Here is a 56,265-nt window from a genome sequence, read left to right on the forward strand (position 1 = left end):
GATGAGCTGCATGATCTGCGCTCGGTGTCGAAGAGCATCGTCGGCCTCCTCTATGGCATCGCCGTCGCGGACGGGTCGGCCCCGAAGCCCGACGCGCCGCTCCTGGCGAGCTTTCCGGACTATCCCGACCTTGCTGGCGACGCTGACCGGCAGCGGCTCAAGGTCGAGCATGTCCTGACCATGACCATGGGCCTCGCCTGGGACGAGTCGCTGCCCTATAGCGATCCGCGCAACAGCGAGATCGCGATGGAGTACGCCCCCGATCGCTATCGCTTCGTGCTCGACCGGCCGATAGCACGCCCGCCGGGCGAGGCCTGGACCTATAGCGGCGGCGCGACGGCCCTGCTCGGCCATCTCCTCGCCAAGGGCAGCGGCAAGCGGCTCGGCGAGTTCGCCAGGGAGCGTCTGTTTGCGCCGCTCGGCATCGATCGCTTCGCCTGGACCAACGGCCTCGACGGCCGGGAAGCTGCGGCATCGGGCCTGCGGCTGCGGCCGCGCGATCTCGCCGCGATCGGGCAGTTGCTGCTCGACAAGGGCAGCTATGCCGGCCGCCAGATCGTGCCGGCGGCCTGGCTGGAGCAAAGCCTGACGCCGCGGACGCGGACCAGGGACGGGACTGGCTACGGCTATCAGTGGTATCTTGGCCGCGACAGCTCCGGCGAAACCTGGTTCGGCGCCTTCGGCAATGGCGGCCAGCGCCTCGTCGTCGCGCCCAAGCAGCAGCTCGTCATCGCCATCACCGCGGGCAATTACAACAAGCCGGGCAATTGGCAATTGCCGGTCAAGCTGACGACCGAATTCGTCTTCGGCGCGCTGGCGCAGTAGCCGACAGGCCGCTCACCCCCGCCGCAGCTTGTTGTAGCGGGCGATCAGCCGGTCGCGCTTGAGGCGTGACAGGCGGTCGATCCAGAAGACGCCGTCGAGCTGGTCGATCTCGTGCTGATGGCAGACAGACAGCAGGCCGTCCGCGTCCTCGCTCTGCTCCTTGCCGTCGAGATCCTGATAGCGCAGGCGGATGCGGGCATGGCGTTCGAGTTCGTCGGTGACGCCCGGCATCGAGACGCTGCCCTCGGTATGTCGGATGGTTTCGCGCGACACCTGGTCCAGTTCCGGATTGACATAGGTGCGGACCTCTCCGGGCGAGAGCTCCAGTACGACAAGCCGCGAGAGCACGCCGATATGCGGCGCGGTGATACCGATGCCTGGCGCCGCCCGCATCGTGTCGAGAAGGTCTTCGGCAAGCGCACGCAAATCCGCATCGAAACGCGTGACCGGTGGAGCGGGCAGCCGCAGGCGCGGATCGGGGAAACTCAGAATCGGTCGAACAGGCATCGCAATATCGTCGTGGGTTTCCCCGGCTACGGCGTCGCTGTGAGGGCAGCGTAGCAACCCAGACAGCGGCACTCCACACTCTCTGGATTGCAATGCGTCGTTTCCCACAAGGCCGGTATCGCGATCTGGCCGGACACCAGCCTAATTCTCCGCGCTCACTTGGTGGTGTAGCCGCCATTGACCAGGATGGTCTGGCCGGTCATCCACCAGCCATCCGAGACGAGGAAGCGGATGAAGGGGACGATGTCCTCGATATGGGTCAGCCCCGTCGGCGAGAACTTCGACAAAGCCGCCGCGGTCTTGTGATAGGCGACCGCATCCGCCCCTTCCGCCGGGTAGAAGAACGGCGTGTCCATCGGGCCAGGGCCGATCGCGGAGACCGAGATGCCGCGCTCGCCGAACTCCTTGGAGGCGGCGCGGGTGAAATGCTCGACCGGAGCCTTCATGCCGGCATAGGCGGCATAGAACGGTGTGAAGGCGCCGAGCAGCGAGGTCACCACCGTGGTGATCTTGCCGTTGTCGTTCAGCGCCTTGCCGGCCTCCTTGAGGAAGAAGAAGGCCGATTTCGAGTTCACCGCGGCCATCTCGTCGTATTCGGCCTCGCTGATCTCGGCCATCGGCTTCTTCAGCACCTTGCCGACGGTGTTGATCGCTATATCCGGTCGGCCGAGCGCGGCGACCACGTCGGAGAACAGCTTCTCGACGGCGCCGGCGGTGGTGAGATCGGCCTGAAAGGCGGCCGCCTGCGCACCCGCCGCCTTGACGGCAGCGACGGTCGCGTCGGCCTCCGCCTTGGTCGCGGCGCTGTTGTAATGGATGGCGACCGCCCCGGCGCCGTGGGCGGCGAGATCGCGAGCCAGCAAACCGCCGAGATTCTTGGCACCGCCGGCGATGATAACGGTCTTGCCCCTGATGCTGTGGTCGGCCATGGCCTCGTCTCCTGCTGTCGCTGCGAGCCCTGCCCGCCTCGTCAGCAAGGTAATCGGCCGATTGTCCGGATAAAGCTGGATAAGTTGACATGACTTGTCAGCCAGAACGAACAATCGCATCGTCCCGGCCATGGACCGGATCGAGCTCTTCGCCACCTTCGCCCGCGTCGTCGAATGCGCCAGCTTCACCCGCGCCGCGGCGACGCTCGGCCAGCCGCGCTCCTCGGTCTCGGCGGCGATCCGGCTGCTGGAGGACAGGCTCGGGACACGGCTGCTGCATCGCACGACCCGCCATGTCGCGCCGACGCAGGACGGACTCGCCTTCTATGAGCGCTGCCTGCGATTGATCGCCGAGGTGGAGGAAGCTGAGACGCTGTTCCGCAGCGCCGGCGACGGGCCGGCCGGCAAGCTCAGGATCGACGTGCCCGGTCGGATCGGCCGGCTGATCATCGCGCCGGCCCTGCCCGATTTCCTGGCCCGCTATCCGGACATCTCCGTCGCGCTCGGTGTCACCGACCGGGCGGTCAATCTGATCGAGGACAGCGTCGATTGCGTGCTGCGGGTCGGGCCGCTCAGCGATTCCAGCCTGATCGCGCGCAATCTCGGCGAGCTCAGGCTGATCAATGTCGCGAGCCCGGCCTATCTCAAGCGATTTGGCATACCGGAGCGGCCAGACGAGCTGTCACGGCACGAAGCGGTGCATTACGCCTCGCCTTCGACCGGCGCGGTCGAGGACTGGCAATGGCTGGAGGGTGAGCGGCTACACAGCCGGGCGATGGCCGGCCGCGTCACCGTCAACAGCGCGGAAGCCTATATCGCCTGCTGCCTCGCCGGGCTCGGGCTGATCCAGATCCCCGCCTATGACGTCGCCGCGCATCTTGAGGCGGGCGAGCTGGTTGAGGTGATGCCGGAGCACAGGGCGGAGCCGATGCCGGTCGCCCTGCTCTACCCGCACCGGCAGCATCTCTCGCGCCGCCTCAAGGTCTTCGCCGACTGGCTGGAGCCGCTCCTGAGGGAACGGCTCTTCGCCTGATCAGGCCGCAGCCTTCTTCTCGGCGCTGCCGTAGAAGCTCTCGCCGGTCTTGGCCATGCGCTTCAGCAGCCGGTTCGGCTTGAAGCGCTCGCCATGCTTCTTGGCCAGGCTCTCGCAGAGCTTCACGAAGGCGGCCGCGCCCATATTGTCGATATAGGAGAGCGTGCCGCCGCTATAGGGGGCGAAACCGAAGCCGATGATCGAACCGACATCCGCCTCGCGCGGGTCGGTGACGACGCCCTCCTCATAGGTCTTGGCCGCTTCGAGCGCCTGCGTGACCAGCAGGCGATGCTTCAGCTCGTCCATATCGATCAGCTCGGGCTCGAGCCTGTTCTTGGTGAGCTCGGCGAGGCCGGGCCAGAGCCGCTTGGGACCGGCTTCCGGATAGTCGTAGAAGCCCTTCTTGTTCTTGCGGCCGAGGCGGCCATGCTTCTCGACCATCTCGTTGAGCAGCTTCTCCTGCGCCGGATCGACGGAGGCTTCGCCGAGCTGCGCCTTGGTCGCCTTCAGCACCTTGTAGGCGAGATCGACCGCGACCTCGTCATTGAGCGAGAGCGGGCCGACCGGCATGCCGGCCTGCTTGCCGGCGGCCTCGATCATCGCCGGCGGCACGCCTTCCATCAGCATGAGATGCCCCTCGCGGATGTAGTTGCCGACGCAGCGATTGGCGTAGAAGCCGCGGGTGTCGTTGACGACGATCGGCGTCTTCTTGATGGCGCGGACGAAGTCGAGCGCCATGGCCAGCGCCTTCTTGCCGGTCTTCTTGGCCATGATGATCTCGACCAGCAGCATCTTCTCGACCGGCGAGAAGAAATGGATGCCGATGAAATTCTTCGGGCGCTCGCTGTGCTCGGCGAGGCCGGTGATCGGCAGCGTCGAGGTGTTGGAGCCGAAGATGGTCTTGGGGCCGACCACGGCCTCGACCTTGGCGATGACCTCGGCCTTGACCTTGGGATCCTCGAACACCGCCTCGACGATCAGGTCGCAGCCCTTGAGGTCGGCATAGTCGGCCGAGGCCTTGATGCGGCCGAGCAGCGCGTCGCGATCGGCGGTCTTGGCGCGGCCCTTGGTGATCTGGTCGGTGACCAGCTTGTGCGAATAGGCCTTGCCCTTCTCCGCCGCCTCGATGTCACGGTCGACCAACACGACCTCGATGCCGGCATTGGCAGTGACATAGGCGATGCCAGCGCCCATGAAGCCGGCGCCGATGACACCGACCTTCTTCAGCTTCGAGGCCGGAACATCGGCCGGGCGCCGGGCACCCTTGTTCAGCTCCTGCATCGAGACGAAGAGCGAGCGGATCATCGAGGCCGCCTCCTTCGTCCGCAGGATCTTGGCGAAGTAGCGGCTCTCGACCTTGAGGGCGAGGTCCATCGGCAGCTGCAGGCCCTCATAGACCGCGCTCAGGATGGCGCGCGCCGCCGGGTAGTTATCGTTGGTCTCGCGGCGATAGATCGCGCTGGCCGGCGGCCAGATCTGCATGCCAGCAGGCGAATGGACCTTGTTCGAGGGCAGCTTGAACTTCGGGTCCTCCCAGGGCTGCTTGGCCTGGGGATTGGCCTTCAGCCATTCCTTGGCAGCGGCGACGATCTGGTCGCGCGGCAGGACGGCGTGGACGAGGCCGGAATTGCGGGCCGGCAGCGCCTTGATCTGGTCGCCCTTGAACATCATCTGCAGCGCGTCGCCGGTCTGCATCAGACGCGAGACGCGCTGGGTGCCACCGGCGCCGGGGAACAGGCCGACCTTGATCTCGGGCAGGCCGACGCGGGTCGAGGCATCATCCGAGACGACGCGGAGCTGGCAGGAGAGCGCGAGTTCGAAGGCGCCGCCGAGGCAGACGCCATGGATCGCCGCCGCGAACGGCTTCCCGCAGGTCTCGAGCTTGCGGTAGAGCAGCGAGAGCTTGCGGCTCTCGTCGAAGAAGCGCTGCATCGCGATCTGCTCGCCCTGCTCCTTGGCGAGCTTGACGTACAGATCGCGCAGGCCCTGCAGCATGGTGAGGTCGGCGCCGCCGGAGAAGGCTTCCTTGCCGGAGACGATGACGCAGCCCTTGATGGCTTCGTCGGAGGCGACCTTGTCGACGACCTGGTTGAGCTCTTCCATCACCTGCGGGGTGATGACGTTCATCGAGCGCTCGGGCATGTCCCAGGTCAGCGTGGCGATGCCATCAGCGTCGGTCTCGAAGCGGAAATTGACGAGGTTCATCGGCTCTCTCCTCAAACCCGTTCGATGATGGTGGCGACGCCCATGCCGACGGCGACGCAAAGCGTGACCAGAGCGGTCTGCTTGTTGGTGCGCTCGAGCTCGTCGAGCACGGTGCCGAGAATCATTGCGCCGGTGGCGCCGAGCGGATGGCCCATGGCGATGGCGCCGCCATTGACGTTGAGCACGGCGTCGTCGATGTCGAAGGCCTGCTGGTAGCGCAGCACGACCGAGGAGAAGGCCTCGTTCAATTCGAACAGGTCGATGTCCTTGACGCTCATCCCGGCCTTCTTGAGCACGAGTTCGGTGACGTCGACCGGGCCGGTCAGCATCAGCGCGAGGTCGGAGCCGGTGGTGGCGAAAGCCTTGATCCGGGCGCGGGGCTTCAGGCCCGCAGCCTTGCCGGCCTTCTTCGAGCCGACGAGCACGGCGGCGGCGCCGTCGACGATGCCCGAGGAATTGCCGGCATGATGGACGTGGTTGACGAACTCGACATCCGGATGCGCCGCCGTCGCGACGGCGTCAAAGCCGCCCATCTCGCCCATCTGAACGAAGGAGGCCTTCAGCGCGGCAAGCGCCTGCATGTCGGTCGCCGGGCGGATGGTCTCGTCACGATCGAGGATGATCAGGCCGTTGACGTCGGTGACCGGGATCACCGAGTTCTTGAAGTGACCGGCCTGCCAGGCGGCCGCGGCGCGCTTGTGCGAGCGCACGGCATAGGCGTCGACATCGTCGCGCGAGAAGCCGTACTTCGTCGCGATCAGGTCGGCCGAGACGCCCTGCGGCATGAAATAGGTGTCGATGGCGACTGACGGGTCGACCGCGATGCCGAAGCCCGAGGCGCCCATGCCGATGCGGGACATGCTCTCGACGCCGCCGCCGATCGTCATCTCCTTCTGGCCGGACATGACCTGCGCCGCGGCGAGGTTGACCGCATCGAGGCCCGAGGCACAGAAGCGATTGATCTGCACGCCCGGCACTTCCTTGCCGTAGCCAGCTTTCAGCGCGACGGTGCGGGCGATATCGGCCCCGGCCTCGCCGACCGGATCGACGCAGCCATAGACCACGTCCTCGACCAGCTTGGGATCGAGATTGTTGCGGTCCTTGATGGCGCGCAGCGTCTGCGTGCCCAGTTCGATCGCAGTGACCTCGTGGAGTGAACCGTCGGCCTTGCCCTTGCCGCGCGGCGTCCGGACGTGATCGTAGATGAAGGCTTCAGCCATCAAGGCCTCCCGGGCTGGCCGCAATTGCGGCTCGTTTCGGTCCCCGCCGTCATGGTCGGGCTTGGCCCGACCATCTCATGACGAGGCAATTCTGCAAGAGATGCCCGGGCCAGGGCCCGGGCATGAGATTCACGTTCAGAACTGCTCGGCGCTCAGCGCCATCGTGGTGTCGGAGCCGGAGGTGATCCGCGCCAGATGCGCAGCAGTCTCAGGGAGCGAGCGCTCCATGAAGAAGCGGGCGGTGACGAGCTTGGCGTTCATGCGCTCGGTCGCGCCATTGGCCCCGGCCTTGAGCTTGTCCTGCGCGACCTTGGCCATCTTCGCCCACATATAGCCGAGCGAGACCAGGCCGAGCAGGTGCATGTAGTCATGCGCGCCGGCGCCGGCATTGTCCGGCTTGGCGAGGGCGTTCTGCATGAACCACATCGTCGCCTGCTGGAGATGGCCGAGCGAGGCGGCGAGCGAGACCAGGAGCGGCTTCAGCGCCTCATCGCCCTCGTTCTCCTTCACGAAGGCACCGACCTCGTTGAAGAAGGCCATGATGGCGCGGCCGCCGTCGCGGCCGAGCTTGCGGCCGACCAGGTCCATCGCCTGCACGCCGTTGGCGCCCTCGTAGATCATGGCGATGCGGGCATCGCGGACGAACTGCTCCATGCCGTGCTCGGCGATGTAGCCATGGCCGCCATACATCTGCTGGGCCTTCACCGCATTGTCGAAGCCGACATCGGTGAGCACCCCCTTGAGCACCGGCGTCATCAGGCCGAGCTGGTCGTCGGCCGCCTGGCGCTCGGCCGCATCGTCGGAGCGATGGGCGACGTCGGACTTGATCGCGTTCCAGAGAACGAAGGCGCGAGCGGCCTCGTTGAAGGCCTTGATCGACATCAGCGTACGGCGCACGTCCGGATGGACGAAAAGCGGGTCGGCCGGCTTGGCCGGGTCCTTCGCGCCGGTCAGAGCCCGGCCCTGCAGACGGTCCTTGGCGTAGGCGACGGCGTTCTGATAGGCGACCTCGGACTGGGCTAGGCCCTGGATCGCGACGCCGAGGCGGGCCTCGTTCATCATCACGAACATGGCGTTGAGGCCCTTGTTCTCGGCTCCGACCAGCCAGCCCTTGGCCCCGTCATAGTTCATGACGCAGGTCGAGTTGCCGTGGATGCCCATCTTGTGCTCGATCGAGCCGCAGGAGACGTGGTTGTTCGCACCGACCGAACCGTCGGCACCGACCTCGTTGCGCGGCACGACGAAGAGCGAGATGCCCTTGACGCCCTGCGGCGCCCCCTCGATCCGGGCGAGCACGAGGTGGATGATGTTCTCGGTGATGTCCTGCTCGCCGGCAGAAATGAAGATCTTGGTACCGGTGATGGCATAGGAGCCGTCGCCGTTCGGCACGGCCTTGGTCTTGATCAGGCCGAGATCGGTGCCGCAATGCGGCTCGGTCAGGTTCATCGTGCCGGACCAGGTGCCCTCGGCCATCTTCGGCAGATAGGTGCGCTTCTGCTCCTCGGAGCCGTGGACATAGAGCGCGGCCATCGCGCCCATGGTCAGGCCGGGATACATGGCGAAGGCCATGTTCGCCGAGGAGGAGAACTCGTTCATGATGGCGCCGAGCGTGTAGGGCAGGCCCTGGCCGCCATATTCGGGATCCATCGCAAGCCCGACCCAGCCGCCGGCGGCGTAGGCCTCATAGGCCTGCTTGAAGCCCTTCGGCGTCGTCACCGATCCGTCGGCATTGCGCTTGCAGCCTTCCTGATCGCCGGAATGGTTGATCGGCTGGAGGACCTCCTCGCAGAGCTTGGCGCCCTCGCCGAGCACGGCCTCGACCAGATCCGGCGTCGCCTCGGCGAAGCCCGGGAGGTTGTTGTAGCGCTCGAACTGGAAGACGTCGTTGAGCAGGAACAGCGTGTCCTCGACAGGCGCCTTGTAGACCGGCATCGCATCCCTCCCTGGCGTTTCGTGCAGCCTTCGTGGCGAAGCTTGCCGGCTCGATATGACAGCGGCGCTTCGAGATAGTTCACATATAAACTATCTGCTCGCGACTTGCCAAGGGGCCGCATCAACTTTTTCGTCCAGACAGCGCTTTCCGCAAGATTGACGCGAGCGGCGATGCGCTTGCAAACGAAAAATGCCCCGAACCGGTCAGGGTTCGGGGCATCGTGATCGTGGTGGATGGTCGCTGATGCGGCCGATGCTCAAGCGTCGAGGCGCGCCAGGGTCGCTTCGAGTTCGGCGATGGCGGCCTCGATCTCGCTGCGCTGGTTGCGCAGCAATTCGAGCTGCTCGGCGATCTGACCGCGGCTCAGCTGCAGGCCGCCGACCGAGGCGGACGGCTCCTTGCCCTTGATCTCCTTGCCTTCCTCATTGGCGAGCATGGCGCGGATCTCGACCAGGGTGAAGCCGAGCTGCTTGCCCTTGAGAATGAGGGCCAGGCGAGCGCGGTCGCGTCCGGAATAGATCCGGGTCAGCCCGGAGCGAGCGGGCGCCAGCAGGCCGCGCGATTCATAGAAGCGCAAGGTGCGCAGGGTGACGCCGAATTCGCGGGCGAGATCGCTGATGGTGAAGCCACCGGTTTCGGCATCGTTCGTTGTCTGGGGAGAGGCAGTGCGGCCGTCGTAATTGGGCGTGGCCGCCAGAGCTGAGCTTTGGCGCGACATGTTTGGTCCTTGCAGGTTGCGGAGCGGGGCATCTGTCCCTTCGGAATGCGCCCCAGCGTTGCCGGCAATGTAGGCTTAGCGGCTCCCTTACGTCACCTCCCTCGCCCTGAGGTGGGGGTAAGTTACCGTTATACCCGGCCCTCCCAGCCTGCTCCGCATGCGTTGCCGAAAAATTAACGCCCGCCCTGCCGATCTTAACGCTCTGTTTACCGTGAAGGCGAAAAGTCTGTGCCGCGATCTCCAGCCTCGTTCGCATCAACCCGATGTTCATGATTGCCAGGATCGCAGGACGCCGCCGCGTGAGGGGGCAGCGGATGTCCTTGGCCAAGACCTGCCCCTCGAGGCGAACGTAACATGGCGACCAGCCTGCCCTGGAGCGTCAAAGGCGTCGACCCGCGCACACGCGACGCGGCGAAGGCTGCGGCTCGCCGGGCCGGCATGACGCTTGGCGAGTGGCTCGACAGCAAGATTCGGGAAGAAGCCGGCGAACCCGTCGCCGCCGCGAACGATGCCGAAGAGCAGGACATCATTGCGCTGTCGGAACGCCTGGCCCGTCTCTCCCAGGGCGGGATGCAGACCGCCGCCGCGCCCCGCACGGCAGCTCCCGCGCCGGACATGGCGCGCGAGCGCATGGACGCATTCATCACCCAGGCGGCGATGGCCGAGCGCCTGACCCGGGACAGCAACGCAAGGACGGCGAGCGCGCTCGATTCGATCGCCAAATGGATGGAGCGCACCGAGAGCCGCCTGTCGCAGGGCGAGCGGGTCACGGCGGAGCGGCAGGAGCGTGCCACCTCGGTGATCGCCGATTCCATCAAGGCGATGGGCGAGCGCCTGCACAGCATCGAGCGCCGCGCAACAGAGGCCGACCACCGCCCCGTGGCGCAGCCGGCGCGCCCGGCGCTCAGCCGCGACGGCCTTGCCGCCGCCATTTCCGACATCCGCTCGCGCCAGCGCGCCCTCGACGGCGCCGCCGGGGCCACCGCCTTCGAGCGGCCGGCGCCTGCCTCGTCGCTCGCCAGCCTGCGCGATGACCTGCGTCAGCTCGGCGAGCGGATCGCCCCCGCGGCGCAGCCTGCGCTGCACGCCGAGGATCCGCGCAGCGCCTACCGGCCGCTGGAGCGGGCGATCGGCGAGCTCGGCTCCCGGCTCGACCGCTTCGACGGGCGCGACCGTCTCGACCCCGTCCTCAAGCCGCTGGCCCGCATCGAGGCCGAGATCGGCCGCCTGGCCGAGACGCGTCCGAACGAAAGCTACAACCGCTTCGAGCTGGAGATCGCGCATCTCGCCGCCAAGGTCGACGCGCTCGCCACACGCGGCAGCGACCGCCAGGCGCTCGCGCCAATCCTGCGCGAGATCGCCGAGCTGCGCGACGTGGTCTCGACGACCGATGGCCGCCGGTTCGACGATCTCTCGCTGCAGCTCAATGCGCTGACCTCCGATGTCGGGCGCCTGCGCGACGACACGCGCGATCTGCATGGCCTGTCGCTGGCGATCGAGGACGTCCGCGAGACCTTGCATGCCGACCGCCTGCATGAGCGCGCCGGCGACAGCGGGCCGCTGCTGGCCCTGTCGCGTCAGGTCGAATCGCTCGCCCAGAAGATCGATTCCCTGCCGGCGATGAAATCCTCGGTCATCGACGGACAGGTCGACCAGCTGATCGCCCGCCTCGGCGAGATCGACGCCAGCGGCCGCCCGGTCTCCAACGAGCTGGCGGACCGCATCGAAGCCCTGGTGATCAAGCTCGAGCAGGTCGGGGAGAAGCCGCCGAGCCGGCTCGAGGAGCGGATCGAGACGCTGGCCAGCCGCGTCGAGCAGCTGACCGCGTCCAGCACGCTCGCCCAGATGGTCGACGATGGCGGAGCGCCGCTCGCCCGGGTCGATATGCGGCCGGTCGAGGACATGCTGCGCGGCCTGGCGGCCAAGATCGACGAAGCCGGTCGGCCGGGTGCCGGCTCGGATTCGTTCGACGCGCTGGAGCAGCAGATCGCCGGCCTGACACAGCGGCTCGACCAGCAGGCCGCGACGCGCACCGCCGAGCATGGCATCGAGCGGACGCTGCAGGACCTCGTCGTCCATCTGCAGGGCATGCGCGAGGACACCAGCGCAGTGGCCGAACGTGCGGCGCGCGCCGCCATGGCTGATCTGGCGCCGCGCGGCGCGAGCCTCTCCGAGCTCAGCGACCTGATGACCGGCCTGCGCGAGACCCATGTCTCGGCCGGGCGCGAGACCCAGGATGCGATCGGCGCCGTGCACCGGACGCTGGAGACCATCATCGGCCGCCTCGGCGACCTCGAAGCCGAGCTCGGTGTCGACCGCGACCGGCGCAGCAGCACACCGGCGCCGCGGCCTCAGGTACACGCTCCGGCCGAGGATGCCAGGGCCCCCGCCTTGGCCGCCCCGATGATGGCCGAGCGTTTTGCCGCCGAGCCGCGGCTGCCCCGGACCAGCGGGCTCGACCTGCCGCTGGAGCCAGGCTCCGGCCGCCCGCGCCCCGATGCGCCGGCGCCGCAAGGCAACGATCCCCAGGCGGTGCGCCAGAGCCTGATCGCCGCGGCGCGGCGCTCGGCCAAGGCCGCCAGCGAGGCTGCGGCTGCCGGCGGCCCGGCGGGCGCAGCGGAACCGGCCAAGTCCGGCAAGGCCGGCAAGGCGGCCTCCGGCGGCGGGCGCCTCAAGGAGATCCTCGAGAAGCGCCGTCGGCCGCTGCTGCTCGGCCTGGCTGCATTGGTGCTTGCAATCGGCGCCGCTCAGGTCTTCTCCGGTGGCCAGCAGGGCGCCAAGAAGCAAGTCGCGAACGAGAGCATGCAGTCGGCCCCCGTCAAGCCCGCTCCGGCCGAGACGCCTGCCGTCCAGCCGGCGCCGCAGAGCGCTCCGGCGGAGCCCACGACACCACCGGCGAAGGACCAGAACTCCGCCCTGCCGCCGCTGCAGATCGGCACGACGCCGGCACGGGCCGCGGCGATAGCTCCCGCACCGGAGGGACCTGCGAGCGTTGCCGAAACGCCGGCGGCGGCCGTGCCTTCGATGGTCGCCGCACTGCCGCTGCAGAGCCCGACTGAAGCCGTCGAGACCGTCACCGGCATCGGCGACCTGCCGTCGGCTGTCGGCAGCGCCGGCCTGCGCAAGGCAGCGCTCTCCGGCGATGCGCGCGCCGTCTACCAGCTCGCCGCCCAGGCGGCCGACGGGCCGACCAATCGCGACCCCAAGCTGGCGCTGCGCCTGTTCGAGCGCGCGGCCGTCGCCGGCCTGACGCCTGCGCAGTTCCGGCTCGGCAACATGTTCGAGAAGGGCATCGGCACCAATCGCGACCCGTCGCTCGCCAAAGTCTGGTACGGGCGCGCCGCCGAGCGCGGCAACGCCAAGGCGATGCACAATCTTGCAGTGCTCTACGCCGAAGGCGCCGGCGGCAAGCCGGATTACGCCACGGCGACCGACTGGTTCCGCCGCGCCGCCGAGCATGGCGTGCGCGACAGCCAGTACAACCTCGCCATCCTGCTCGGCCGTGGCCTCGGCGCCCCGGCCGATCTCGGCCAGTCCTATCGCTGGTTCGCTATCGCCGCCGCGCAGGGCGACGAGGATGCCGGGCGCAAGCGCGACGAAGTGGCGGGCCGGCTCTCCGCCAGCGACCTCGCAGCAGCCAAGGCGGCCGCCGAGAGCTGGAAGCCGAAGCCGCTCGAGGCGAGCGCCAACGAGGTCATGCCGCCGGCAAAGGGCTGGGACGAACAGCCGGTCGCGGCAAAGAAGCCGGCAAAGCCCGGCCGCGGCTGAGTCTCGGGGGGCCTCTCACGCAAGGCAGGCCCCCGAGAACGCCCCAGAACTGCACAAATTGAAAAGGTTTCCGCCGTAGTGTCGCCGCTACGGCGCGTTTTTCGTTCGACCTGAATCGGGCGACGGCAAGAATTTCGCGCCGGCCCGCCATGCCGGGCATGTTCTCGTCGCAAAAGTGGTATCCACTTCTGCGGCATATGCCGGGCATGGGGAAGGCGACGGCGGCCGACAGGGTTTGGAAGAGTGCAGATCTATCTCCCGATCGCGGAACTGCCGATCAGCATTTTCCTCGTCCTTGGTCTCAGCGGCGCGGTCGGCTTCATCTCGGGCCTGTTCGGCGTCGGTGGCGGGTTCCTGCTGACACCGCTGCTGATCTTCCTCGACATCCCGCCTGCCGTCGCGGTCGCGACCGTCGCAGCCCAGGTCGCCGGCTCGTCGATGACCGGCGTGCTGAGCTATTGGCGGCGCAACGCGCTCGACTTCAAGCTCGGCGGCATTCTGGTTTCGGGCGGCATATTCGGCACGATCATGGGCGTGCTGTTCTTCAACTCGATGCGGCGCCTGGGCCAGCTCGAGCTGGTCATCACCCTGTCCTATGTCACGCTCTTCACCTTGATCGGCGGGCTGATGCTGTTCGACGCGGTGCGCGCCGCGATGCGCGACCGGGCCGGCAAGCCGGTCCGGCTGCGGCGCGAGGCCGGCTCGCATCCGCCCTGGATGGGCCTGCCGTTGCGGATGCGCTTTCCGCGCTCGCAGCTCTATGCCAGCGTGATCCCGATTGCGGGCCTCGCCGTCATCATCGGCTTCATCGGGGCGGTGCTCGGCGTCGGCGGCGGCTTCATGCTCGTGCCGGCGCTGATCTATTTCTTCCGGATTCCGCCGGCAGTGGTAGTCGGCACCTCGCTGTTCCAGATCCTGGTCACCATGACCGGCGCGACGGTCCTGCATGCCGTCACCAACCAGTCGGTCGACATCATCCTCGCCATGCTGCTGCTGGTCGGCGGCGTCATCGGCGCGCAGTTCGGCGGCCGGGCCGCCCGCAACCTCAACGTCTCGTCGTTCCGCCTGCTGCTGGCCCTGCTGATCCTGTCGGTCGGCCTGCGCTTCGCAGTCGAGCTCTTCCTGCCGCCGAACGAGCCCTATTCGGTGGTCGTGCCGGAAGGAGCGCAGCGATGAGACGGACGGCGCTCGCCCTGGCGACGGCCTTCCTTGCGGCGCTCGCCAGCCTGCCGGCGGCGGCCGAGACGCTGATCGCGGCGCTGTCGACGCATCGGATCGCGATCGCCTCCAACTTCACCGGCGACCAGCTCGCCGTCTTCGGCCTGGTCGAGCGCGACGGGCGCTCGGTGGCGCGCGCCGATCCCTTCGACATCGTCGTCACGGTCCGCGGGCCGCAGCGCATGCTGATCGTGCGTGAAAAGGAGCGCGTCGGCCCGATCTGGATCAATCGCAACCAGCGCCGCTTCCCGGACCGCTCGATCTATCTCTCGGTCGCGACCAACCGGCCGATCAAGGAGATCCTCTCCGAGGAGGCGGCGCGACGCGACCGGATCGGCCTCGCCAATGCGCAGCGCTCGCAGGCCGGCTTCGATTTCGACTTCGATGTCGGCCGCTTCCGCGAAGCCCTGATCCGGACCCTCCAGGGCAAGCAGCTCTATACGCTCGACGAGCGCGGGGTCACCTTCCTGTCGCCGGCCCTGTTCAGCTCGCAGATCAAGATCCCGGCGACGGCACCGACGGGCCCTTACGAGGTCGAGGTGCTGCTCTATGCCGGCGGCTCGGTGCTGGCGCGCCAGACCACCAATTTCGAGGTGGTGAAGACCGGCGCGGAGCAGCGCATGACCTCTGCAGCGCATGAGCGGCCGCTCCTCTACGGGCTGGCGACGGTTGCGGTGGCGCTGCTGCTGGGCTGGCTGGCGACGGTGATCTTCCGGCGCGACTGAGCCCTGGATTGCACATCGGATTGCGTCGAAAAGTGGAACCCACTTTTCGGCCCGATGCTTCAGCCCGTCAGCATCTGGTAGCCAAGGAACGGCGCGATCGTGCCTTCGGCGATGCTCGTCAGGTCGTCGGCGAGCTCGACCAGCCCATCGGTCTCGGTCAGCGAGGTCAGCATGCCGACGCCGTCGCGTGGGTGCTTTCGCGCCACCGCGATGCCGTCCGGGCCCGGGGTCAGCGCGACACGGACATATTCGCGCCGGCCGGCTTTCTTCTCGTAGGAAAAGCCGAGCCTGACCGGCAGGCCACGCAGCGCTTCCGGCGTCGTGCCCGAGAGCAAGGCGATCACCGTGCGGGCAACGAAGGCGAAGGTGACGAAGACCGCGACCGGGTTGCCAGGCAGGCCGATGAAGGGCGTGCCGGCCACGAGGCCCATCGCCACCGGCCGGCCCGGCTTGATCGCGACGCGCCAGAAGGCGAGCTCGCCGGCACGCGCCACCGCCGTCTTGACGTGGTCCTCCTCGCCGATTGAGACGCCGCCGGAGGTCAGGATCAGGTCGCAGCCCGCCGCAGCCTCGCGCAGGCGCCCGGCGAGGCTCTCCGGCTCGTCGCGCAGGATGCCGAGATCGATGACCTCCGCGCCGGCGCGACTTGCCAGCGCGCGCAACAGGCTGCGATTGGCGTCATAGATGCCGGCCGGCGACAGGGCCGCTCCCGGCTCGCTGAGTTCGTCGCCGGTCGAGAAGATCGCGACCCGCACGCGGCGACGCACCGCCACATCGGAGAGGCCAAGCGCTGCGAGCAGCGCCAGCTCCTGCGGGCGCAGCCTGCGGCCCGCGACGAGCGCGATGCGGCCGCGCGACACATCCTCGCCAGCCGACCGCGCATTGGCACCGCGCTTCAGTCCGGTCGGCAGCACGACGGTGTCGCCCTCCAGCGCGACGTCCTCCTGCATGAAGACCGTATCGGCGCCGGCCGGCAGCGGCGCACCGGTGAAGACGCGCACCGCCCTCCCCTCCGTTGCAACGCCAGTCGCGTCAGTGCCGGCCGCGATGCGGCCGGAGAGCGGCAGGCGCGTCTCCGCTGCAGCCGCCAGATCGGCGAAGCGGACCGCGTAGCCGTCGACGGCGGAGTTGGCGAAGGGCGGCAGGTCGACCGGCGCGACCACATCCTGCGCGAGCACGCGTCCGTCAGCCTGCGCGAGCGGGACGAGCTCGGTACCGGCCACGGCGGCGATGCGCTGGGCGGCGCGCTCGGCCGCCTGCTCGATCGTCAGCACCGGCCCGAAAGCCTCGGCATCCGCGCTGAGCTGCGCCATCGTCAGAGCTTCCCTTCCACTCGCGCCAGGACCGCGTCGAGCGGCTGCGCGTTGGCGAAGAGACAATCGGCGATGGCCGACACGTCGTCGAGCCCAATCACTGGACGACGGGCATCCGGAAAGGCGATGTCGCTGGCGATCGCGACGATGCTGGGATCCTCCGGATGCAGGGGTGGCTTGTCGTTGGCGGCGCGATAGACCTCGAGCTTGGCGTGCGGGTCGCGCTTGAAGCCCTCGACGATGACGAGATCGACCGGCGACAGCCGCACCAATAGCTCGGGCAGCTGAAGCTCCGGCTCATCGCGGAGCTCGTGCAGCAGCGCCCAGCGTTTGGCCGAAGAGATCAGCACTTCGGAGGCGCCGGCCTGACGATGCGCCCAGGAATCCTTGCCAGGCGTGTCGAGATCGAAGGCGTGATGGGCGTGCTTGATCGTCGAGACCCTGACGCCGCGGCGGTTGAACTCGGGGACCAGCCTGGTCAGCAGGGTCGTCTTGCCGGCTCCGCTCCAGCCCGCCAGTCCGATCACGCGCATCGCCAAGGATATCCTGAAAAGACAAAGCCGAGCGCATGCTGCGCCCGGCTGTCATCAGGCAAATCGGTTCGGGCGGTCAAGCTCACCGATCTTGCAGTGCCCTGCGCAGGCTCGCATCGCAATCTCCGGTGCAGCGGCTGTTGCCGCTGCGCGAAAAGCCATCATATGACACGCGAGATGATTTCGATCCCGCTCGACCTGCGCGGCCTCAAATGCCCGCACCCGGCCCTGCGCGTGCGCAAGGCGCTTCTCGGCGCCGCGCCGGGCACGCTCCTCGTCGTCGAGTGCACTGATCCGATGGCAGCCATCGACATCCCCCATCTCGTGCGGGAGAGCAGCGCTCTGCTCGAGCACAGCAGCGCCGACGGCCGTCTCCTGACCTTCCACATCCGCAAGGCCGCGGCCTAGCACCACGCCAGCAACGGAGCCCAGATCGTGGCCCTTTCGCAAAACGACATCCTGCGCGCGCTCGAACTGGTGAAGCTGCCGGCGAGCGGGCAATCGCTGGCGGCATCCGGCCGCATCGGCGACATCCTGATCGACGGCGGCAAGGTGATCTTCGCGATCGGCATCGACGCCACCGAAGCCGGTGCGATGGAGCCGGTGCGCAAGGCGGCCGAAAGCGCGGTCGGCGGCATCCCCGGCGTGACACAGGTGCTGGTCGGCCTCACCGCCGACAAGGCGCCGGGGCGCGCGCCCTCGCAGGCGGCCGAGGCGCGCCGGCAGGCGCACGGCCAGCCCGGCCCGGGCGGGCCGGTGCCGAAGGCGGCCGGCATTCCCGGCGTCAAGCAGATCATCGCGGTGGCGAGCGGCAAGGGCGGCGTCGGCAAGTCGACCACCACGGCCAATCTCGCCGTCGGCCTGGCCACGCTCGGCCTCAAGGTCGGCGTGCTCGACGCCGACATCTATGGCCCGTCCGTGCCGAAGATCTTTGGCATCACCGGCAAGCCGCGGCTGGTCTCGGGCCGCACGCTGGCGCCGATGGAGGCCTATGGCCTCAAGATCATGTCGATCGGCTTCCTGATCGACGAGGAGACGCCAATGATCTGGCGCGGGCCGATGGTGATCTCGGCGATCACCCAGATGCTGCGCGAGGTCGCCTGGGGTGAGCTCGACGTGCTGGTGGTCGACATGCCACCCGGCACCGGCGACGCCCAGCTCACCATGGCCCAGCAAACGCCGCTCGCCGGCGCGGTGATCGTCTCGACGCCGCAGGACCTCGCTTTGCTCGACGCCCGCCGCGGCGTCGCCATGTTCAAGAAGGTGGAGGTGCCGATCCTCGGCATCGTCGAGAACATGAGCTATTTCATCTGCCCGGAATGCGGCCACCGCTCCGACATCTTCGCCCATGGCGGCGCCCGGCACGAGGCGGAACGGCTCCATGTGCCCTTCCTCGGCGAGATCCCGCTCGCCATGCCGATCCGCGAAACCTCCGATGGCGGCCGCCCGATCGTGGCGAGCGACCCGGACAGCGCCCACGCCAAGGCCTATGTCGCCCTGGCGCGGCAGGTGAAGGCCGGCCTTTCCGGACCGGCCCGGGCGGCGCCGCGGATCGTGATCGAATAGGGTCGGGCAGCCCGCCCTATCGCTGGAGATGGATGCCGGTCGAGCGATCGGCCTGCGCCGCGAGCTGATCGGCGGACACTTTCTCCGTTTCCGCCTGCCGCTCGGCCAGCATCCAGATATGCCCGAACGGATCGAACAGCGAGGCAACCCGCCGCCCTTCGACATCGGTCTGGACGCGGTCGCGCAGGGCGGCGCCCGCTACGATCGCCTGGGCGAAACAGGCCTCGAGATCAGGGACGGTCAGCAGGATCGTCATGCTGACCGCGCCAGCGGCCTTGGGGAAGAAGGGACCGCCATAGGACGGCTCTTCCTCGCGGCGCGGATTGGAACCGGCAACGGAGACACGCGTTCCGCCGATGAGCATCTCGATCCCGGCGAGATCGCCGTCGATCCTGTATGTCTTGAGCTGCCGTGCCTCGAAGGCCTCGCTGTAGAAGTCCGCGGCCTCCTGCTCACGCCCGTGCTGCACGAAAATCGCCAGGCCCAAGCCGATGGTCTGCTTCATGTCGAATCTCCTGATCCGTCGCCGCTGGGAAAGAGCCTCGCGAAGCCGGCGGATTCTTGATCGATCCGCGGCGAGCTCGCGCACAGCTCATCACCGATGCGCGATGACAGATGATTTTGTTCATGTTATGTTCTGTCCAGAAAATTCATGGAGAGCAACCATGCCCGTCCTGCCAGCGCGCCATATCAGCATCGCGATCAACCGGCCGATCGAGGAGGTCTACGGCTTTCTCGCCGAGCCCACGAACTTCCAGAAATGGGCGGAAGGGCTGGGCGGCGAGTTCAGCCATGTCGAGGGCATGACCTATCGCGTGAAGACGCCGATGGGGCCGATGCGCGTGCTGTTCAGCGAACCCAATCGCTACGGCGTCCTCGATCACGCCGTCATTCCCGACAGCGGCGCGCCGATGCACAATCCGATGCGGGCGCTCGCGAACGGCAGCGGCAGCGAGGTGGTGTTCACACTGTTCAGGCGCCCGGAGATGACGGATGACGACTTCGCCCGCGACGCCGAATGGGTCGCTGCCGATCTGTCCCGCCTGAAAGCCCTGCTGGAGGCCTGAGGCGGAGGAGCGAGCCGGTTCAACCTCAGCGATCGCCGAGAAGCGCGTGCAGCCGCTCGGCCTCAGTGAGGTCTTCCGGCCGGTTGGCATTGAAGAAGGGATCGACCGGCGCGGTCGACCATTCGGCCGTGGCAATGCCGTGCCGGGCTGTCCAGCGCTGGACCTTGCGCTCATCCTCGACCGTAAGCGCATGACGCAGGTCGTCGCGCAGGAAGACCGGCCAGAGCCCGATGACCGGATGGGTCCAGCCGCCCGACGCCGCACAGGCGAGCGGGACATCTGCCGTGGCGCGTGCCGCATGCAGCCGTGCCACCAGATCGCGTGGGATGAAGGGTGTATCGGCGGCGACGCTGACCAGCCATTCGGCGCCCGGCCGGTTCATCGCCAGCCAGTCGAGCCCGGCAAGGATGCCGGCGAGCGGCCCGGCGAAACCCGGCACGCTATCGACGACGACGGGTAAGCCGTATTCGGCAAAGCGGGTCGGATCGTCATTGGCGCTGAGCAAAAGGCCGTCGCATTGCGGGCCGAGCCGCTCGATCACATGGGCGAGGATGGTGCGGCTGGCAATCGTCCGCAGCGGCTTGTCGCCACCGCCCATGCGGCGGGCGAGGCCACCGGCAAGGAGCAGGCCAAGGGTTGCGGGACCGGTCGCCATCACGTTCTGGCACGCCTGCGGGGACGCCTTTGACGGAGCATCAGCATGTCGACATCAGGCCGGCAGGCGCAACGCCGCCATCGCCCAATCCATCACAGCGTCGCGCTCGGGTGGCAAACGCTGCCAATCCTCGCCGGCAAAACCCGTCCAGGCGGCGAGCATGTCGTCGCGCACGGCGGTCAGCAGCGGCAATCCGGCGACGACGCCGGCAGCGATCTCGGCGCGCAGGCCCTGGCCGAGCATTTCCTGCTTGCCGAACTTGTTGACGATGACGAGGTCGACCGGCCCGGACAGCGCGCCCGAGATGGCAGCACCGGCTGCGGCGAGCCCGGCCGGATCGAGCCGGCAGCCGGCCGAGTCGGCCCCGCGATCCTCGCTGATGGGGAAGAGCTGGCCGGAGGCGAGATCCTCGAGCGCCATGCTGGCACAGCCGTTCGCGCAGTCGCCCTTGTTGTGCTGGACGACGCCGCAGAGCCGGAAGGCTTCACGCTTCAGGCCGCCCGCGACCTCCGCCATCAGGTCGTCGATGGGGAAACCCGAGGAATAGACGATCGCGGCGAGCGGAGCAGTCATCATCCCCTCATCTCACGGAACCGCTCCGGCGGCCAGTGAACTCTAAGTGTTCCAAACTGCATGAGATGCTTCGCCAGTGTTGCAGCGCACCTACAGTCGAAGCCCGCAGCGGACGCTAGGGTGGGCTGGGCTGTTCCCGGCATCCTGGCCGGGTGTGGCTCGCCGAGTTCAGCTTGCCCATGATCCGCCCGAACGCCCAGACGCCCCTCGATCCCGCAACCGACGCCGCGCTGCTCCTGCGCCGCATCGGCTTCGCGACGCTGGCGCTCGCCTTGCCGCTGGCCTCACTGGTTTCGCGCCGCGCCGCCGTGGTGCTGGTGCCGATCGGGGTCATCCTGCTGGCCATCGCCGCGCTGATCGAGGCGCCGCGCTGGTTCGCCGGCAACATCAGGACCTCGATCTTCAGCCGCGCCGGGCTCACGCTCTGGGCGCTGGTCGGCTGGGCCGTGCTCTCGCTGGTCTGGAGCCCCTATACCGGCTCGGCCACCGAGAAGGCGGCCAATCTCTTCCTTGCGGTGGCGCTGGGCTTTGCCGGAGCGGCGGCGCTGCCGGAACGGATGCGCGCCTCGAACCTCAATCTCGCGGCGCTGGGCGCCGGCTCGGCCGCGATCTTCGCGCTCGGCCTGCTGCTGACCGAGGCGCTGGGCCCGATCGACTCGCGCGCGGCCAACGCCGCCGGCAGCGTCGAGCGCGGCGTCAGCGTCGTGCTGATCATGGCCTGGCCTGCGCTCGCCTGGCTCCTGTCGCGCGAGCGCGGGCTGACGGCTCTGGGCCTGGCGCTCGCCGTCGGCCTGCTCGCCCTCTCGCGCATCGAGGATGGCGAGGCGATGGCGATGCTCTGCGGCGCGATCGCCTTCGGCGCGGTCAGCGCCAACCGCATCGTCGGCGCCAGGCTGATGGGCGGGATCATGGCCGGGCTGATGCTGCTCGCCCCACTGCTGCCCTTCCTGCTGCTGCCGTTCTTCCGGCTCTCACCGGCGGTGTTCAGCACGGTCGGCACCGGCCTCGACATCTGGGCCGACATCATCTCGAGCCGCCCGGTGCAGCTGATCACCGGCCACGGGCTCGACACGGTGCTGCGCGGGCGCACCACCGGGGCGCTGCCGCTGGAGGTGCCGACCACCATCCTGTTCGAGACCTGGTACGAGCTCGGCCTGGTCGGTGCGGCGACGGCAGCGCTCTGCCTCTATTTCGCGGTCAGCGCCGCCGGCCGGATGCCGGGCGCGCTCGCCGCCGGCGGCGTTGCAGCCTATGTCACCGCCTTCGCGCTGGCGGCGCTCGGTTTCGCCTCGTTCCAGACCTGGTGGCTGATGACGCTGACCGCGGTCGCCCTGCTGTTCACCGCGATCGCCCGCGGCCAGTACCGCACCGAGCGCCCGGTCGCCCCGCTCGGCCGGCGGCCGAAGGCGCCGAGCGTGCCCACCGGGCAGTGAGCTGACGCGGCTTTTCCCGTCCCTTGCGGAGGGCTATCATCCCGCCTCGTCCCGATCGAAAGGCGAGGCCGCGATGCTTGCCGCAGACGATCCGCTCATCCCCGATCTCGTCGAATGGGTCGCTCGCGAAGAGCGCAGCCATGCCGAGCTGATGGAGAGCTGGCGCACCTCATGCCCGCGCCTGACGGTCTGGGAGGATGCGGTCGACCGTGGCTATCTCGCGCGCCAGGGCAGCCTGATCGCCGTGACGGCGAAGGGCTGGGACCTGCTCAGTGCGAACGGTCGCCGCGCCGCCTGAGCAAGACCCTTACGCCGCTTCCCGCCCCGCATTCACCGCATGGCAGGCGACGCCGTCGATCGCCGGCGGGTTTTCGACGCGGCAGCGGTCGAAGACCATCGGGCAGCGCGGATGGAAGGTGCAGCCCGAGGGCGGATTGATCGGGTTCGGGATCTCGCCCTTCACGCCCTCGCGCGGCTTGCCGATCATGGCGAGGTCCGGCACCGCGTCGAGCAGCATCCTCGTATAGGGGTGGCGCGGCGCGGCGAAGAGCTGCTTGCCGTCGGAGACCTCGACGAGGCGGCCAAGATACATCACGCCGATCCGCGTCGCCATGTGCCGAACGACCGCGAGGTTGTGGCTGATGAAGAGATAGGTCAGCCCGAACTTCTGCTGCAGGTCGCGCATAAGGTTGAGGATCTGCGCCTGCACGGAGACGTCGAGCGCCGAGGTCGGCTCGTCGCAGACGATGAACTCGGCATTGGAGGCGAGCGCGCGGGCGATGGCGATGCGCTGGCGCTGGCCGCCGGAGAATTCGTGCGGGAACTTCTTGCCGTCGTCCGGATGCAGGCCGACCAGCGAGAGCAGCTCGCCGACGCGCCCCTCGATCGCGGCGTCGCCCTGGATCAAGTCGAAGGCGCGGATCGGCTCGGCGATGATCCGCCCGACACGCCAGCGCGGATTGAGCGAGGCGTAGGGATCCTGGAAGATCATCTGCATGCGCCGACGCAGGCGCTGGCGCTCCTGGGCCGCCTTGGCGTCGAACATCGAGACACCGTCGATCGAAACCGTGCCGCCCGACGGGTTCAGCAGGCCGACGACCATGCGCGCAACGGTCGACTTGCCCGAGCCGGATTCGCCGACCAGCGCGAAGGTCTCGCCCTTGCGGATGTCGAAGGAGACGCCGTCGACCGCCTTGAGAAACTGCTTGTCCTGGCGCTCCAGCACCCGGTTGAGCCAGGGTTTTGAGACGTCGAAGACGCGCTTGAGGTCACGGACCTGGACGAAGGCTTTGTCGCTCACGCCGCGATCTCCGTCTTGCCGGCCGGCGCCTTGGCCTTGTCATAGAGGTGGCAGGCGACCTGGTGGCCGCCGACATCGATGAGCTCCGGCCGCTCGACATGGCAGCGGGCGAACACCTTGGCGCAGCGCGGGTTGAAGGCGCAGCCCTTGGGGATATTCGAGAGCCGCGGCATCGAACCGGGGATCTGCACGAGACGCTCGGCATCGCCCTCGATCGAGGGGATCGCGCCCATCAACCCTTGCGTATAGGGGTGGAGCGGCTGCTTGATCACCTCGCGCACCGGGCCGATCTCGGCGACACGTCCGGCATACATCACCGCGACCCGGTCGGCCGTCTCGGCGATCACGCCCATATCGTGGGTGACCAGCATCACCGAGGTCCCGCGTTCCTTGCAGAGCCGCTTGATCAGGGCAATGATCTGCGCCTGCACGGAAACGTCGATCGCCGTGGTCGGCTCGTCGGCGATGATGAATTCCGGCTCGGCGCAGAGCGCGAGCGCGATGACGACGCGCTGGCGCATGCCGCCGGAGAATTCGTGCGGATAGCCGTCGATGCGCCGCTCGGGCGCGGGGATGCCGACCTCGTCGAGCAAGGCGATGGCGCGCTTGCGGGCGTCGGCGGCGTTGAGATCGGTGTGGGTCTGGATCGTCTCGATCAATTGCTCGCCGACCCGGTAGAGCGGGTTGAGGCTGGTCAGCGGATCCTGGAAGATCATGCCGATGCGCTTGCCGCGGACGCGGCGCATCTGCTCCGGCGGGAGATGGTCGACGCGCTCACCGGAGAGCACGACCTTGCCGTCGGCGATGCGGCCGGGCGGATCGATTAGGCCGATGATGGCCGAGCCGGTCACCGACTTGCCGGCGCCTGACTCGCCGACGACGCCGAGCACCTCGCCGCGGGCGATGTCGAAGGAGATCTTGTCAAGCGCGCGCAGCGTGCCGCGGCGCGTGACGAACTCGACGGTGAGATCCTGGACGGAGAGGACGGTCTCGGTCATCGGCTCACCTCAACCGCGGGTTCAGGGCGTCGCGCAGCCAGTCGCCGAGCAGGTTCACCGCCAGCACCAGGATCGCCAGCGTCACGCCGGGAAAGGTGACGATCCACCAGTCGCCCGAGAACAGGTAGCGATTGCCGATCGAGATCAGCGTTCCCAGCGAAGGCTGGGTCGGCGGCAGGCCGACGCCGAGGAAGGAGAGCGTCGCCTCGGTGATGACGGCGAGCGCGAGGTTAATGGTCAGGATGACCAGCACCGGGCCGATCACGTTCGGCAGGACATGGCGCAGCATGATCAGCGGCGCCGGCAGGCCGACGAGCCGGGCGGCCTGGACATAGTCCTTGTTGCGCTCGACCAGTGTCGAGCCGCGGATGGTGCGGGCGTACTGCACCCAAAACGACAAGCCGATCGAGATCACCAGCACATAGAGCGCCGTGTCCTCGCGGTTGGCGTGCTTGAAGATACCGCGCACGACGCCGTCGATCAGCAGGGCGATCAGGATCGCCGGGAAGGTCAGCTGCACGTCCGCGATGCGCATGATCAGCGAATCGACGCGGCCGCCGAGATAGCCGGCGAGCAGGCCGAGCGTGATGCCGATCGTCGCCGCCAGTGCGACGCCGAGCAGGCCGACGATCAGCGAGACGCGCAGCCCGTAGAGGATCGCCGAATAGAGATCGCGGCCCTGGTCGTCGGTGCCGAGGATGAACTTCGGGTCACCGCCCTGCTGCCAGGCCGGCGGGATATTGGCGTCGGAGAGGAAGACCGTCGCCGGGTCGAACGGATTGGTCGGCGCGATCCAGGGCGAGAAGAAGGCGCCGATGAACAGCACCAGCACGATCACCGCGGCGACCATCGTCACCTTCGAGCGCAGGAAGCTCGCAAGGATGTCGCTGTCGAGGATGCGGGCCCAGAGCGAGGGCGGCTGTTTCGCGGAGGGAGCAGGTTGCACGCTCATGACGGCCTCAATGCGCCCCGATCGTCGCGCGCAGGCGCGGATCGACCAGTGCGTAGAGCAGGTCGACGATCAGGTTGATGCTGACGAACAGGAAGGAGATCAACATGAGGTAGGCGGCCATGATCGGGATATCGACCTGCTGCACCGCCTTGAGGAAGAGCAGGCCCATCCCCGGCCACTGGAACACCGTCTCGGTGATGATGGCGAAGGCGATGATCGAGCCGAGCTGCAGGCCGGCGATGGTGATGACCGGCACCAGCGTGTTCTTCAGCGCATGGCCGAAATGGATGGCGCGGGTCTTCAGGCCGCGGGCGCGGGCGAACTTGATGTAGTCGGTGCGCAGCACCTCGAGCATCTCGGCCCGTACGAGGCGCATGATCAGCGTCATCTGGAACAGGCCGAGCGTGATCGAGGGCAGGATCAGCGCCTTCCAGCCCGAGGCGGTCAGGAGACCGGTGGTCCACCAGTTGCCGAGCTTGACGACCTCGCCGCGCCCGAAGGAGGGCAGCCAGCCGAGCGTCACCGAGAACAGGTAGATCAGGAGGATGCCGATCAGGAAGGTCGGCAGGCTGATGCCGACCAGCGAGACCGTCTGGAAGATCTTCGCCAGCCAGCTGTCGCGGCGCAGCGCCGTGTAGACGCCCATGGGGATGCCGACCAGCAGCGAGAACAGCGCCGACATGAAGGCGAGCTCCAGCGTCGCCGGGGCGCGCTCGCCGAGCAGCGAGATCACCGGCAGGCGGAACTGGTAGGACACGCCGAATTCGAGCCGGGCGGCGTTGTAGATGTAGCGCGCGAACTGGGCGACCACCGGCTCGTCGAGGCCGAGCGTCTGGCGCAGCTGGGCGACCTGCTCCTGCGGCGTGTCGACACCGACCATCTGGTTCACCGGATCGCCGACGAAGCGGAACATGGCGAAGGCGATGAGCGCGACCGCGAGCATCACGATCAGCGACTGGAACAGCCGACGCAGGACAAATGCGAGCATGATCGCCCTTACAAGGAATCCGAGGCCGCCCCATACGGGACGGCGTCCAGGCAGCGGATAGAGAAAGGGCGCGTGGGCTCCTCGCCTACGCGCCCTTCAGGCCCTCACTGCTCCTTGGTGGCGTAGTAGAGCAGCACCGAATTGTCGGCGCGCTGGGCGAGCTTCACCTTCTTCGACACACCCCAGGCCAGGGCCTGCTGGTGCAGCGGAATGTAGGAGAACTCGTCGACGGTCATCTTGTAGGCCTCGCCGATCATGGCGTTGCGCTTGGCGGTGTCCGACTCGACCAGGATCTTGTCGGTCAGCTCGTCGACCTTCTTGTTGCAGTAATTGCCGAGGTTCGACTCGCCGCGCGAGGAGCCGGCGACATCGCGGCAGCCGAGGATGTCATAGAGGACATTGTGGCTGTCGAAGGTGCCGGGGGTCCAGCCGAGCAGGTAGAACGAGGTCTTGTAGCCGCCCGGCTTCAGCACCTTGGCGAAGTACTGCGCCTTGGGCTGGGCGTTGAGGTTCACCTTGACGCCGATGCGGGCGAGCATGCCGACCACGGCCTGGCAGATCTGGCCGTCATTGACGTAGCGGTCGTTCGGGCAGTCCATGCCGAGCTCGAAGCCCTGCGGATAGCCGGCCTCGGCGAGCAGCTTCTTGGCGGCCTCGGTGTCGAACTTGGCGCGGGTGAAGCCGGCATGCGGATAGAGCTCCGGCGCGATCATCAGCGGCGACGGGGTCGAGAGCCCGCGCATGACGCGGCTCTTGATCGTCTCGATGTCGATCGCCTGGTAGAAGGCCTGGCGAACCTTCGGATCCTTGAAGGGATTCTTGCCCTTGACGCTCGATTCGAGCAGCTCGTCGCGGGTCTGGTCGAAGCCGAGGAAGATGGTGCGCAGCTCAGGGCCGGTCAGGACCTGGGCGTTGCCGGAGGCGTTGACGCGCTGGATGTCCTGGATCGGAACCGGCTCGATCACGTCGACCTCGCCGGAGAGCAGCGCGGCGACGCGGGTCGCGTCCGAGGAGATCGGCGTGAAGACGATCTCCTTGATGTTGCCCTCGATCTTCTTCCAGTAGTTCTCGTTGAGCTTGAAGACGGTCTTCACGCCCGGCTGATGGCTCTCGATCTTGTAGGGGCCGGTGCCGTTGGCGTTGAGCGAGGCGTGGCTCGGCGTGGTCGCAGCTGCCGGGGTCGGGGCGACGGCGTTGTTCGCCTCCGCCCACTTCTTCGACATGATGTACCAGGTGTCCCACTGCGCGTTCAGGATCGGGTTCGGCGCGGTCAGAACGACATCGACCGTGTGGTCGTCGACCTTGACGAACTTGGCGCTGGTCGGGATGCGGGTGGTGAAGTTCGAACCCGTGGCGCGGACGCGCTCGGCCGAGAAGATCACGTCATCGGCGGTGAAATCCGAGCCGTCGTGGAACTTGACGCCCTTGCGCAGATAGAAGCGCCATTTCAGGCCGTCATCCGAGATTTCCCACTTCTCGGCGAGGGCCGGCTCGATCTTGAGATCCTTGCCGCGCGCCGTCAGGCCCTCATAGGGATGGCCGAGATGGGCGTTCGTCGTGGTCTCGTTGACGGTGTAGGGGTCGAGTGACTTGAGTTCGCCCTGATTGGCGTATCGCAGCGTCTGGGCTTGTCCAGCCCCGCACATCAAGGCCAGGGCTGCCACGGCTGCCAGGCAATGGGTCTTGAACGACATCTGAGACTGCTCCCGGTTGGTAGAAACCACTCCTCCCCAGGAGCGGTGCCGGCTGCCTGCTTATTTTGGCGGCACGCCGACGAAGGCGGCAGATTAATGACGGTTCGAAGCCCGCGTCCAGTGCGTCCGATCGACTTCGTTCCAGATCGAACTTTGTTGCGAATCTAACTAATGTGACGCACGAAGCTGCGAAGGGCGGGGCAAACGCTCGCAATGAAGCGCCCCGCCCTGCGCGGGTCAGCGGGCCAGTTCCGCGATCAATGCGCGGACGAAGGCCGTCCCGGCATCGAGCTGGGCCACGGTGAGGAACTCGTCCGGCTGGTGCGCCTGGGCGATGTCGCCGGGTCCGCAGACCACGGTCGACCAGCCCGCCGCCTGGAACAGGCCGCCCTCGGTGCCATAGGCGACGACATGGCTGGCATTGTCGCCGGTGATGCGACGCGACAGCGTCTCGGCCATCCCCTCCTTCTCCGGCGCCAGCGGCGGCGTCTGGGAGGTGATCTCCATGGTGATGCCGGTCTCGGGCGCAATCGCCTTCATCGGCCCCTCCAGCTCGGCGATCTTGGCGCGATAGCGCGCGACATAATCGGTATCGTCGCCGGGCATGACGCGGACCTCATGGCTGAAGCTGGCGTGCTCAGCGGTGATGTTGACCGCCGTACCGCCGGCGACGACGCCGACATGCAGCGTCGAATAGGGCGGCTCGAACGCGATGCCGGGCTGCGCATTCGCCTTGTTCTGCGCCATGACGTCGTCATGCCAGGCGATCAGCTTGCCGGCGACCATCACCGCGGGCACGCCGATATCGACGCGGCTCGAATGCACGGCATGGCCGCGCACCGTCGTCTTCATCCGGGTGCCGCCCTTGTGGCCGGTGACGACCTGCATCATCGAGGGCTCGCCGACGATCACAGCCGAGGGCTTCAGGCCCGCCTCGGACATCGCATCGATCATGATCGCGGCGCCGATGCAGCCGACCTCCTCGTCATAGGAAAGCGCGATGTGGAAGGGCCGCTTCAAGCCTGCCGCCAGCATCTCCGGGACCAGCGCCAGCGCGATCGCATCGAAGCCCTTCATGTCGCAGGAGCCGCGGCCATAGAGCTTGCCGTCGCGCTCGGTCAGTGTCCACGGATCGGAGCTCCAGTCCTGGCCCTCGACCGGGACGACGTCGGTATGGCCGGAAAGGACGATGCCGCCTTCGACCTTGGGGCCGACGGTGGCGTAGAGATTGGCCTTCTCGCCGTCCGGGCTCGGCACGATCGTGCTCTCGACGCCATGCGCAGCGAGGTAGTCGCGGCAGAAATGGATCAGCTCGAGATTGCTGCGCCAGGACTCGGTGTTGAACGACACCAGCTTGGCCAGCATCTCCTTGGGTGAATAACGCACGGGTAAAAATCTCCAATAACCGCCGACAGGCATGAACCGTGCCGGCAGGCTACGCTGGCATTGCCTGTCGTCAATCGGTTCTGCGCGCTTGACCGGGCTGCGCCCGGCGCGCTCATGTGCCGGCCAAGCAAAGCTTCCTCGTGAGTCCGCCATGCCCTTCGACGTCACCCTCGCCGATATCCAGGCCGCCGCCACCCGCATCGCCGGCAAGGTCCGGCGCACGCCGACCTTCCTCAGCGCCGGCCTCTCGGCCCGGCTCGGCGTCGAGACGGTGGTCAAGGTCGAGAGCCTGCAGCTCGCCGGCTCGTTCAAGGTCCGCGGCTGCTACAACAAGCTGCTGGGCCTCTCCGAGGCCGAGCGGGCGCGCGGCGTCGTCACCGTCTCCGGCGGCAACCACGCCATCGCCGTCTCGCTGGTCGCGAGCATGCTCGGCATCAGGGCGCTGGTGCTGATGCCGAAGAACGTCGCCCCGCTCAATATCCGCCTGACGCAGGAAGCGGGCGGCGAGGTCGAACTCTGCGAGGATGCGCTCGCCGCCTTCTCCAAGGCGGAGGAGTACGAGGGCAAGGGCATGACCCATGTCCATTCCTATGACGACCCGGCGATCATCGCCGGCCACGGCACGGTCGGCCTCGAGCTCGCGGCCGATGCCGGCGGGCGGATCGACCATGTCTTCATCTCGATCGGCGGCGGCGGTTTCTCGGCCGGCGTCGGCGCGGCCCTCAAGGGGCTCGACCCGGCGGTGCGCATCCATGGCGTCGAGACCGAGGGCGCGACGACGATGACGCAGGCGCTCGAAGCCGGAAAGCCGGTGCCGATCCGCCCGACCTCGATCGCCCGCACGCTCGGAGCGCCCTTCGCGACCGAGCGGACCATGGCGGCGGCGCGCCAGTTCCTCGAGGAGATCGTGGTCGTGCCCGATGCCGAAGCCGTGCGCGAGCTGGTCTGGGTGCTGCAGAACGGGCGCGTCCTGCTCGAACCCGCAGCGTCCTGCACGGTCGCGGCCGCCATGGCGCGCAAGGACCAGTTCAAGCCGGGCGAGCGTATCGCGCTGGTGCTGTGCGGCTCGAACGTCGCGCTCGACGACATCGAGCGCTGGCGGCAGGAATTCGGAGTCTAAGGGCCGATCGCGGGAGGAAGCGCCGAAGCCGGCGCCTCCTTCCGCCTCGCATGTCGGCTACGGGATGACCGTGCCGCGAGCCCGCCCGCCGGCGACGCGGCAGGAGCAGCCGGCGCCGAGATCGGACGGATTGATCAGCTGGCAGGTTCGCACGGGCGTCTGGCAGTAGTCGCCGACGCCCGAGGACACCGGAGCGGCGTAGTAGGGCTCGGCGTAATACGGCCGGCGATAATAATAGGGCGAGCCGTAATAGTAGGGATCACCGTAATAATAGGGGTAGGCAGCCGCCGCGCCCAGGACGGTGCCTGCTGCCAGGGCACCAGCCCCCCAGCCCCAGCCGCCGCCGTAATAGCCGCGCCGCCAATAGGCCGGGCGCCCGTAATAGCCACCATAGCCGCCGCCATACCAGCGATTGGCTCGATAGCCCCAGCCAGCGCCGCCCCGGTAGCCATAGCCGCCCGCGCCGATGCCGCCGCGATAGCCGCCGCCGAAGCCGCCACCGGACAGAGCCCGGCCTCCGCCGATCGCGCGGGCGCCGCCAGGGCCAACGCCGCCACTCAAAGCCTGGGCCGAGACATCACTGGCGGTGAAGGCCAGCAGGGGAGCAAGAGATGCGGCGAGAACGATCAGGCGGCGCATGGCGGCCTCCCATTCGAGACAAGGTCGGTCGAACATCAACGCGCGCGCACTTTGGCTGTTCCAAGGCGGCCCCGGCGGGCCCTCCCGGTTGCGGAGGTCACGCTGTCGCGAGCACGCGTTCGAGCTCGGCCAGGAAGCGCTCGCTCGCCGGCGGCAAGGTCCGCCCGCGCCGCTTCACCACTGCAATCGGGCGCGCGAAGCGCTCGCCGTCGATCGGCTGCGAGCGCAGGCTGGGCTCGGCCCTGACCTCCATGGCCGAACCGGGCAGGATGGCGACGCCGAGGCCGGCGCGCACCATGCCAACCGCGCTCGACATATAGGTCACCTCCGCGCCGACGTGCGCCGTGACACCCGCCTCGGCGAAGGCGGCGTCGACCACCTGCCGGACGCTGGTCGCCGCATCCATCAGGACCAAGGGATGCGCCGCGAGGTCGGCGATTCCAACCTTGGCCCGGCGCGCGAGCGGGTGATCCTGCGGATAGACCGCGTGCATCCGGTCGGCCCCGTGCAGCAGGGTTTCGAGGTCAGGGTTCGAGACGGCCCCACCGGTCAGGCCGAGATCGGCTTCTCCGCTGGCGACCAGCGCGGCGACGCCACTCGCGATCACGTCGCGGATGCTGAAGTCGATGCCGGGATGGCGCGTCCTGAACGCGGCGATCACTTCGGGCAGCACGCCCGAGGCGAAGGATGGCAGCACGGCGAGCCGTACGATCCCGCGCTGCATGGTCGCAAGCTGGCGCGTCTCGGCGAGCACGCCGTCGAGATCGCGCAGGATGCGGCCGAGCGTCGGCAGCAGCTCGGCGCCGTTACGGGTCAGCGCCACGACGCGGGTATTGCGGTCGAACAGGCGCACGCCCAGCGCCTCCTCGAGCTTGCGGATCTGAACGGTGAGCGCCGGCTGCGACAGGTTCAGGCTGGCCGCAGCGCGAGTGAAGCTGCCGCTGTTGGCGATGGTGACGAAGGCGCGCAACTGCCTGACATCGAGATTCATAGCATTATTCTATTACTGATATCCAATAATTTCAATTGTTTAATCAATCTAAGCCTGCTCCTGATATCCGCACGGGAGGGCGCATGAAAACGCTGCGGATCGGTGCAGGAGCAGGTTACGCCGGCGACAGGATCGAGCCGGCGCTCGAACTCGCCGAGAAGGGCGCGCTCGACTACCTGGTCTTCGAATGCCTGGCCGAGCGCACCATCGCCCTGACGCAGCAGGCCCGGCGCCAGAACCCGGCCGCCGGCTTCGACCCGCTGCTTGGCGAACGGCTCCGGGCCGTGCTCGCGCCCTGCCGGCATGCCGGCACGCGGATCGTCACCAATATGGGCGCGGCCAATCCGCTGGCTGCGGCCGAGGCCGCCGCCGGCATCGCCCGCGCTCTCGGCTTTCCCGGTCTCAGGATCGCTGCCGTGACAGGCGACGATGTGCTCGCGGCGATCGCCGGCAGTGAGCTCGCGATCGAAGAGGGCGGCGCGCCGGTGTCCGCGCTCGGCGAGAGCCTGATCTCCGCCAATGCCTATATCGGCGCAGAACCAATCGCGGCGGCGCTGGCCGCAGGCGCCGACATTGTCATAACCGGCCGTGCCGCCGACCCCTCGCTCTTCGCCGGGCCGCTCGTCCACGCCTTCGGCTGGTCCTTCGACGATTGGCACCGGCTCGGCCAGGCGACGCTGATCGGCCATCTGCTCGAATGCGCCGGACAGGTGACCGGCGGCTATTTCGCCGATCCCGGCGTCAAGGATATCACGGGCCTAGCCCGGCTCGGCTTCCCGATCGGGGAAGTATCGGAAGATGGCAGCGTCGTCATCACCAAGGTCGAGGGCTCGGGTGGGCAGGTGACGACCGCGACCTGCAAGGAGCAGATCCTCTACGAGCTGCACGACCCGGCCCGCTATCTCACCCCCGACGTCACCGCCGACTTCTCGCAGGTCCGCGTCGCGCAGATCGGCCCGGACCGGGTGCTGGTCGAGGGCGCGAGCGGCCAGCCGCGGCCGGAACGGCTGAAGGTCTCGCTCGGCGTCGCCGAGGGCTTCACCGGCGAGGGGCAGATCTCCTATGCCGGACCGGGCGCGAAGGCCCGCGGTGAGCTCGCGCTCGCGATCGTGCGCGAGCGGCTGGCGCTGACCGGCGTCGAGACGAGCGAACTCCGTTTCGACCTGATCGGCGTCGACGCACTGCACGGCGCAGCGCTCTCGGCCAATGGCAGCCACGAACCTTATGAAGTGCGCGCCCGCGTCGCCGGGCGCACGGCGAACCGCGGCGAGGCCGAGCGGATCGGGCGCGAGGTCGAGACGCTCTATACCAACGGCCCGGCCGGCGGCGGCGGCGTCACCACCTCAGTTCGCGAAGTGCTCGGCGTGCTCTCGACCTATCTGCCGCGCACGCAGGTCGCGCCGACAGTGCACATGCTGGAGAGCTGAGATGAAGCTGCGCCAGATCGCCCATGCCCGCACCGGCGACAAGGGCGACACCTCCAGCATTTCACTGATCGCCTTCGACCCGGCCGACTACGATCGGCTGGCGAGGGAGGTCACGGCGGCACGCGTCAAGGCGCATTTCGGCGCGCTCGTCGCCGGCGAGGTCGTCCGCTACGAGATCCCGAGCCTGGGTGCCCTGAACTTCGTGATGCGCCAGGCGCTCGGCGGCGGCGTTACCCGCTCGCTCATCCTCGACACGCACGGCAAGAGCCTGAGCTCGGCCCTGCTTGATCTCGACATTCCGGGTGCCTGACGCGGGCACCGAAGCTTTCAGACAACGATCCGAAACAAGGGAGGAGGAGATGATGAAGACGAGGCGTTGGCTGCTGTCGAGCGCAGCCATGATCGCAGCCGGTTTGGCGCTACCGGCCGCGGCGCAGGACTTCCCCAGCAAGAACCTGAAATTCGTCGTGCCCTTCGCCGCCGGCAGCGCCACCGACGCGCTGGCGCGCATCCTCGGCGAACATCTGTCGAGGAGCCTTGGCAAGCCGGTCGTGATCGAGAACCTGCCCGGTGCCAGCGGCATCATTGCCGCCCAGAACGTGGCCCGAGCCGATGCCGACGGCCACACGCTGCTGATCACCACCAACACCACGCATGGCGCCAATCAGAGCCTGCTCAAGAACGTGCCCTATGACGCGGTCAAGGACTACGAGCCGGTCGGCAAGCTCGGCACGATCACGCTGGCCCTGGCGACACACCAGTCGGTCCCGGCCAAGACGGTGGGCGAACTCGTCGCCTACGCCAAGGCCAATCCCGGCAAGCTCACCTTCGGCGCCGGCTCGAGCTCGTCGCGCATCGCCGGCGAGATGCTGAAATCGCTCGCCGGGCTCGACCTCACCTATGTGCCCTATCGCAGCAACCCGCAGGCGATCACCGACCTGCTCGGCGGCCAGATCTCGCTCGTCTTCGCCGACATCTCGACCACGCTGCCGCAGATCAAGGCCGGCAAGGTGAACGGGCTCGCCGTCTCGACCGCCAGGCGCAGCCCGCTCGCGCCCGAGCTGCCGACCATGGCCGAGGCCGGCGTTCCCGGTTACGACCTCGCCGCCTGGTTCGCCGCCTTCACGCCAGCGAAGACGCCACGGCCGGTGATCGAGAAGCTCAACCAGGCCTTCACCGCCGCGCTCAACGACAAGGCGACGCAGGAGCGCCTGCTCGCCGCCGGCATCGAGCCCGAAGGCAGCACGCCGGACGAGCTCAAGGCCTTCGTTCCCATCGAGATCAGGAAATGGGCCGACATCGTCAAGGCGGCGGGGATCCAGCCGGAGTGAGGCTCGTCACTGCAGCCTGAACTCGCCGGAAACCGTCCGCAGGTCCGCCGGGCCGATCAGGCTGCGATGGCTGACGATGACGCGGAAGAGCTTGCCGTCGAGCGATCGCTGCCAGAAGGCGAGGAAGCGGTTGAGCTCGGGGAAGGACGGCGCCAGATCGTAGTCCTGCCAGATATACTCCTGCAGGATCGAGGGATGGTCCGGCAGGCGGTAGAGAATATCGGCGGTGGTCAGGCCATAGCCGGCGAGCTGGCGCGCGAAGTCGGAAGAGGCCATTATCTGCTCCGTGACAACTGGCGAAAGGTCGGGCGCCAAGTCGACGGGCGACAACGTACATCGTTGCCGTTTCTTAACATTTCCAGTATCTTAGCACCTTACTGAGACGAGCACCATCACTCTTCCGGGCCTGAGCGGCGGCAAGCCGCATATTCCCCCGGGAGCAGCTCCTCGGGGCGCTTGCGCGCATGTCGGGCACCATGTGCTCGGGCTCGCAAGCGCACTGACGGCAAGGAGATCAGGAACGCTGACACCGCCCCGACGACGCAAGACGGCTGGTTCCGGGGCTCAACCCTGAACGAATGCTGCGCCATCCAAGGACGACCAGGAGGATCGAATCATGGCTGCCAAGGAACTGCGATTTTCGTCTGAGGCCCGGGAGAAGATGCTGCGCGGCGTCGAGGTCCTCGCCAATGCCGTGAAGGTCACGCTGGGTCCGAAGGGCCGCAACGTCGTGATCGAGAAATCGTTCGGCGCTCCGCGCATCACCAAGGACGGCGTCGCCGTCGCCAGGGAGATCGAGCTCGCCGACAGGTTCGAGAACATGGGCGCCCAGATGGTGCGCGAAGTCGCCTCGAAACAGCATGACGCCGCCGGTGACGGCACCACCACCGCCACGGTCCTCGCCCATGCGATCGTCCGCGAGGGCACCAAGGCCGTCGCCGCCGGCATGAACCCGATGGACCTGAAGCGCGGCATCGACCTGGCCGTCGAGGCCGCGGTAGCGGACCTCAAGAAGAACGCGAAAAAGGTCACCTCGAACGCGGAAGTCGCGCAGGTCGGCACGATCTCGGCCAATGGCGACAGCGAGATCGGGAAAATGATCGCCGCTGCGATGAAGAAGGTCGGCAACGAGGGCGTCATCACCGTCGAGGAAGCGAAATCGCTGTCGATCGAGCTCGATGTCGTCAAGGGCATGCAGTTCGACCGCGGCTATCTCTCGCCCTACTTCATCACCAATGCCGAGAAGATGGTCGCCGAGCTCGAGGATCCCTACATCCTCGTCTTCGAGAAGAAGCTGTCGTCGCTGCAGGCGATGCTGCCGATCCTCGAGGCCGTCGTGCAGACCGGCAAGCCGCTGCTGATCATCGCCGAGGACGTCGAGGGCGAGGCTCTGGCCACGCTCGTCGTCAACAAGCTCCGCGGCGGCCTGAAGGTCGCGGCCGTCAAGGCTCCTGGCTTCGGTGACCGCCGCAAGGCCATGCTCGAGGATATCGCGATCCTGACCGCCGGCCAGATGATCTCGGAAGACCTCGGCATCAAGCTCGATACCGTGACGCTCGCCATGCTTGGCCGCGCCAAGACCGTGACGATCGAGAAGGAGGCGACCACGATCGTTGACGGCGCCGGCGGGAAGGACGAAATCCAGGCCCGTGTCGCGCAGATCAAAGCGCAGATCGAGGAGACCTCCTCGGACTACGACCGTGAGAAGCTGCAGGAACGTCTGGCCAAGCTCGCCGGCGGCGTCGCGGTCATCCGCGTCGGCGGCGCGACCGAGGTCGAGGTCAAGGAGAAGAAGGACCGCGTCGACGATGCGATGCACGCCACCCGCGCCGCGGTGGAAGAGGGCATCCTGCCGGGCGGCGGCATCGCCCTGCTCAGGGCGCTGAAGGCGCTCGCCGACGTCAAGCCGGCCAATCCCGACCAGAAGACCGGCGTCGAGATCGTGCGCCGCGCGCTTCTGGCCCCGGCCAAGCAGATCATCGAGAATGCCGGCGAGGACGGCTCGGTCGTGGTCGGCAAGCTGCTGGAGTCGAAGGAGTACGCCTTCGGCTACAACGCCCAGACCGGCAAATATCAGGATCTCGTCGCAGGCGGCGTCATCGACCCGGCCAAGGTGGTACGCACCGCCCTCCAGGACGCAGCCTCGATCGCCGGCCTGCTGATCACCACCGAAGCGCTGATCGTCGAGGCACCGAAGAAGGACGCCGCGCCAGCAATGCCGGGCGGCGGCATGGACTTCTGACGCTGTCCCGCAACGGCCCCGACCCGGGTCCTCTGCGGATCAGAAATAGCGCGCGAGATTGCGTCTGATCCGCTCCAGCGGCGACACATCTGCCGCCGGCGGCACGAAGGTCTGGCCGGTGATCGTCTCGAAGGCCTTGATGTAGACCTGCGAGGTCTGCTCGATCAGCTCGTCCGGGATCGCGGGGATCGGCTCGTTATAGGGATCGCAGCGCGCCGCCACCCAGTTGCGCACGAAGTCCTTGTCGAAGCTCTCCGGCTTCTCGCCCTTCGCGAAGCGCTCGGGATAGCTGCCGGCGAACCAGTAGCGGCTCGAATCGGGCGTGTGAATCTCGTCGGCCAGGATGATCCTGCCCTCGGCATCGGTGCCGAACTCGTATTTGGTGTCGGCGAGGATCAGCCCGCGCTCGGCGGCGAGCTTCTGGCCGCGGGCAAAGAGCGCCAGTGCATAGGCCGACAGCGTCTCCCATTGCGCCTGGGTCAGCAGGCCTTGCTCCAGAATCTGCGCCGGCGAGAGCGGCTCGTCATGACCGCCGTCGAAGGCCTTGCTGGTCGGGGTGATGATCGCCTGCGGCAAGGCCTCGTTGTCGCGCAGGCCGTCGGGGAAGCGCGCGCCATACATCTCGCGCTGGCCCTGCTTGTACATGGTCAGGATCGAGGTGCCGGTGGTGCCGGCGAGATAGCCGCGCACCACGATCTCCACGGGGAGGATGTCGAGCCGCTGGCCGACCACGACATTCGGGTCGGGATAGTCGAGCACGTGGTTGGGGCAGATGTCGGCGGTCTGCTCGAAGCAGAAGCGCGCCGTCTGCGTCAGCACCTGGCCCTTGAACGGAATGCAGGCGATGGCGCGGTCGAAGGCTGACAGGCGATCGGTCGCGATGATGATCCGGCGCCCGTCCGGCAGGTCGTAGTTCTCGCGGACCTTGCCGCGATAGTGGTTGGGCAGCTCCGGGATCGTGACATCGCGGATGGTGTTCGCCTCGGACATCGCAGCACTCGTCAGCTCGGAATCGCCCGGAGCGACGTCCTCCGGCTCCGCCGCTCTTAACCCTTTCACCACGATGTGGACAGCCGGCCACAACGCATTCGCCAGTCTCCCACCCCTCATGCCGCAATCGGCTTGGACAGGATGCACGGCTCCGGGCTAGCTTGCGCGCTTGGCAACCCGTTTCCTGTAAAGCCGCGACCTGTCGAGGACACTATGCCCAAATCCGATCTCATCGCCGCGATCGAACCCGAGATCAGCGCGATCCGCCGCGACTTCCACAAGCATCCCGAGTTGCTCTTCGACGTGCAGCGCACTGCCGGCATCGTCGCCGACAAGCTGAAGGAATGGGGCGTCGACGAGGTCGTCACCGGGATCGGACGCACCGGCGTCGTCGGCGTGATCAAGGGCAAGGGTCAGGATTCCGGCAAGGTCATCGGCCTGCGCGCCGACATGGACGCGCTGCCGATCCATGAGGAGACCAATCTCGAGCACCGCTCGACCGTGGCGGGCAAGATGCACGCCTGCGGCCATGACGGGCATACAGCCATGCTGCTCGGCGCCGCCAAGTACCTGGCGCAGACCCGCGATTTCGACGGCACCGCGATCGTGATCTTCCAGCCAGCCGAAGAAGGTGGTGGCGGTGGCCGCGAGATGTGCGCCGACGGCATGATGGAGCGCTTCGGCGTGCAGGAGGTCTACGGCCTGCACAACATGCCCGGGCTGCCGATCGGCCAGTTCGCCATCCGCAAGGGGCCGATGATGGCAGCGGCCGACCGCTTCCTGCTCAAGCTCGAAGGCCGCGGCGGCCACGCCGCCAAACCGAACGAGACGATCGACCCGCTGGTCGCCGCCTGCCAGATCGTCACCTCGCTGCAGACCATCGCCTCGCGCAATGCCGATCCGCTCGATTCCGTCGTCGTCTCGGTGACGGCGCTGCAGGCGGGCGAAGCCTTCAACGTCATCCCGCAGCATGCCGTGATCAAGGGCACGGTGCGCTCGCTCTCGCCGGAGATGCGCGACCTCGCCGAGAAGCGCTTCCGCGAGATCGTCACCGGCACCTGCCAGGCCTTCGGCCTCAGCGTCGCCATCGAATATGAGCGCGGCTATCCCGTCACCTTCAACCATGCCGGCCAGACCGACTTCGTCACCAGCGCGACGAAGAGCGCCTTCGGCAAGGAGGCGATCGACACCACGGTGCCGCCGACCATGGGCTCGGAGGATTTCTCCTTCATGCTCGAGGAGCGCCCGGGTGCCTACATCTTCATGGGCAATGGCGACTCCGCCGGGCTGCACCACCCCGCCTATGAGTTCAACGACAAGGCGATCCCGGTCGGCATGACCTACTGGACGAGCCTGGTCGAGATGGCGATGCCGCAGCGCGCGGCATGAGCGACATCGACTGCCTGGTGATCGGGGCCGGCGTCGTCGGCCTCGCGACGGCGCGCGCGCTCGCGCTCGCCGGCCGCGAGGTCGTGATCGCCGAGGCCGCGGACGGCATCGGCACGCAGACCTCGGCCCGCAACAGCGAGGTCATCCATGCCGGCATCTACTACCCGCCGGGCTCGCTGAAGGCGCGGGTCTGCGTCGAGGGGCGCCAGCGTCTCTACGCCTATCTGCGCGAGCGCGGCCTGCCGCACCGGGCCTGCGGCAAGCTGATCGTCGGCACCCATGCCGGCCAGCGCCCGGCGCTGGAGACGATCGCGGCGCGTGCCGAAGCCTCGGGCGTGAGCTCGGTGCGCTGGCTCGATGCCGCCGGGGCAAAGGCGCTGGAGCCGGAGGTGGCCTGCGAGATCGCCCTGCTCTCGCCCGAGACCGGCACGGTCGACAGCCATGCGCTGATGCTGTCGCTGCTCGGCGAGTGCGAGGCGGCCGGCGGCTCGCTGGCGCTGAACACGCCGATCCTGGCCTGGCGCCGCGAGGCGGATGGCTTCAGCGTCGATTTCGGTGGCGATGACCCGGCGACCTATAGCGCGAACACCGTGGTGAACGCGGCCGGGCATAATGCGCCGCGCCTGCTCGGCAGGCTCGACGGCTTTCCGGCCGAGCTCGTGCCGAAGCAGTACTTCGCCAAGGGGAACTACTTCTCGCTGCTCGGCAAGCAACCCTTCAGCCATCTGGTCTATCCGGTGCCGGAAGCGGCGGGCCTCGGCATCCACGCCACCATCGACATGGCCGGCCGGGTCAAGTTCGGGCCCGATGTCGAATGGGTCGAGAACGACCAGGACCTCGTCGTCGATCCCGCCCGCGCCGAGAAGTTCTACGCCGCGATCCGGACCTACTGGCCCGGCTTGCCGGACGGCGCGCTCGTCGCCGACTATGCCGGCATCCGGCCGAAGCTGCATGGGCCGACCGAGCCGATCGTGGATTTCCGCATCGACGGGCCGGCGGTGCATGGCGTGCCGGGGCTGGTCAACCTGCTCGGCATCGAGAGCCCCGGGCTGACGAGTTCGCTGGCGATCGCGGATCTGGTGGTGGAGCGGCTGGCAGCCTGACGCCCTCCCCGTCATGGTCGGGCTTGTCCCGACCATCCACGTCTTCGTTCGGGCAATGCGGTGTTCAAGACGTGGATGCTCGCCACAAGGGCGAGCATGACGATGTGGCCTTCACACCGCCTCCGCCCCCAACTCCGCGCACCAATGCGCCAGCCGCGCCTTCATGACGCGCTCGCGGCCGGCTTCCAGCGCCTTCTCGTCGAGCCGCTCAATCTCCTCGAAGGCGAAGGCATCCTCGCCATGCGTGGTCCAGGCCGCCTGCAGCTTTCGCCCGCGATGGCTGCCATGGCGCAGCGTGAACCAGATGCGGTTCTGGATCGTCGATAGGTCCGGCGCCTGCCCGGCCCAGCGCTCGCCGGTCGCAAGACAGCGCAGCAGATAGATGCCGGCGACGACCTTGCGCTCCTTATAGGCCGCGACGGCGACCTTCCTGTCCTCGTGACGCATCGCGCCCTCCTTTTGTGAGGTGCCGCAAATATCACCCGGGCAATATTGACTCAAGTATTTTTATCCGGGTATTTTATTGGCATCACTCAGGGAATGCCCATGTCCGACGCCGACCGCCTTTCGACCGCCTTCGACGGCAACAGCATCCTGGCCCGCGGCCGTCTGGCCGAGGTCGCCCTCGCCGTACGGCAGCGCCTGTCCGAGCGCCCGGAAGCGCAGCTCCTGACCTTCGACGACATGAGCGGCCGGGTGATCGATCTCGACCTGCGCGGCACGCCAGCCGAGATCGTGGCCCGTCTCAGCGGCGAAGCCCGTGGGCGCGGCCGGCCGAAGCTCGGCGTGGTCGCACGCGAGGTGACGCTGCTGCCGCGGCATTGGGAGTGGCTGTCGGCGCAGCCCGGCGGCGCCTCGCAGGCGCTAAGGCACCTGATCGACGAAGCCCGGCGCGGCGATCGCGGCGAAACGCAGGGGCGGATCGCCCGCGAGACGGCCTATCGCGTCATGAGCGCGCTCGCCGGCAACCTGCCGGGCTTCGAGGAGGCGACGCGCGCGCTCTTCGCCAATGACGAGGTCGGCTTCTTCCGGCAGGCGGCGGGCTGGCCCGCCGACATCCGCACCTATGCGCAGGAGCTCGCCTGGAGCGCGGTGCGGAGCGAAGACTAAAGGAGACCGAGTACGACACATCCGTCATTGCGAGCGTAGCGAAGCAATCCAGAAGGGCTCGCTCAACGGCCCCTGGATTGCTTCGTCGCTGCGCTCCTCGCAATGACGGTCAGCGCAGCTCGGCGACCTTCTCGCGCGCTTCCCGCGAGAGCTTCGTCACCTGCGCCCAGTCGCGGTTCTTTACCGCGTCGGCCGGGACGAGCCAGGAGCCGCCGACGCAGATCACCTGCGACAGGGCGAGGTAGCTGCCGAGATTGGCGAGCGAGACACCGCCGGTCGGGCAGAACTGCATCTGCGGGAACGGACCCGACAGCGCCTTGAGGCCGGCGACACCGCCGGCCTGCTCGGCCGGGAAGAACTTGCAGGTGAGACGGCCGGCCGAGACGGCGCGCATGCAGTCGGAAGCCGTGGCGACGCCCGGCAGCCAGGGCAGTCCGGTCTTGCGCATGGCCTCGTCGACGCTCTCGGTGAAACCGGGGCTGACCACGGCGAGCGCGCCGGCATTATGGACCTCGGCGGCCTGCGCCGGCGTCACCACCGTGCCGGCGACGGGCAGGATGCCGGGCACCTTCTTCGCCACGACCTCCAGCGCCGCCATCGCGGCCGGACGGCGCAAGGTGATCTCGATCACGTCGATGCCGCCGGCGAGCAGGGCTTCGGCCAGCGGCACGGCGATCTCGGCCTCGTCGATGACGACGACGGGGACGACGCCGCAGGCCTTGAGGCGGGCGATCTCGGGAGCAATCGACATCGGCAGAATTCCTTTCGCGCCTCGCTTACGCCTTGGCCCAGTAGACGTCGAGCCCCTGCGGGCGCGAGAGCAGCAGGCCGACCGGGAAGGCCGCCGGCAATTCCACCGCCGAGGCCAGAACCCTGTCCTTCTCCTGCCCCGAAATCAGCAGGACGACATGGCCGGCGCCGTGCAGCCTTGCCGGCGAGAGCGAGAGCCGCGGCGGCAGGTCGGGCGGGCTCGCGGCAAGCGCATGGACGGAGGCTGGCGCGGCCAGCGCCGCCGTCTCGCCGGGAAAGAGCGAGGCGATGTGCCCGTCCGCCCCCATGCCGCTGACGACGATGTCGAGCGGCGGCAGCGTCCTCAATACGCGATCGAGGCTGGCGGCGGCTGCCGCGAGGTCGTCGCCGGCATTGTGGAAGGAGACGAACGGGGTTCGCCCATCGCGCAGCGGCGCGAAGGCTGCGCGGATCATGCGCTCGTTCGAAGCCTGATCGTCGGGGGCGACAAAGCGCTCATCGGTCGGCATCAGCGTGATGCTGTCCCAGGGCAGCTCATGCGCGCCGAGCGCGGCCAGGAAGCGCGCTGGCGTCGTCCCGCCGGGCACGGCGATGAGCGCCCTGCCCTGCGTCACGACGAGCGCGCGCAGCCGGATGGCGACCGCCTCGGCCAGCGCCTCGGAGGCGTCGGCCAGCGTCTCGAAGCGGTGGCGGATCAGCGGGCCGGCCGGGCTCACTCGCTGAACTCCGGATCGGCCCAGGAGCGGCCCTCGCGCTCGATCAGGCCGATCGCCTGCGACGGTCCCCAGGAGCCGGCGGCATAACGATGCGGCTGCGGGTAGTATTCCTGCCAGCCGGCGAGGATCGGATCGATCCAGGTCCAGGCCTGCTCGACCTCGTCGCGGCGCATGAACAGGGTCTGATCGCCGCGGATCACGTCGGTGAGCAGGCGCTCATAGGCGTCCGGCGTGCGCACGTCGAAGGCGGTCTCGTAGCGCAGATCGAGCTGGCGCGGCACGACCTTGAGCTTGCCGGAGCCCGGCACCTTCATCATCAGCTGGAGCTGGACGCCGTCATTGGGCTGGAGCCGGATGATCAGACGGTTGGCGTAGAGCTCCTCGCAGCCCGGCGCACGGCCGAAGATCGAATGCGGCACCGGCTTGAAGGTGACGGCGATCTCGGAATAGCGCTGCGCCATGCGCTTGCCGGTGCGCAGGAAGATCGGCACGCCGGCCCAGCGCCAGGTGTCGAGCTCGCAGCGGATCGCGGTGAAGGTCTCGGTGCCGCTGACATGGCCGAGCTCCTCGGCATAGCCCTTGACCCGCTGGCCGTCGATCACACCCGGTCCGTACTGGCCGCGCACGGTCATGCGCTGCACGTCGGGGCCGACGATCGGCCTGAGCGCCTTCAGCACCCTGACCTTCTCGTCGCGGACCGCATCGGCCTCGAGCTGGTTCGGCGGCTCGATCGCGAACAGGCAGAGCAGTTGCAGCACATGGTTCTGCACCATGTCGCGCAGATGCCCGGCCTTGTCGTAATAGCCGGCGCGGGATTCGAGCCCGACCGTCTCGGCCACGGTGATCTGGACATTGTCGATGTCGCGGCTCGACCAGGAGCGCTCGAACAGCGTGTTGGCGAAGCGCAGCACCAAGAGGTTCTGCACCGTCTCCTTGCCGAGGTAATGATCGATCCGGTAGGTCCGGCTCTCCGGCAGGATGCGGGCGACGGCGTCGTTGATCTCGCGCGCCGAGGCGAGATCGCGGCCGAGCGGCTTCTCGAGGATCACCCGCGAGGTCGGCGTCAGGATGCCGGAGCTGGCGAGGTTCTCGCAGATCGGGATGAACAGGTCCGGCGGCGTCGAGAGGTAGAAGGAGCGCACGCGCTGGGACTCGCCGAGCGCTTCCTTCAGCGCGCCATAGGTCTCCGGCTTCACCGCATCGAGCAGCACCATGGTCAGGCGCCGGCGGAAGGCGGCGATGCGCTCCTGCGACAGGCCGGCGGCGGCGAGCTTGCTGGCGATCTCGTTGGGGATGCCCTCGACATCCTCCTGCTTGCGGACGATGCCGATGATGCGGCTCTCCTCCGGCAGCACGCCCTCCTCGTTGCGCTGGGCCAGCGCCGGGAAGAGCTTGCGCAGGGCAAGGTCGCCACCGGCGCCGAAGATCACCAGGTCGAAGGGCGGGACCGGCGTGCGCTCCGGCGCAGCCTCCGGCTTCAGCAGGCGTTCGGCGATGGCGTCCATGGCGGCATACTCCTGATCGGCCGACGCGAGGTCGGCGCGAATTCTCGTCGATCGCCCCATTCCGGTCGATCGGAAAGCGCGCCAGTCGAACCGAATCCTGCGACGACAATGCGACCAAGCCGGCAGCTTGCCAAACGCTTTGGGTGCATGCCGGACGTCAACCCGCCCGCCGGAACCCCTCGCTCGCACGCAGCAGCTCGCGGGCATAGGCCGTCTCAGGCATGCGTGCGGCCAGCATTGCCGCCGTCATCTCCTCGACGCCGCGGCCGAACTGCATGACGAGGAGCCGCTCGCACATATGGCCGACCACGGCGAGGTCGTGGCTGACCAGGATATAGGTCAGCTTGCGCTCATGGCGCAGCGCCTGCAGCAGGTTCAGCACCTCGGCCTGGATCGAGACGTCGAGCGCCGAGGTCGGCTCGTCGAGCAGCAGGATCGTCGGCTCCAAGACGAGCGCACGCGCGATGGCGACGCGCTGGCGCTGGCCGCCTGAGAGCTGGTGCGGGTAGCGGAAGCGGAAGGAGGTCGGCAGGCCGACATCCTGCATGGCCCGGCTGATCTTGGCCTCGGCGTCGCGGATGCCGTGGATGGCGAGCGGCTCGGCCAGGGTGTCGTCGACGGTCTTCTTCGGGTGCAGCGAACCGTAAGGGTCCTGAAAGACCATCTGGGCGGCGCGATAGAAGGCCTTGTCGCGGATCTTGGGCTGGCGCCTGCCGAGAATGTCGACCTCGCCGCTCCAGTCGCGGTTGAGGCCGGCGAGCACGCGCAGCACGGTCGACTTGCCCGAGCCGGATTCGCCGACGATGCCGTAGCTCTCGCCCGGCTCGACGGCGAAGGAGAGGTCCTTCACGACATGCGAGTCGCCGAAGGAGACGTTGAGCTTGTCGACGTTGATCGCGAAGTTCGTGCTCATGCCAGCCATGCCGGGTCGCGGTTGAGGGTGGCGAGCTTCTCGCGCGGATGGTCGAGATCGGGCAGGCAGCCGAGCAGGCCGCGGGTATAAGGATGCTGGGCTTTGTCGAGCTCGCCCGCTGGCAGCGTCTCCATCGCCTTGCCGCCATACATGACGATGACGCGGTCGCAGAACGACTTCACCAGATGCAGATCATGGCTGATGAAGATCAGCCCCATGCCGCGGCTGGTGACGAGATCGTCGAGGATCTTCAGCACCTGCAATTGCACGGTGACGTCGAGCGCCGAGGTCGGCTCGTCGGCGATCAGGATCTCCGGCTCGGCGATCAGCATCATCGCGATCATCACGCGCTGGCCCATCCCGCCGGAGACCTCGTGCGGATAGAGGTCGTAGACGCGCTGGGGCTCGCGGATCTGCACGGCCTCGAGCATGGTGAGGCTGCGCTCCTTCGCCTCGCGCGCGCTCGCCTTGTGGTGCACGCGATAGGCCTCGGCGATCTGGTCGCCGACGGTCTGGACCGGGTTCAGCGAGAACTTCGGGTCCTGCATCACCATGGAGATGTGGCGGCCGCGCAGTTTGCGGCGGCTCGCCTTGTCCATCGTCGTCAAATCCTTGCCGCGGAACTCCATGCGCTTGGCCGTAACCACGCCGGGATGCGGGATCAGGTCGAGGATGGCGCGGCCGGTCATCGACTTGCCGGAGCCGGATTCGCCGACGATGCCCAGTCGCTCGCGGCCAAGGCTGAAGGAGAGGCCGCGCACCGCGTTGACGATGCCGGTCGGTGTATGGAAGTCGACGCGCAGATCGTCGACCGCAAGCAGAGCTTGATCAGACATGCCGCTCACCTCGCATCCAGCACGTCGCGCAACCCGTCGCCGAGCAGGTTGAAGCCGAGCGCGACGACGCAGATGGCGATGCCCGGGAAGGTCGCGACCCACCACTGGTCAAAGATCTGCTCGCGGCCGGTCGAGATCATCGCGCCCCATTCCGGGATCGGCGGCTGGGCGCCGAGACCGAGGAAGCCGAGGCCAGCGGCGATGATGATGATGCCGGCCATGTCGTAGGTGGTACGGACGATCAGTGAGGGCACGCACATCGGCACGACATGCTTGAGCACGATCCGCATCTGGCTCGCGCCCTGCAGGCGCATCGCCGAGATGTAGTCGGCATTGCGGATGATCATCGTCTCGGCGCGGGCGACGCGGGCATAGGGTGGCCAGGCCGTGAAGGCGATGGCGATGACGGCGTTCTCCAGTCCGGGCCCCAGCGCCGCGACGAAGGCGAGCGCCAGCACCAGACGGGGAAAGGCGAGGAACACGTCGGTGATGCGCATCAAGACAGTGTCGACCCAGCCGCCGAAATAGCCGGCGGCGCAGCCGATCAGCAGGCCGAGCGGCCCGACGGTGATGACCACGAGCATGACGATCACCAGCGTGACGCGGGTGCCGTAGACGATGCGGCTGAAGATGTCGCGGCCGAGCGCATCGGTGCCGAACCAGTGCTTGGCCGAGGGCGCCAGCAGGCGCTGGTCGAGCGCCTGCGCCAGCGGATCGTATTGCGCGATCAGCGGCGCGAAGGCCGCGAGTAGCAGCAGGGCCAGCACGATCACGAGGCCGACCACGGCGGCCGGGTTCTTCCTGAAGGCGAGCCATTGCCGGTAGAGTTGGCCGAGCTTGGCCTGCCGGCGCGATTCCGGCGAGGTCGTGGTCAGCCAGGAATGCCAGGTGACGGGAGCGGAGGAAGCGTGGTCGCTCATGGCCATCTCCCTCAGCGCGCCCGCGGATCGGCCAGCCGGCCGAGGATGTCGGAGAACAGGTTGATGGCGATGAAGACGGTGCCGACCACCAGCGTGGCGCCGAGCACCGCGTTCATGTCGGCGTTGAGCAGCGCATTGGTGAGGTAGCGACCGAGGCCGGGCCAGGCGAAGATCGTCTCGGTCAGCACCGCGCCTTCGAGCAGGTGCATGTAGGAGAGCGCGATCACGGTGACGAGCGGCACAAGGGCGTTGCCCAGCGCATGGCCGCAGACGACGCGCCATTCCGACAGCCCCTTCACCCGCGCCGCGACGACATATTGCTGCTGCAGCTCAGTGATCATGAAGCTGCGGGTCATGCGGCTGATATAGGCGACCGAGAGCAGGCCGAGCACGGAGGCCGGCAGGATCAGGTGCCAGAAGGCGTCGACGACTGCCTCCCATTCGCCCTGCATCGCGGCGTCGAGCATGACGATGCCGGTCATCGGCGTGACGAAATCCTCGAAGGCGACCGAGAGGCGGCCCGGACCGGCGACCCAGCCAAGCTTGGCGTAGAACAGCAGGAGCCCCATCAGGCCGAGCCAGAACACCGGGATCGAATAGCCGATCAGCCCGATCACCCGGGCGATCTGGTCGATCCAGCGGCCCTGGTTGACGGCGGCGAGGATGCCGAGCGGGACGCCGAGCGCGACGCCGATCAGCGTGCCGAGCGTCGCGAGCTCCAGCGTCGCCGGAAACACCGTCTTGATGTCGTCGGTGACCTTCTGCGCTGTGAGCACCGAGGTGCCGAGATCGCCGGTGAAGACCTTGCCGATATAGACCGCGAACTGCTGCCAGTACGGCTTGTCGAGGCCGAGCGCGAGCCTGGCCTTGTCATAGACGTCGGCGGGCGCGCGATCGCCGACCACGGCGAGAACCGGATCGATCGGCATGACGCGCGCGATCAGGAAGGTGACCAGCAGCAGGCCGAAGATCGTGATCGCGACCGTGGTCAGCTCGCGTCCGAGGATCTTCGCCCAGCGAACAACGCCACTCTTGGCGCGTGGTGGCGGTGCGGGCGGGGTCGGTGCGGTGATGGAAACCATCGTCGGCTCCGTTCTTCTTGTTCTTGGAGGGCCTCGGCCAGATCAAGCCGGCGCCAATGGCGAGAACCCGCCGCAGCCTGATGATGGGCTACGGCGGGTTCCGCTGGCGAAACGCCTCAGTTCTTGGTGATCGGAGCGTAGAAATTGGTGTCGGAGGTCGGTCCGATCACCCAGTTGCCGACGTTCTTGCGCTGGGCAGAGACTTCGACCTGCTGGAACATGATGACGAAGGGCGAGACCTTCTGATGGTCGCGCTGCAGCTCGCCATAGACGCCGGCGCGCTTGGCCGCGTCGCTCTCCAGGACGTTGGCCTGGGTAACCTTGGTCATGTCCGGGATATCCCAGGCATTACGCCAGGCCAGCGTCTTCGACTTGGCCTCCTCGCCATTGTCCTCGTTGATGGCGAAGGTCTCGGCATTGGTGTGCGGGTCGAGATAGTCCGGGCCCCACTGGCCGATATAGATGTCGTGGGTGCGGGCGCGGTACTTGGTCAGCGTCTGCTTGCCGTCGCCCGGAAGGATCTCGAGCTTGATGCCGGCCTGGGCCCAGGTCGACTGGACCGCCTGGGCGATGTCGGTGATCGGATTGACCGAGCGGGTGTCCATGGTGACCGTGAAGCCGTTCGGCAGGCCGGCCTTGGCGAGCAGTTCCTTGGCCTTGGCGACGTCGAGCTTGTAGGGCCGGTCGGCGATCGCGCCGAGGAAGCCCTTGGGCAGGAAGCTCTCATGGCCCTTATAGGTGCCTTCGACGATATTGCGCTCGATCGAGTCATAGTCGACCAGCCATTTCAGCGCCTCGCGGACCTCGGGCTTGGCGAGATTCGGGTTCTTCTGGTTCAGGCCGAGATAGAGGATGTAGCCTTTGTCGCCCTGGACGATCTCGACATTGGCATTGCTCTTGACCGCCGTCAGTTGGTCCTTGGAGAGGTTGCGGGCGATGTCGATGTCGCCCTTCTCCAGCAGCAGGCGCTGCGAGGCCGGCTCGGCGACATGGCGGACGATGACGCGCTTGGTCTTCGGCGCGCCCTTGTACCAGGCTTCATTGGCGTCGAGCGCATATTGCTCGTTCGGGCGGTAGGTGCGGACCTTGTAGGCGCCCGAGCCGGCCGATGCGAGCTTGAGCCAGCCATTACCCCAGTCGCCGTCCTTCTCATTGGCCTTGACCAGCTTGGAATCGACGATCGAGGCGACGCCCGAGGTCAGGCAGTTCAGGAAGAAGGTCGGCGCAAAGGGCTTGGAGACGGTGACGGTGACGGTTTGGTCGTCGGTCGCCTTGACCTTCTCCAGCACGGTGTCCTTGGTCAGGCCGAACTGGGTGAGGATGAAACCGGGCGACTTGTTGAGCGTCACCGCGCGCTGAAAGGAGTAGACCACGTCGGCGGCGGTGAGCGGATTGCCGGAGTGGAACTTGACGCCCGGCCGGAGCTTGAAGGTGTAGGTCAGGTTGTCGGGGCTTACGGTCCAGCTCTGGGCGAGCTCGCCGACGAGCGCGTTGTTGTTCTTGAGATCGACGCCGATCAGCTTGTCATAAAGATTGGCGCCGACCTCGACGCCCGAGAATTCGAAAGCCTCGGCCGGATCGAGCGTGATGATGTCGTCGATCTGCTTGGCCATGACGATGGTGTCTTTGGGCGTCTGGGCCTGGGCGGTCGTCGCCAGCAGAGCGGCGAAAGCGGAAGCCGCCATCAATTTCGCAACATGACGCATGGAAAATCCCCATTGTGCTGTCTGCGAGCGCTCCCGGGCGCCCGTTGGCGCGCACTCTGTGGCCAGATCGTGTCCGATGTCCAGCAGGGCCAAAGCAGAGTTCGAACGATACCGCGCAGCATGCACGCTTCTTGCGCAACAGCCTGAATTGCCGGCGCATTCCTGCGCACGAACCTGCTTGCTCCGGCGCCTCCTGCCGCTATCGTGACAGGGTCCGGCCGCTCCGGCCGGCTTCGAAGCAAAGCAGGCGCTCGCTCTTGGCCATCATCGCTGCACTGCATCACGTTACCCATTACCGCTATGACCGGCCGGTCACGCTCGGGCCGCAGATCATCCGCCTGAGACCGGCGCCGCATTGCCGCTCGGCGGTGAAGAGCTATTCGCTCAAGGTCACCCCGGCGCAGCATTTCGTGAACTGGCAGCAGGACCCGAACGGCAACTGGCTGGCGCGCTATGTCTTCCCGGAGCCGGTGACCGAGTTCCGCATCGAGGTCGATCTCGTCACCGAGCTCTCGATCATCAATCCGTTCGACTTCTTCGTCGCGGCCGAGGCCGAGGAATTTCCGTTCGCCTATCCCGAGGAACTGCGCGACGAGCTCGCGCCCTATCTCGTCACGGAGCCGGCCGGGCCGCTGCTGAGCGAGTTCATGGCGACGGTCCCACGCGAAAAGACCAACACCGTCAACTTCGTTGTCGACCTCAATGCCCGCCTGCAGCGGATGATCGCCTATGGCATCCGCATGGAGGCCGGCGTCCAGGAGCCGGAGCAGACGCTGGCGATCAGGTCCGGCTCCTGCCGCGACACCTCCTGGCTACTGGTCCAGATCCTGCGCCATCTCGGCCTCGCCGCCCGCTTCGTCTCCGGCTACCTGATCCAGATGAAGGCGGACATCGATCCGCTCGAAGGCCCGCGCGGCACCGACAAGGACTTCACCGACCTGCACGCCTGGGCCGAGGTCTATCTTCCCGGTGCCGGTTGGATCGGGATGGACCCGACCTCCGGCCTGCTTACCGGCGAGGGCCATCTGCCGCTGGCAGCGACGCCGCATTATCGCTCCGCCGCGCCGGTCAGCGGGGTCGCGAGCTATGCCGAGACGCAGTTCGCCTTCGACATGCGCGTCACGCGCGTGCATGAGGTGCCGCGCATCACCCTGCCCTTCTCGGACGAATCCTGGCTCGAGCTCGATCGCCTCGGCGAGACGGTCGAGGCCGATCTGCAGGCGCAGGATGTCCGGCTCACCATGGGCGGCGAGCCGACCTTCGTCTCGATCGACGACCAGACCGGCGAGGAATGGAACACCGCGGCTGTCGGCCCGACCAAGCGCGAGCGCGCTGACGTGCTGATCCGGCGCCTGCGCGAGCGTTTCGCGCCGGGCGGCATGCTGCATTACGGCCAGGGCAAATGGTATCCGGGCGAGAGCCTGCCGCGCTGGGCCTTCGCACTCTACTGGCGCGAGGATGGCGAGCCGATCTGGCGCAACGCTGCGCTGATCGCGCGCGAGCCCGGCGCCAAGACCGGCGGTGATCGTGAGCACGAGGTCGTGCCGAGCCCGGCTGCGGTCGAGACGCTCGCTGCGGGCCTGTCCGAGCGGCTCGGCCTCGGCGCGGATTATGTGCTGCCGGCCTATGAGGACACCGGCCACTGGCTGGTGAAGGAAGGCCAGCTGCCCGAGAATGTCGACCCGCTCGACCCGAAGCTGTCCGACCCCGAGGAGCGCGCCCGCATGGTCCGCGTCTTCGAACGCGGGCTGGGCAAGCCGAGCGGCTATGTCATCCCGGTCCAGCGCTGGCAGGCGGCGGCGGAAGACCGGCGCTGGCGCTCGGAGAAATGGAAGCTCCGGCGCGGCAAGCTCTTCCTGGTTCCGGGCGATTCACCCGTCGGCTTCCGACTGCCGCTCGGATCACTGCCGCATGTGCCGGCGAAGGCCTATCCGCATATCCACCCGCAGGACCCGCTGGAGCCGCGCGGACCGCTGCCACCCGCCACGGCCGGCTCACCTGGCGCACCACGCGCCGCCGATCCGCCGCCAGGCTTCGACGGGCCGATCCAGCCGACGCGGCCGGCCGGAAGCAGCGAGCCCCAGACTCCGCGCCAGGACATCGTCGAGCAGGAGCTCGGCGCCGAGTCGGTACGTACCGCGCTCAGCATCGAGGTGCGCGACGGCGTGCTCTGCGTCTTCCTGCCGCCGGTCGAGCGACTGGAGGATTATCTCGACCTGATCGCCAGCATCGAGGCCACGGCGGAAGAGACAGGCCAGCCGGTCCATATCGAGGGCTATGCGCCACCACATGACCCGCGCCTCAACGTCATCAAGGTCACGCCCGATCCCGGCGTGATCGAGGTCAACATCCATCCGGCGAAGAACTGGGCGGAGGCGGTCGCGATCACCCGCGGCGTCTATGAGGAAGCCCGCCAGTCCCGGCTCTGCGCCGAGAAATTCATGGTCGACGGCCGCCATACCGGCACCGGCGGCGGCAACCATGTCGTGCTGGGCGGCGTCACTCCAGCCGACAGCCCGTTCCTGCGCCGGCCGGACCTGCTCAAGAGCATCGTGCTCTACTGGCAGCGCCACCCTTCCCTGTCCTATCTGTTTTCCGGCCTGTTCATCGGCCCGACCAGCCAGGCGCCGCGCATCGACGAAGCCCGGCACGACCAGCTCTACGAGCTCGAGATCGCGCTGGCGCAGACGCCCGGCCCGCAGGATCCCGCAATCCCGCTCTGGCTGGTCGACCGGCTCTACCGCAACCTCCTGATCGACGTCTCCGGCAATACCCACCGCACCGAAATCTGCATCGACAAGCTCTATTCGCCGGATGGACCGACCGGCCGGCTCGGGCTGATCGAGTTCCGCTCCTTCGAGATGCCGCCGGATGCGCGCATGTCGCTGGCGCAGCAGCTCCTGATCCGGGCGCTGGTCGCCTGGTTCTGGCGCGAGCCGCAGGCCGGCAAGCTCGTGCGCTGGGGCACCAGCCTGCACGACCGCTTCATGCTGCCGGAACTCGTCTGGCAGGATTTCCGCGATGTGCTCGCCGATCTCGAGCGCGCCGGCTATCGCTTCGATCCGGCCTGGTTCGCGGCGCAGTACGAGTTCCGCTTCCCGTTCTTCGGCAGGGTCAACCAGGGCGGCGTCGAGCTGGAGCTGCGCCAGGCGCTCGAGCCCTGGCACGTCATGGGCGAGGAAGGCGCGATCGGCGGTACGGTGCGCTATGTCGATTCCTCGGTCGAGCGGCTGCAGGTCAAGGCGAGCGGCCTGACCCCCGGCCGGCATGTCATCACCTGCAATGGCCGGGCGCTGCCGCTGACCGAGATCGCCGCCGGCATCAGCATCGCCGGCCTGCGCTTCAAGGCCTGGCAGCCGGCCTCGGGCCTGCATCCGACGATTCCGGTGCATGCGCCGCTGACCTTCGACATCGTCGACACCTGGGCTGGCCGCGCGCTCGGCGGCTGCGTCTACCATGTCGCCCATCCCGGCGGTCGCAATTACGAGACACCGCCGGTGAATTCCTACGAGGCGGAGGCCAGGAGGCTGGCCCGCTTCGAGGCGATCGGCCATAGTCCGGGGCCGCTGGCGATTCCCGTGGAAGAGCGTAGTCCGGAGTTTCCGATGACCCTCGACCTGCGGCGCCCGCTCGGGGTTTGAGGTCAAGGATGGCTCTGCAGCGCCGATCGAGTTCGACGCGGGCGCGCAGCGAGCGCCGCAATGCCCTGCTCGCAGGCTATCGGCCGCTGCCCGGCGCCTATGACGAGCTGATGGCGCCGGATGGCTCGATCCGGCCGCATTGGGAGCCGTTCCTGGCCGAATGGTCGGCGCTCTCGGGCGACGAATTGCAACGCCGCTTCGGCCTCGCCGACCGGCATGTCCGCGACACCGGCGTCTCCTATCGCGTCCATGGCGATCTCGACGAGAGCGATCCTCTCGCCAGCGAGCGCTCCTGGCCGCTGAACCACGCGCCCCTCGTGCTCACCGGGCAGGAATGGCAGGCGATCGCCGCCGGCGTCGCCCAGCGTGCGCAACTGCTCGATGCCGTGCTCGGCGACATCTACGGCCCCGGCAAGCTCGTGGCCGGCGGGGCGCTGCCGGCCGCTGCCATCACCGGCAGCCCCGATTATCTCAGGCCTGTTCAAGGCACGGCCGGTGCCGGGCAGCTGCAGATCTACGCCGCCGATCTCGGTCGCGGGCCGGACGGGCGCTGGTGGGTGCTGAACGACCGCACCCAGGCCCCCTCCGGCGCAGGCTATGCGCTGGAGAACCGGCTCGCCATCGGCCGCGCCTTCCCGGATCTGTTCCGGACGATGAATGTCGAGCGGCTCGCCGCCTTCTTCCAGGGCTTCCGCGCCGGGCTCGTCTCGCGGGCCAAGCGGATCGAGCCGCGCATCTGCCTGCTGACGCCGGGCCAGATGAACGAGAGCTATTTCGAACAGGCCTATCTCGCCCGCTATCTCGGTTTCCTCCTCGTCGAGGGCGGCGACCTCGTCATGCGCGACGGGCTGGTGCATGTGCGGACCATCGCCGGCTTCAAACGCGCCGATGTGATCTGGCGGCGGATCGACGGCGATTTCGCCGACCCGATCGAACTCAATGCCGCCTCGGCATTGGGGGTGCCCGGTCTTGTCGAGGCAGTGCGGGCCGAGAACGTCGTCGTCGCCAACGGGCTCGGCTCCGGCGTGGTCGAGGCACGGGCGCTGATGGGCTTCATGCCGCGCCTCGCCCGCGAGATGCTTGGCGAGGAGCTGATCCTGCCGAACATCGCGACCTGGTGGTGCGGCCAGCCACGCGAGCGCGGGATCGTGCTCGACCGTCTCAACGAGATGAGCGTCTCCGCCGCGTTCCGCGCGCCCGGCGATGGGCTCGACGGCGGCACGGTGCTGGTCGCCGATCTCGACAGGAGCGAGCGCGAGGCCCTGCGCACCCGCATCGGCGAACGCGGCCTCGACTATGTCGGGCAGGAGGTGGTCAGGCTCTCGACCATGCCGGTGATGCAGGGCGGCCGGCTCGAGCCCCGCCCAATGACGCTGCGTGTCTTCGCCGCCGCGACGCCCGATGGCTGGCAGGTGATGCCGGGCGGCTTCTGCCGAATCTCCGAGGAATGCGATGCGCGCGCTGTGACGATGCGCTCGGGCGTGCGCTCCAGCGACGTCTGGGTCACCTCCGACCAGCCAGTCGATCAGGTGACGCTGCTGCCGAGCCCGGACCGGATCGGCATCCGCCGCATCGTCGGCATCCTGCCGAGCCGCGCCGCCGACAACCTGTTCTGGCTCGGGCGCTATCTGGAACGCAGCGAGGCGACGCTGCGCCTGGTGCGCGCCCTGCTCGGGCGCCTGATCAATGCCGACGACCAGGCGCCGGGCCATGCCGAGACGATCAAGCGGCTCGCCAATCTGCTCGTCGCTTGGGGTGCGGCGCCGACAGCCGCCAAGGCCCGGTCGGTTGCCGGCCAGGCGCGCTCCGCTTTGCACGATTTCGACCAGTATGGCTCGGCCGCCGCCTCGGTCCGCGAAGCGCGGCGCACTGCCTCCGTCATCCGCGAGCGGCTCTCGGTCGATGCCTGGCGCCTGTTCGGCGACCTGCAGCGCCAGCTCGCCGATCCCGGCAAGCCCTCCAGCGAAGGCGAGGCCTTCGAGATCGCCGACAGCGGGCTGAAATCGCTCGCCGCCTTCTCCGGCCTCTCGCAGGAGAACATGGTGCGCGGCGCCGGCTGGCGCTTCCTCGATATCGGCCGACGGATCGAACGTGGCGTCACCACCTGCCGCTTCGCCCGCCATTTCGTCGAGAACGACGCGCCCGGCAATTGCCTCGACGCCCTGCTCGACCTCACGGACTCGCAGATCACCTATCGCTCGCGCTACATGCTCGGCGCCGCGCTGCAGCCGGTTCTCGATCTCGTCATGCTCGACCCCTATAACCCGCGCTCAGTCGCCTTCCAGATCGAGCAGCTCGATGCCGAGATCGCCGCT

Annotated in this window: 50 protein-coding genes (2 of these 50 only partly in view); 20 read left to right on the top strand and 30 right to left on the bottom strand. The window is 67.8% G+C overall.

What is annotated here, in order from left to right; translation table 11 throughout:
* Positions 1-825, top strand: the 3' portion of a protein-coding gene (locus ACWIGM_RS13680; protein ID WP_454026466.1) for a serine hydrolase domain-containing protein. 279 nt of this gene lie to the left of the window's left edge; the window shows 825 of its 1,104 coding nt (coding positions 280-1,104); the start codon falls outside the window, past its left edge; its stop codon occupies positions 823-825.
* Between the two features lie 12 nt (positions 826-837).
* On the opposite strand, the gene ACWIGM_RS13685 is transcribed toward ACWIGM_RS13680, so the two are convergent.
* Both ACWIGM_RS13685 and ACWIGM_RS13690 read right to left on the bottom strand, forming a co-directional pair.
* Positions 838-1,332, bottom strand: coding sequence for a peptide deformylase (locus tag ACWIGM_RS13685; RefSeq protein ID WP_454026467.1), 495 nt, complete (start codon positions 1,330-1,332; stop codon positions 838-840).
* A gap of 155 nt (positions 1,333-1,487) precedes the next feature.
* Positions 1,488-2,261, bottom strand: coding sequence for an SDR family oxidoreductase (locus tag ACWIGM_RS13690; protein WP_454026468.1), 774 nt, complete (start codon positions 2,259-2,261; stop codon positions 1,488-1,490).
* Positions 2,262-2,391: 130 nt separating this feature from the next.
* Here ACWIGM_RS13690 and ACWIGM_RS13695 point away from each other — a divergent pair, with 130 nt between their 5' ends.
* The gene (locus tag ACWIGM_RS13695) at positions 2,392-3,294 is read left to right on the top strand and encodes a LysR family transcriptional regulator (RefSeq protein WP_454026996.1); all 903 of its coding nucleotides are present in this window, start codon (positions 2,392-2,394) and stop codon (positions 3,292-3,294) included.
* Here the strand turns inward: ACWIGM_RS13695 and ACWIGM_RS13700 are convergent, their stop codons facing one another.
* The 4 genes from ACWIGM_RS13700 to ACWIGM_RS13715 all read right to left on the bottom strand — a co-directional run bounded on the left by ACWIGM_RS13700 (position 3,295) and on the right by ACWIGM_RS13715 (position 9,370).
* Positions 3,295-5,499 (bottom strand): 3-hydroxyacyl-CoA dehydrogenase NAD-binding domain-containing protein, encoded by a 2,205-nt coding sequence (locus ACWIGM_RS13700; protein WP_454026469.1) that lies wholly within the window; start codon positions 5,497-5,499, stop codon positions 3,295-3,297.
* Between the two features lie 11 nt (positions 5,500-5,510).
* Entirely contained in the window at positions 5,511-6,719 is a 1,209-nt protein-coding gene (locus tag ACWIGM_RS13705) for an acetyl-CoA C-acetyltransferase (protein WP_454026470.1), read from the bottom strand.
* Between the two features lie 135 nt (positions 6,720-6,854).
* Complete coding sequence (locus tag ACWIGM_RS13710; RefSeq protein WP_454026471.1) at positions 6,855-8,651, bottom strand: acyl-CoA dehydrogenase C-terminal domain-containing protein; 1,797 nt, start codon at positions 8,649-8,651, stop codon at positions 6,855-6,857.
* Positions 8,652-8,908: 257 nt separating this feature from the next.
* Entirely contained in the window at positions 8,909-9,370 is a 462-nt protein-coding gene (locus ACWIGM_RS13715; RefSeq protein WP_454026472.1) for a MerR family transcriptional regulator, read from the bottom strand.
* A 354-nt stretch (positions 9,371-9,724) separates the two neighbouring features.
* Between ACWIGM_RS13715 and ACWIGM_RS13720 the strand changes: the two genes are divergently transcribed.
* The 3 genes from ACWIGM_RS13720 (at position 9,725) to ACWIGM_RS13730 (ending at position 15,081) form a co-directional block, all read left to right on the top strand.
* Positions 9,725-13,138, top strand: coding sequence for an SEL1-like repeat protein (locus tag ACWIGM_RS13720; protein ID WP_454026473.1), 3,414 nt, complete (start codon positions 9,725-9,727; stop codon positions 13,136-13,138).
* Between the two features lie 243 nt (positions 13,139-13,381).
* On the top strand, positions 13,382-14,314 hold the full coding sequence (locus ACWIGM_RS13725; RefSeq protein WP_454026474.1) for a sulfite exporter TauE/SafE family protein: 933 nt from the start codon (positions 13,382-13,384) through the stop codon (positions 14,312-14,314).
* Entirely contained in the window at positions 14,311-15,081 is a 771-nt protein-coding gene (locus ACWIGM_RS13730; protein WP_454026475.1) for a TIGR02186 family protein, read from the top strand. Before ACWIGM_RS13725 ends, ACWIGM_RS13730 begins: the two co-directional genes overlap by 4 nt.
* Before the next feature lie 59 nt (positions 15,082-15,140).
* Here the strand turns inward: ACWIGM_RS13730 and ACWIGM_RS13735 are convergent, their stop codons facing one another.
* Together ACWIGM_RS13735 and mobB are read right to left on the bottom strand one after the other, a co-directional pair.
* Positions 15,141-16,394, bottom strand: a complete 1,254-nt coding sequence (locus tag ACWIGM_RS13735) for a molybdopterin molybdotransferase MoeA (protein ID WP_454026476.1) — start codon at positions 16,392-16,394, stop codon at positions 15,141-15,143.
* Between the two features lie 2 nt (positions 16,395-16,396).
* Positions 16,397-16,927: a molybdopterin-guanine dinucleotide biosynthesis protein B gene (gene mobB / locus ACWIGM_RS13740; RefSeq protein WP_454026477.1), complete on the bottom strand. Its 531-nt coding sequence runs from the start codon at positions 16,925-16,927 to the stop codon at positions 16,397-16,399.
* A gap of 165 nt (positions 16,928-17,092) precedes the next feature.
* Here mobB and ACWIGM_RS13745 point away from each other — a divergent pair, with 165 nt between their 5' ends.
* Together ACWIGM_RS13745 and ACWIGM_RS13750 are read left to right on the top strand one after the other, a co-directional pair.
* Positions 17,093-17,335 (top strand): sulfurtransferase TusA family protein, encoded by a 243-nt coding sequence (locus tag ACWIGM_RS13745; RefSeq protein WP_454026478.1) that lies wholly within the window; start codon positions 17,093-17,095, stop codon positions 17,333-17,335.
* A gap of 27 nt (positions 17,336-17,362) precedes the next feature.
* Positions 17,363-18,493, top strand: a complete 1,131-nt coding sequence (locus tag ACWIGM_RS13750; RefSeq protein WP_454026479.1) for an Mrp/NBP35 family ATP-binding protein — start codon at positions 17,363-17,365, stop codon at positions 18,491-18,493.
* 16 nt (positions 18,494-18,509) lie between these two features.
* On the opposite strand, the gene ACWIGM_RS13755 is transcribed toward ACWIGM_RS13750, so the two are convergent.
* Positions 18,510-18,998, bottom strand: a complete 489-nt coding sequence (locus ACWIGM_RS13755; RefSeq protein ID WP_454026480.1) for a VOC family protein — start codon at positions 18,996-18,998, stop codon at positions 18,510-18,512.
* 160 nt (positions 18,999-19,158) lie between these two features.
* On the opposite strand from ACWIGM_RS13755, the gene ACWIGM_RS13760 reads away from it, so the two are divergent.
* On the top strand, positions 19,159-19,560 hold the full coding sequence (locus tag ACWIGM_RS13760) for an SRPBCC family protein (protein ID WP_454026481.1): 402 nt from the start codon (positions 19,159-19,161) through the stop codon (positions 19,558-19,560).
* Positions 19,561-19,585: 25 nt separating this feature from the next.
* Here ACWIGM_RS13760 and mobA read toward each other — a convergent pair whose 3' ends face one another.
* On the bottom strand, positions 19,586-20,215 hold the full coding sequence (gene mobA / locus ACWIGM_RS13765; RefSeq protein WP_454026482.1) for a molybdenum cofactor guanylyltransferase MobA: 630 nt from the start codon (positions 20,213-20,215) through the stop codon (positions 19,586-19,588).
* A gap of 54 nt (positions 20,216-20,269) precedes the next feature.
* On the bottom strand, positions 20,270-20,788 hold the full coding sequence (locus tag ACWIGM_RS13770) for a DUF2478 domain-containing protein (RefSeq protein ID WP_454026483.1): 519 nt from the start codon (positions 20,786-20,788) through the stop codon (positions 20,270-20,272).
* A gap of 179 nt (positions 20,789-20,967) precedes the next feature.
* On the opposite strand from ACWIGM_RS13770, the gene ACWIGM_RS13775 reads away from it, so the two are divergent.
* Positions 20,968-22,221, top strand: a complete 1,254-nt coding sequence (locus ACWIGM_RS13775; protein ID WP_454026484.1) for a peptide ABC transporter permease — start codon at positions 20,968-20,970, stop codon at positions 22,219-22,221.
* A gap of 73 nt (positions 22,222-22,294) precedes the next feature.
* Positions 22,295-22,519 carry a hypothetical protein gene (locus ACWIGM_RS13780; RefSeq protein ID WP_454026485.1) on the top strand — a complete coding sequence of 75 codons (225 nt, stop codon included), beginning with the start codon at positions 22,295-22,297 and terminating at the stop codon, positions 22,517-22,519.
* Between the two features lie 9 nt (positions 22,520-22,528).
* Here ACWIGM_RS13780 and ACWIGM_RS13785 read toward each other — a convergent pair whose 3' ends face one another.
* The 6 genes from ACWIGM_RS13785 to argE all read right to left on the bottom strand — a co-directional run bounded on the left by ACWIGM_RS13785 (position 22,529) and on the right by argE (position 29,539).
* Positions 22,529-23,521 (bottom strand): ABC transporter ATP-binding protein, encoded by a 993-nt coding sequence (locus ACWIGM_RS13785; protein ID WP_454026486.1) that lies wholly within the window; start codon positions 23,519-23,521, stop codon positions 22,529-22,531.
* Positions 23,518-24,519 carry an ABC transporter ATP-binding protein gene (locus ACWIGM_RS13790; protein WP_454026487.1) on the bottom strand — a complete coding sequence of 334 codons (1,002 nt, stop codon included), beginning with the start codon at positions 24,517-24,519 and terminating at the stop codon, positions 23,518-23,520. The genes ACWIGM_RS13785 and ACWIGM_RS13790 overlap by 4 nt, the downstream gene beginning before the upstream one ends.
* 4 nt (positions 24,520-24,523) lie before the next feature.
* Positions 24,524-25,471: an ABC transporter permease gene (locus ACWIGM_RS13795; RefSeq protein ID WP_454026488.1), complete on the bottom strand. Its 948-nt coding sequence runs from the start codon at positions 25,469-25,471 to the stop codon at positions 24,524-24,526.
* 7 nt (positions 25,472-25,478) lie between these two features.
* Positions 25,479-26,459, bottom strand: a complete 981-nt coding sequence (locus ACWIGM_RS13800) for an ABC transporter permease (protein WP_454026489.1) — start codon at positions 26,457-26,459, stop codon at positions 25,479-25,481.
* A 104-nt stretch (positions 26,460-26,563) separates the two neighbouring features.
* Positions 26,564-28,153: an ABC transporter substrate-binding protein gene (locus ACWIGM_RS13805; protein ID WP_454026490.1), complete on the bottom strand. Its 1,590-nt coding sequence runs from the start codon at positions 28,151-28,153 to the stop codon at positions 26,564-26,566.
* A 237-nt stretch (positions 28,154-28,390) separates the two neighbouring features.
* The gene (gene argE / locus ACWIGM_RS13810) at positions 28,391-29,539 is read right to left on the bottom strand and encodes an acetylornithine deacetylase (RefSeq protein WP_454026491.1); all 1,149 of its coding nucleotides are present in this window, start codon (positions 29,537-29,539) and stop codon (positions 28,391-28,393) included.
* A gap of 151 nt (positions 29,540-29,690) precedes the next feature.
* Between argE and ACWIGM_RS13815 the strand changes: the two genes are divergently transcribed.
* Positions 29,691-30,659 carry a threonine ammonia-lyase gene (locus ACWIGM_RS13815; protein WP_454026492.1) on the top strand — a complete coding sequence of 323 codons (969 nt, stop codon included), beginning with the start codon at positions 29,691-29,693 and terminating at the stop codon, positions 30,657-30,659.
* A 57-nt stretch (positions 30,660-30,716) separates the two neighbouring features.
* On the opposite strand, the gene ACWIGM_RS13820 is transcribed toward ACWIGM_RS13815, so the two are convergent.
* Together ACWIGM_RS13820 and ACWIGM_RS13825 are read right to left on the bottom strand one after the other, a co-directional pair.
* The gene (locus ACWIGM_RS13820) at positions 30,717-31,298 is read right to left on the bottom strand and encodes a hypothetical protein (RefSeq protein ID WP_454026493.1); all 582 of its coding nucleotides are present in this window, start codon (positions 31,296-31,298) and stop codon (positions 30,717-30,719) included.
* A gap of 97 nt (positions 31,299-31,395) precedes the next feature.
* Positions 31,396-32,289, bottom strand: coding sequence for a LysR family transcriptional regulator (locus ACWIGM_RS13825; protein ID WP_454026494.1), 894 nt, complete (start codon positions 32,287-32,289; stop codon positions 31,396-31,398).
* 83 nt (positions 32,290-32,372) lie between these two features.
* Between ACWIGM_RS13825 and ACWIGM_RS13830 the strand changes: the two genes are divergently transcribed.
* Genes ACWIGM_RS13830 through ACWIGM_RS13840 form a run of 3 tightly spaced genes read left to right on the top strand, consistent with a single transcriptional unit; the run spans position 32,373 to position 35,047 of the window.
* On the top strand, positions 32,373-33,716 hold the full coding sequence (locus ACWIGM_RS13830) for an acyclic terpene utilization AtuA family protein (RefSeq protein ID WP_454026495.1): 1,344 nt from the start codon (positions 32,373-32,375) through the stop codon (positions 33,714-33,716).
* Position 33,717: 1 nt separating this feature from the next.
* Entirely contained in the window at positions 33,718-34,026 is a 309-nt protein-coding gene (locus tag ACWIGM_RS13835; protein ID WP_454026496.1) for an AtuA-related protein, read from the top strand.
* A 52-nt stretch (positions 34,027-34,078) separates the two neighbouring features.
* Entirely contained in the window at positions 34,079-35,047 is a 969-nt protein-coding gene (locus tag ACWIGM_RS13840) for a Bug family tripartite tricarboxylate transporter substrate binding protein (protein ID WP_454026497.1), read from the top strand.
* Between the two features lie 6 nt (positions 35,048-35,053).
* On the opposite strand, the gene ACWIGM_RS13845 is transcribed toward ACWIGM_RS13840, so the two are convergent.
* Complete coding sequence (locus tag ACWIGM_RS13845; protein WP_454026498.1) at positions 35,054-35,323, bottom strand: usg protein; 270 nt, start codon at positions 35,321-35,323, stop codon at positions 35,054-35,056.
* A 340-nt stretch (positions 35,324-35,663) separates the two neighbouring features.
* On the opposite strand from ACWIGM_RS13845, the gene groL reads away from it, so the two are divergent.
* Complete coding sequence (gene groL / locus ACWIGM_RS13850; RefSeq protein ID WP_454026499.1) at positions 35,664-37,289, top strand: chaperonin GroEL; 1,626 nt, start codon at positions 35,664-35,666, stop codon at positions 37,287-37,289.
* Between the two features lie 39 nt (positions 37,290-37,328).
* Here the strand turns inward: groL and ACWIGM_RS13855 are convergent, their stop codons facing one another.
* Complete coding sequence (locus ACWIGM_RS13855; protein ID WP_454026500.1) at positions 37,329-38,279, bottom strand: phosphoribosylaminoimidazolesuccinocarboxamide synthase; 951 nt, start codon at positions 38,277-38,279, stop codon at positions 37,329-37,331.
* 213 nt (positions 38,280-38,492) lie between these two features.
* Here ACWIGM_RS13855 and ACWIGM_RS13860 point away from each other — a divergent pair, with 213 nt between their 5' ends.
* Both ACWIGM_RS13860 and ACWIGM_RS13865 read left to right on the top strand, forming a co-directional pair.
* Entirely contained in the window at positions 38,493-39,668 is a 1,176-nt protein-coding gene (locus ACWIGM_RS13860; RefSeq protein WP_454026501.1) for a M20 aminoacylase family protein, read from the top strand.
* On the top strand, positions 39,665-40,771 hold the full coding sequence (locus ACWIGM_RS13865) for an NAD(P)/FAD-dependent oxidoreductase (protein ID WP_454026502.1): 1,107 nt from the start codon (positions 39,665-39,667) through the stop codon (positions 40,769-40,771). The genes ACWIGM_RS13860 and ACWIGM_RS13865 overlap by 4 nt, the downstream gene beginning before the upstream one ends.
* Before the next feature lie 111 nt (positions 40,772-40,882).
* Here ACWIGM_RS13865 and ACWIGM_RS13870 read toward each other — a convergent pair whose 3' ends face one another.
* A complete protein-coding gene (locus ACWIGM_RS13870) occupies positions 40,883-41,218 on the bottom strand; it encodes a GIY-YIG nuclease family protein (RefSeq protein ID WP_454026503.1) in 336 nt (111 codons plus the stop codon).
* A gap of 93 nt (positions 41,219-41,311) precedes the next feature.
* Here ACWIGM_RS13870 and ACWIGM_RS13875 point away from each other — a divergent pair, with 93 nt between their 5' ends.
* Entirely contained in the window at positions 41,312-41,881 is a 570-nt protein-coding gene (locus tag ACWIGM_RS13875) for a DUF2239 family protein (RefSeq protein ID WP_454026504.1), read from the top strand.
* Positions 41,882-41,990: 109 nt separating this feature from the next.
* Here ACWIGM_RS13875 and eda read toward each other — a convergent pair whose 3' ends face one another.
* The 8 genes from eda to ACWIGM_RS13915 form a co-directional block, all read right to left on the bottom strand.
* Positions 41,991-42,632: a bifunctional 4-hydroxy-2-oxoglutarate aldolase/2-dehydro-3-deoxy-phosphogluconate aldolase gene (eda, locus tag ACWIGM_RS13880; protein ID WP_454026505.1), complete on the bottom strand. Its 642-nt coding sequence runs from the start codon at positions 42,630-42,632 to the stop codon at positions 41,991-41,993.
* Positions 42,633-42,657: 25 nt separating this feature from the next.
* A complete protein-coding gene (gene pgl, locus ACWIGM_RS13885) occupies positions 42,658-43,347 on the bottom strand; it encodes a 6-phosphogluconolactonase (RefSeq protein ID WP_454026506.1) in 690 nt (229 codons plus the stop codon).
* On the bottom strand, positions 43,344-44,852 hold the full coding sequence (gene zwf / locus ACWIGM_RS13890; RefSeq protein WP_454026507.1) for a glucose-6-phosphate dehydrogenase: 1,509 nt from the start codon (positions 44,850-44,852) through the stop codon (positions 43,344-43,346). Before zwf ends, pgl begins: the two co-directional genes overlap by 4 nt.
* Before the next feature lie 157 nt (positions 44,853-45,009).
* Positions 45,010-45,765 (bottom strand): ABC transporter ATP-binding protein, encoded by a 756-nt coding sequence (locus tag ACWIGM_RS13895; RefSeq protein ID WP_454026508.1) that lies wholly within the window; start codon positions 45,763-45,765, stop codon positions 45,010-45,012.
* Positions 45,762-46,601, bottom strand: a complete 840-nt coding sequence (locus ACWIGM_RS13900) for an ABC transporter ATP-binding protein (protein WP_454026509.1) — start codon at positions 46,599-46,601, stop codon at positions 45,762-45,764. Before ACWIGM_RS13900 ends, ACWIGM_RS13895 begins: the two co-directional genes overlap by 4 nt.
* 5 nt (positions 46,602-46,606) lie before the next feature.
* Complete coding sequence (gene nikC / locus ACWIGM_RS13905; RefSeq protein ID WP_454026510.1) at positions 46,607-47,521, bottom strand: nickel transporter permease; 915 nt, start codon at positions 47,519-47,521, stop codon at positions 46,607-46,609.
* A gap of 11 nt (positions 47,522-47,532) precedes the next feature.
* Positions 47,533-48,603 (bottom strand): ABC transporter permease, encoded by a 1,071-nt coding sequence (locus tag ACWIGM_RS13910; protein ID WP_454026511.1) that lies wholly within the window; start codon positions 48,601-48,603, stop codon positions 47,533-47,535.
* 116 nt (positions 48,604-48,719) lie between these two features.
* Positions 48,720-50,288 (bottom strand): ABC transporter substrate-binding protein, encoded by a 1,569-nt coding sequence (locus ACWIGM_RS13915; protein WP_454026512.1) that lies wholly within the window; start codon positions 50,286-50,288, stop codon positions 48,720-48,722.
* 278 nt (positions 50,289-50,566) lie between these two features.
* Between ACWIGM_RS13915 and ACWIGM_RS13920 the strand changes: the two genes are divergently transcribed.
* On the top strand, positions 50,567-53,950 hold the full coding sequence (locus ACWIGM_RS13920) for a transglutaminase family protein (RefSeq protein ID WP_454026513.1): 3,384 nt from the start codon (positions 50,567-50,569) through the stop codon (positions 53,948-53,950).
* Positions 53,951-53,958: 8 nt separating this feature from the next.
* Positions 53,959-56,265: the 5' portion of a circularly permuted type 2 ATP-grasp protein gene (locus tag ACWIGM_RS13925; protein WP_454026514.1), read on the top strand. Its footprint extends 216 nt past the window's final position; 2,307 of the gene's 2,523 nt are visible here — the first part of the coding sequence; it begins with the start codon at positions 53,959-53,961; its stop codon lies off the right edge, out of view.

This window comes from Allobosea sp. NPDC055332 (assembly GCF_053645455.1).

Excerpts from the sequence above, each read along its gene's own strand:
- ACWIGM_RS13685 (WP_454026467.1), bottom strand. The coding sequence starts at position 1,332 with ATGCCTGTTCGACCGATTCTGAGTTTCCCCGATCCGCGCCTGCGGCTG.
- ACWIGM_RS13690 (WP_454026468.1), bottom strand. The coding sequence starts at position 2,261 with ATGGCCGACCACAGCATCAGGGGCAAGACCGTTATCATCGCCGGCGGT.
- ACWIGM_RS13695 (WP_454026996.1), top strand. The coding sequence starts at position 2,392 with ATGGACCGGATCGAGCTCTTCGCCACCTTCGCCCGCGTCGTCGAATGC.
- ACWIGM_RS13700 (WP_454026469.1), bottom strand. The coding sequence starts at position 5,499 with ATGAACCTCGTCAATTTCCGCTTCGAGACCGACGCTGATGGCATCGCC.
- ACWIGM_RS13705 (WP_454026470.1), bottom strand. The coding sequence starts at position 6,719 with ATGGCTGAAGCCTTCATCTACGATCACGTCCGGACGCCGCGCGGCAAG.
- ACWIGM_RS13710 (WP_454026471.1), bottom strand. The coding sequence starts at position 8,651 with ATGCCGGTCTACAAGGCGCCTGTCGAGGACACGCTGTTCCTGCTCAAC.
- ACWIGM_RS13715 (WP_454026472.1), bottom strand. The coding sequence starts at position 9,370 with ATGTCGCGCCAAAGCTCAGCTCTGGCGGCCACGCCCAATTACGACGGC.
- ACWIGM_RS13720 (WP_454026473.1), top strand. The coding sequence starts at position 9,725 with ATGGCGACCAGCCTGCCCTGGAGCGTCAAAGGCGTCGACCCGCGCACA.
- ACWIGM_RS13730 (WP_454026475.1), top strand. The coding sequence starts at position 14,311 with ATGAGACGGACGGCGCTCGCCCTGGCGACGGCCTTCCTTGCGGCGCTC.
- ACWIGM_RS13735 (WP_454026476.1), bottom strand. The coding sequence starts at position 16,394 with ATGGCGCAGCTCAGCGCGGATGCCGAGGCTTTCGGGCCGGTGCTGACG.
- mobB (WP_454026477.1), bottom strand. The coding sequence starts at position 16,927 with ATGCGCGTGATCGGACTGGCGGGCTGGAGCGGAGCCGGCAAGACGACC.
- ACWIGM_RS13745 (WP_454026478.1), top strand. The coding sequence starts at position 17,093 with ATGACACGCGAGATGATTTCGATCCCGCTCGACCTGCGCGGCCTCAAA.
- ACWIGM_RS13755 (WP_454026480.1), bottom strand. The coding sequence starts at position 18,998 with ATGAAGCAGACCATCGGCTTGGGCCTGGCGATTTTCGTGCAGCACGGG.
- ACWIGM_RS13760 (WP_454026481.1), top strand. The coding sequence starts at position 19,159 with ATGCCCGTCCTGCCAGCGCGCCATATCAGCATCGCGATCAACCGGCCG.
- mobA (WP_454026482.1), bottom strand. The coding sequence starts at position 20,215 with ATGGCGACCGGTCCCGCAACCCTTGGCCTGCTCCTTGCCGGTGGCCTC.
- ACWIGM_RS13770 (WP_454026483.1), bottom strand. The coding sequence starts at position 20,788 with ATGACTGCTCCGCTCGCCGCGATCGTCTATTCCTCGGGTTTCCCCATC.
- ACWIGM_RS13775 (WP_454026484.1), top strand. The coding sequence starts at position 20,968 with ATGATCCGCCCGAACGCCCAGACGCCCCTCGATCCCGCAACCGACGCC.
- ACWIGM_RS13780 (WP_454026485.1), top strand. The coding sequence starts at position 22,295 with ATGCTTGCCGCAGACGATCCGCTCATCCCCGATCTCGTCGAATGGGTC.
- ACWIGM_RS13790 (WP_454026487.1), bottom strand. The coding sequence starts at position 24,519 with ATGACCGAGACCGTCCTCTCCGTCCAGGATCTCACCGTCGAGTTCGTC.
- ACWIGM_RS13795 (WP_454026488.1), bottom strand. The coding sequence starts at position 25,471 with ATGAGCGTGCAACCTGCTCCCTCCGCGAAACAGCCGCCCTCGCTCTGG.
- ACWIGM_RS13800 (WP_454026489.1), bottom strand. The coding sequence starts at position 26,459 with ATGCTCGCATTTGTCCTGCGTCGGCTGTTCCAGTCGCTGATCGTGATG.
- ACWIGM_RS13805 (WP_454026490.1), bottom strand. The coding sequence starts at position 28,153 with ATGTCGTTCAAGACCCATTGCCTGGCAGCCGTGGCAGCCCTGGCCTTG.
- ACWIGM_RS13815 (WP_454026492.1), top strand. The coding sequence starts at position 29,691 with ATGCCCTTCGACGTCACCCTCGCCGATATCCAGGCCGCCGCCACCCGC.
- ACWIGM_RS13820 (WP_454026493.1), bottom strand. The coding sequence starts at position 31,298 with ATGCGCCGCCTGATCGTTCTCGCCGCATCTCTTGCTCCCCTGCTGGCC.
- ACWIGM_RS13825 (WP_454026494.1), bottom strand. The coding sequence starts at position 32,289 with ATGAATCTCGATGTCAGGCAGTTGCGCGCCTTCGTCACCATCGCCAAC.
- ACWIGM_RS13830 (WP_454026495.1), top strand. The coding sequence starts at position 32,373 with ATGAAAACGCTGCGGATCGGTGCAGGAGCAGGTTACGCCGGCGACAGG.
- ACWIGM_RS13835 (WP_454026496.1), top strand. The coding sequence starts at position 33,718 with ATGAAGCTGCGCCAGATCGCCCATGCCCGCACCGGCGACAAGGGCGAC.
- ACWIGM_RS13840 (WP_454026497.1), top strand. The coding sequence starts at position 34,079 with ATGAAGACGAGGCGTTGGCTGCTGTCGAGCGCAGCCATGATCGCAGCC.
- ACWIGM_RS13845 (WP_454026498.1), bottom strand. The coding sequence starts at position 35,323 with ATGGCCTCTTCCGACTTCGCGCGCCAGCTCGCCGGCTATGGCCTGACC.
- groL (WP_454026499.1), top strand. The coding sequence starts at position 35,664 with ATGGCTGCCAAGGAACTGCGATTTTCGTCTGAGGCCCGGGAGAAGATG.
- ACWIGM_RS13855 (WP_454026500.1), bottom strand. The coding sequence starts at position 38,279 with ATGTCCGAGGCGAACACCATCCGCGATGTCACGATCCCGGAGCTGCCC.
- ACWIGM_RS13860 (WP_454026501.1), top strand. The coding sequence starts at position 38,493 with ATGCCCAAATCCGATCTCATCGCCGCGATCGAACCCGAGATCAGCGCG.
- ACWIGM_RS13865 (WP_454026502.1), top strand. The coding sequence starts at position 39,665 with ATGAGCGACATCGACTGCCTGGTGATCGGGGCCGGCGTCGTCGGCCTC.
- ACWIGM_RS13870 (WP_454026503.1), bottom strand. The coding sequence starts at position 41,218 with ATGCGTCACGAGGACAGGAAGGTCGCCGTCGCGGCCTATAAGGAGCGC.
- ACWIGM_RS13875 (WP_454026504.1), top strand. The coding sequence starts at position 41,312 with ATGCCCATGTCCGACGCCGACCGCCTTTCGACCGCCTTCGACGGCAAC.
- eda (WP_454026505.1), bottom strand. The coding sequence starts at position 42,632 with ATGTCGATTGCTCCCGAGATCGCCCGCCTCAAGGCCTGCGGCGTCGTC.
- zwf (WP_454026507.1), bottom strand. The coding sequence starts at position 44,852 with ATGGACGCCATCGCCGAACGCCTGCTGAAGCCGGAGGCTGCGCCGGAG.
- ACWIGM_RS13895 (WP_454026508.1), bottom strand. The coding sequence starts at position 45,765 with ATGAGCACGAACTTCGCGATCAACGTCGACAAGCTCAACGTCTCCTTC.
- ACWIGM_RS13900 (WP_454026509.1), bottom strand. The coding sequence starts at position 46,601 with ATGTCTGATCAAGCTCTGCTTGCGGTCGACGATCTGCGCGTCGACTTC.
- nikC (WP_454026510.1), bottom strand. The coding sequence starts at position 47,521 with ATGAGCGACCACGCTTCCTCCGCTCCCGTCACCTGGCATTCCTGGCTG.
- ACWIGM_RS13910 (WP_454026511.1), bottom strand. The coding sequence starts at position 48,603 with ATGGTTTCCATCACCGCACCGACCCCGCCCGCACCGCCACCACGCGCC.
- ACWIGM_RS13915 (WP_454026512.1), bottom strand. The coding sequence starts at position 50,288 with ATGGCGGCTTCCGCTTTCGCCGCTCTGCTGGCGACGACCGCCCAGGCC.